We start from the raw sequence: 57,671 nt of genomic DNA on the forward strand, positions 1-57,671 counted from the left end.
GAAGTGGCCGAAGAATTAGGCATCAAAGAATCATCGAATTGGGGTAAAAATGTTTTTCTCCAGAAATATTCCCGGCTGAACGAAGAGCAAAAAAAACAATACGACGCCATTTATCAACCGATTAATGAGGCGTTTAAAGAAGCCTACCCCAGCATGACCGACGAGGACCTGATGCGTTGGAAATACCAGCGGTACATGCAGGATTACCTGGCCTGCATCGCTTCGGTGGATGAAAATGTAGGCCGGGTATTGGACTATCTGGATAAAAATGGTTTACGCGAAAACACCATCGTGGTTTATACCTCCGACCAGGGTTTCTACCTGGGCGAACACGGCTGGTTCGACAAGCGTTTTATATACGACGAATCATTTAAAACACCCTTGCTGATTCGCTGGCCCGACAAAATTAAAGCCGGATCAAGCTCGAACGAAATGGTACAAAATCTCGACTTTGCCCAAACATTCCTCGAAGCAGCAGGCCTTCCCCAACCCGGCGACATGCAAGGAGAAAGCCTGGTACCCCTGCTGACCGGCCAAACGGAGAGCTGGAACCGCGATGCCGTATACTACCATTACTATGAATATCCGGGTATCCACATGGTCAAACGGCACTATGGCATTGTAACCACCGACTACAAACTGGCCCATTTCTACTTTGATGTGGATGAATGGGAATTGTACGACCGGAAAAACGACCCCTTCGAACTAAAAAACGTGTATAACGATCCTGCTTATGCCGAAGTGGTTGACAAACTGAAAGAGCAATTGGCCGGGCTCCGGGTGAAATACCAGGATTCAGAGGATCTGGACCAAAAATACATCCAACGGTACCGCGAACGGGGATTGATCAAATAAGTTACAACTAAATTCAATGCCCGTTAAAAAGAATATACAAACCGATCATCACCACAATTAATGCGGCCCACAACCACAGAACTTTCCGGTTGGGACGGCCCAGTTCGCCATAATCAAATTGAGGCCGTGTTTCTGTATCTTTCTCAGCAACCGAGAGCAGAAAAGTCAGCGCCGCCAAAAACACAAAAATGAAAAAGGACAACAATAAAAAATGGGGCCAGAAGGTGTAAGTTTCTTTCGGGAAAATCCACAGGTAAAAAATCCCGGTGCCGATACTGATCAGCGTTCCAAACGACAAGGTAAAATTGACAGCCCGTGTGGTGGTACGTTTCCACAGCACCCCAAACAGGAATACCACCGCCATGGGCGGGGCAATAAAGCCCAGGATGGCCTGGAAAATATCGAACAGGTTTAGCCCTTTGATGCTGTCGATGGCCAGGGTGAGCACAATGGAAACGGCAGCTCCCATAACAGTGACCATGCGGCCGATCGTAACAATCTGCTTTTGCGAAGCCTGCGGCTTATATTTTTTCACATAAATATCCATTGTAAACACGGTACTCAGCGAATTGAGCGCCGAGTCGATGGTACTCACCAGCGCGGCAATCAGCACGGCCATCACCATCCCGATCATGCCCGAAGGGAGTAAACGGGTCACCATGGTCATGTAAGCTTCGTCGGGATTCGAAAGGTTCGGGAACAACACAAAGCAGGTGATTCCGGGAATGATGAACAGCGCCACATCCAGAATTTTGAGCCAACCGGTAAAGTTTGCGCCTAACTGACCTTGTTTCAGGTTTTTTGCACCCAGCACCGATTGTACCATCGACTGGTCGGTACACCAAAACCAGACGCCCATCACCGGATAGCCCAGGATGATGGCCAGCCAGGGATAATTGACATCATCAGCCGGCAATAACAAGTTCCAATAGTGTGAAGGGGTATTTTCGTAAATCGCCATAGGCCCTCCGGCTTTTACCACGCCAACTACGGTCAGCGCCAGCGAAACGGCAATCAGCAAGCCCATTTGAAACACATTGGTATAAGCAATCGCCTTCAAGCCGCCCGCAATGGTAAAAAAGGCGGCAATGACGACCAAAACGATAACCGAAATCCACAGCGGAAGATCCAGTATTTGCCCAACCAGGATGCCGCCGGCAAACAAGGTTAAGGCCAGCCATGAAATCAGGATGGTAATCAGCGTATACCAGGCCAGGATATTGCGGGTGGATTGTCCGAAACGCTTTCCCATGAACTCGGGAAGCGTTTGCACATTGGCCCCCAAATAACGGGGAGCAAAAACCATCGCCAGTAAGAAGATAAAGACAAAAGCATACCAGCCAAAATTACCGGCCACCACGCCGGTGGTATATCCAATACTGGCTGAGGCAATCAGCATGGAGGGCCCCACGTTGGTTCCCCACATGGTCAGTCCGATGCTGGACCAGCCCAAAGAACGTCCGGCTAGAAAAAGGTTTTCACCTTCTTCTCGTTTTTTCACAAAACTTACCCAGTAGCCAATGGAGATCAGCACGAGTAAATACAGGATAACGACAATGAAATCAATGGGTTGTAAAAAACTATTTATACTTTCCATGTTGTTTGTTTAGCGTGATTAGTCAGGTTTTCAGTTTAAGCTTCAAAGCGGAATGTCTTTCAGCAAATCTTTAATTTTTACTGGCAAGCCTGTTTTTAAAGATTGTTGCATGGCCTTCAACACGGCGATGGTTCCAATACCTTCTTTCAGGTCGGGATAGGCCGTTTGCCCGATTTCCAGGCAATCGGCAAAATATTCGAGGTAATTCTGGTACTCGCCGGCATGATGCGATTTTCCTTCGAAGCGGAAATAATGTTTCAGTTTATCGTCGAAAGTGATCAGTTTTTCCTCGCCGGTTTTATCGGTAATGGCATAGCGCAGGTCCATGTAGTCGGCCTGACTGCAACCTTCCGTCCCGCGCAGGATACAGGTCATTTCGCTTTCGCGGACTGTTGGCTGGACCGGGCACGAATAGCTTCCGCTTACCCGGGCAATACGCCCGTCGGCTGCCTTGAAGAGAAAGTGCATGGTATCTTCATTCCTCAGTCCGCCGGTCAGCCCGTTTGGGCTCAACATGCCGTAGCCCATTACTTCGTCCAGATCGGGCAGGTACCAGCGCACCAGGTCAACCGGATGACTTAATCCGCCAAACAGCCACATGAAACTTTCCTGTAATGACCAGCCTTTGCCTAAAAACCAGCGGTGATCGGCATTGTAATGCGCCTCCACGGTTACCAACTTACCGATTTCTCCTTGTTGAAAATCGGCCCGCTGCCGTTTCATGGGTTCGAAAAAGCGGGAGCTTTGTCCCACAAATACCTTTTTACCGGTTTGTGCCGAAACGGTCAGCAACGCGGCAGCCTCATCCAGCGAATCGAGCAGAGGTTTGGTACAAACCACATGTTTGCCGCTCTGCAAGGCCATTTTGATATGCGTCGCATGCAGGTGGTCGGGCGTGTAAATGCCAATGACATCAATCTCCCGATCAGCCAGCATATCCTCATACGTTGTTGTGTAACGGTGAAAATCGAACTCTTTTGCCCGTTGTTTACACAGTTCTTCGTTGCGGTCGCAAATTGTATGCAACTCCCATTTTTCACTCTTCAGGGCAGCCGACATGGTGCTGCGCCCTTCTCCCAATCCTAAAATTCCTAATCGAAGCATATTAAAAAAGTTTCAAGTTTCAAATTCCAAGTTCCAAGCAGTCAATGACCAATGACTAATTATCCAATAACCAGTAGTCAGAAGCGGATTCTTTACCTGTATTTCTCCACAATCTTCAAGGCCTGATCAATATCCTTTTCCGATTTGAAATCGACATTGATGTGCAGCCCCTGGTTGCCCACATGGTCCAGAAGCGGTTCCAGTTCGTCGAGGGTGACCCAGTTGGCCATCACCGATTTGCCGCCGGCCAAAATGCGTTTGTACAAATTATACCAACACGGATCGCCTCCCTGGGGTTGTCCTACTCCGGGCGTCCACTGAATAGCATTTAACTCGTTTATTTCGAGCAAAGCGTCCAGGTGGCGCTGAGCATCCACTCCATCCAAATGATAAAGCGTATAGTCAATTTTCCGGCACTGCTCCCAAATATAGGGCTGCACAAATCGCCGGTAATCTTCTTCGGAAATCATGATGGACAGGTCGCATTGAAGCTTGGAAACCTTTCCTGGCCCCCAGATCGAGAAATAGCAAAAGGTCATCTCGTCGCCTTCGCGGATGATGTTGTAAATGCGGTCGAACACCTCGAAATAGACATCGTTTACTTGCTGTAACTGCTGCTCCAGCCCTTCGGGGTCCATAATCATGTCCATCATCACTTCGCTGGTTCCGCGAATGCTGGCCAGCACATCCAAACCTTCCACCAAATCGGGGCAACCCACATAGTATCGGTTGGTTGAGTTGGCTTTGCAGGCTTTCAACAAATCTTCGTGCAACTTCCAGTACGGATCATTTTCATTAAACGCGAGGTTCAAATCTTTGCCTTCCACATGTTTAATCCAGATGGTATCTTCGCCTCCATCGAGCGCCGCGCCCATCATGGCAGCCAGCGAGCCCGGCCCCAGGTGCGTGTTGGCTACCGGCAGGATGTCGGCCTTAAACGAGCTGCGCGACAGTTGATCATGCAGGTTTGCAGCCCGCCATTCCGGGTCGAACCAAAATTGCTGCAAGTCGCGGGCCGGTGCGGGCGGACGCACCAGTTCATGCGGGGCGCCATCTTTTTGCAAATGCTCCCACATGCTCAGCACAATACCTTTTCCGTTCCACCAGTCGATGTATCTTTTTTGGGATTCTTCCCAGTTGGTTTTCCAGGTTTTCATATTTGTTTCAAGTTCCAGGTTTTGAGTTTTGAGTTTTGAGTTAAGGCAATTGCCAGGCCATTACTTCAATATTGAAAATTGATTATTGAGCCTACTCCGAAAAGTTCTTTTACCCCCAATCCCCTCAAGGGTACTTTGAAGAGTACACTCATTATTTAATATTTTATATTTTTCTATCACCATAAATTCTTCAAAAAACTGTTTTCGATACCTGAATAACCGCTCTCGAAAACAAGCTGCTTTGTTTCTGCGAAATCCATCTCATCCGTATTGCTTACCGGATGCGGATAAACGGGGATTTGTACGCCGTATTTCACCCAAACCGGCATTTCGTCAAGCGGACACTCAAAGTTCTTCAGCCAGCAGTTTCCTTCGGTCATTTTTCCATTAAACAGGTTCACCCAGGTTCCTTCGGGTAAATAGATATCGCGAAGGTTTTTGCTGTTCATCACCGGAGCTACCAGGAAATCGTCGCCAAAATAATACTGGTCGTCAATGTGCCAGCACATTTTATCCTCCGGGTGATGAAAAATCAATGCACGCAAAACCGGGAAACCGGTTTTAGTTGTCTTTTCGCTTTGTTCAAGCAAATACGGGATCAGCGCGTAACGCAGCTTCAGCCACTTGCGCACGATTCCGGCAATAGTGGGATATTCGTACGGTTCGCGCTTCGAGGTGCCATGATACCTGAGGTGCGACGAAAACACGCCAAACTGGGTCCAGCGCACATACAGGTCGTCGGGAACCACCGAATTCATAAAATCGGGCACTCCGTGAAATCCGGGCACATCGTGGCTCCAAAAGCCAAAGCCCGACAAACCGATGTGCAGGCCGCCTTTCAACGAACCGGCCAGGCCATCCCAAGAGCAAGCCGAATCGCCTCCCCAGTGCAACGGATAACGCTGACAACCAGCCCATCCGGCGCGGGCCCAAACAATGCCATCGCCGGTAATTTCTTTCGTGACTTCGAAAGCTGCTTTTTGATACAGCAACGCATACAGGTTGTTGAGCAGTTCGGGATTCATGGCGTGATATTCCGCATCCAGGTGGATGTCTTCCCCAAAGTCGGTTTTAATGCAAACAACGCCCATGTTTAACAGGTTGCGAAGAAGTTCCTTGTACCATTCCACCGCTTTCGGGTAAGTAAAATCGATGGTTCCGGCATAATCCAGCGCGCTGAAATTGGAGCCGCCCTGCTTTTCCGTCTTTTTCAGGATGCACATGTATTTGTTTTCCAACGCCTCATCGTGCTGTTCGGCTTGGGCAGCGATATACGGCATTTGCCAAAGGCTCACCTTAAAACCGTCGTCACGAAGTTTGCGGATGAATTTTTCCGGTTCAGGGAAGCGTTCGGGATTGAATTTCCATTCGCACAGCCAGTCGGTGCGAAACCAGCCGGTATCGAGATGGATCACATCACAGGGGAAATCTTCCTGTCGCAGCCTGTGGCAGATCTGCTCCACTTCACCGGCCGAAAAGTAGGTCATGCGGCTCATCCAGGTGCCAAAACTCCAGAGCGGCAACATCGTTGGAAAGCCGGTCAGGCACCGGTATTCGTAAAGAATTTCCGCCGGCGTTTCACCGCCAATCAGGAACACATCCATTGCCGGTTCTTCGGCAAGCAACTGCACCGAACGGGTGGAATGGTCGGCCAGCGAAAATTTGCTATGCGCCGTGGTGTGCATGAACAGGCCATACATCCGGCTCGACAGGTAAAACGGAATATTTTTATACGTGCGGCGGTTGTTCACTCCCTGCCCGTCCTGGTTTTTCAGTTGAAACGTGTGACCCGACAAATCCATTTTGGTGAACCGTTCGCCGGTACCGACAAATTTTTCATCCGCTTCGGCATGAAACGACATGGTGGCACGGCGCCACTGTCCCTCCCGCTCCACACAAGCCAGCGCAAAAGCATCGTGACGGGCCGGAAAAAACTGGTCGTAGGCGCTCAGTTCAACTTCTTTTTTCCCGTCAGGCAGAAAAGTCATTTCCAGTGTTTCGCGCGGAGGCGGCAGCAAGTCGCTCCAGTGATCAATAGCTATCGGTTTCCGGTTGTGCCGGGCCCGGATGGTCCCGTTGGCATCTTTTACAATCCATTCATCAGCGCTTTTTTCAACAGACAAGGGTACAATTTTTAATCCCGGGTCAATCGCCAGCATTTCCGAACCAGGCATCGACTCACAATCGAAACCGACAGACAGACGCAGGATTTTATCGCCATAGGCCCTCAACCGCAACTCAAAGTTTTTGCGGTCAACCGTCAAATCCGGTTGCATATCGTTTCCCGGAAGTTGCTTTTGGAAAGGAATGTCAAAAACCACATCCGTCCCGTCAACACGGACATCGCCGGGCATACCGGTTTTCCACAAGCTTTCTTCGCCGAAAAGGCTTGGATCAAAATCCAGAAAGTCGTAGAGTTGATAATTCGTTTGTTTCATATTCTATATGAATAATTTTTTTTTAATAGCTGAAAGCAGGACTACTGTATTTTCAGAAAATTGAATCCGACTGGCCCTCCTTCGATCAATTTAATGCGGATGGTATACGTTCCGGCGTTGATGGTGGTTTGCGTGTCGGTACGCAGGCTTTTCAGCTTTTCGCCCGATGGCAAAAATTCCAATGGCCCATGCCACATTACCCGACCGTCGCGGCTCACGATGCTCATTTCTACCATCAATGACTTTTCGGTCGGGTTCAGATAACGGATTTCCAAGCCGTATTTCGAAGCCAGGCCGACTGAAAATTGCCAGCTCACGGCATCGTTTTTCCCGGGAAGAAGTATCCCTTCCTTTCCGGCGAGTTCGGTTTTCCGGCTTTTGCCTGCCAGCGTGGCATCTGCTACCCGGTACGTCACCGTTTCACGCAGGTCGATGGCATCGTCCAGCCTGGTTACCGGAACAGCCGCCAACAGCATCAGCTTAAAATCAACCTCATTCGGGAGTTGCACTTGTTCACCAACAACAAACCGCTTGCGGTACATGTGCCAGATAGTCCCTCCTTTTTGGCTTGTTTTTACCCTTTCGGAATGGTATTTAAAACCAGCAGGCGCTGCCACGGAATCTTTCAGCGCGAAATACAGATCGGCATCGGCATTGATTTTTATCGATTTCAACTCCTCTGATAAGAAACCATCTTTGGTTGCCGGTTGCAACCACTCCGCCCCGTACAGTTCAGACGGAAGGACGGCAAAACGCAGGTCAGCGTCCGCAAAGCATTTATCGCCGGTATTGAGCCATGTTTTGGCAGCAAACAGGCCCGGCATATTGCCCGACAGTAACCTTTCGGAAGCCGGGGCCGGAGTAATCGTTTCGTCAGTGGTTGAAATGGCAATCGCCGAAATTATGGCCTGCCCGGCATCCACTTTCGGGAAAGAGATTTTAAGCTTTCCGCCGGTAACGGTAGCTTGAAACGTTTTTTTCAGCATCCGGTTGACACCAGCCTCAGTCCAGATATCCAGCTTTTTAAGCACAACCTGATCGTTCACAGCCACATCGAACAAACGCCAGCCACGGCAATCCAGTCCGCCGCCTTTGCCATACCAGGGTTCCATAAAGAACAGTTCAACCTGGTATTCGCCGTCGGGCGCCGGAAATTCGTACGAAAGTTTGTGCCGTCCGTAGCGGTAACTCTGCAAAAGCGGCCAGTCGGACGTTCCCTGCACCGGGTCGTACGACTGCCGCTGGCTACCGTAAAAGGCCGGAAGTCCGTCGTAATCGTCTGTCCACGAACGGGATCCCCACGATTTTTCATCCGATTTTCGCACATCGGCCATCCAGGTATGGCCGTCTGCATCAACATAGTCCGGACCGCCGCAGTTCACGCGGTACAGGTAATTCCGGTCAGCATCCGTTGTCAAGGGCGCCACCTTTCCTGACAGCTTTTCGATGCCTTCGGCTACCGGCAAATGATGCAATACGATGTAATCTTCGGCCGCCTTTTTGCCGTTTACATACCCTTCGGCACACAACACATTCGTCTGAATGTCCACCTCATCCCAAACAAAATGATGTCCTCGGCCGGGATTTGATTTTCGTCCGAATGAACAGGATTTCAGCCCATTGAACAGTTCCACTTCATCGCAATTGGAAAAGACCCGGACACCGCTTTTCACCCCGGGTTTGAGCCAGCGATCGGGCCAGCTGTGCGACACCATGTAAACCATTGGTTCGGTTTCTTTGGGCGTATAATTGGCCCGGTACATATACCAGGAATCCAGCGGTTCGCCCCAAATGGTGATTATGCCTTTGTAATTGACCGGCCCCAGGCGGTCTAATTCGCGCATGCCTTCTCCACTCTGTGTGCGTCCGGGGTTCTCGTGCGAGGTAAGAAGCCAGTGATACTGCCCGCAACATTGATCACTGACCGACTCGGCCAGTCGTATTTTGGATTCCATCAACAAATTGAAGCGGTCTTCTCTGTAAATGCCGTTCTGGTCGAATTCGCCCTCGGTGTGCAAGTCGGCGCTTCGCCAGCCGCCGTATTCTCCGTTGAGCAACTGAGTGGAAATTTCTTCAGCATACAAATCGGGATTGCCGCCATAGGTGCCCGACCAATTCTGAATGACATTCCAGTCGGTGCCGGTGCCTCCGTTGCAGGTAGTAATCAGTCGTTGTCTCGAAGCTGTCGGGTCGAGTTTCCGGATCAGATCGGAACATTCTTCCGCAAAATCGGTGGGCAGGGTGCTTTCGTTTTCGAGTCCCCACAGGATGATGGAAGGACTGTTACGCCGTTCCCGGATCCAGTCGGTCATCAGTTGTTTAAAGTTTCGGCGGAAGTCCGGATTGTCGAACCAAATGTGGGCGGCCATTTGCGGCCACCACAAAATGCCGTGACGGTCCCACTCTGGATGATAGCGCAGGTTGTGGGGTTGATGAGCATCGCGAAACGAATTATAACCTGCTGCCAGCACCTGCTTCACACGGGCCAACACCTGCTCGTCCGAAAAAGCATGGCTCTGCCCGATGAGATGTTCGTACTCGGCCGTTCCGTTAATAAAAACCGGCTTTCCGTTCAGGTAAAAACGGTTGGTGGGCTTACCGCCAAAAATATCCCATTTGATCCAGCGGATGCCATAAGGGGTTTTCAGTTCATCCACCAACTGCCCATTTTCGAATAATTCGGTGTGGACGATGTATAAATACGGATCTTCGAGCGACCACAAACGCGGATTTTTCATCGTGTTGAATGATTGCCGGACGGTGTCCATCTGTCCGGCAGCCAGAAAAATTTCATCTTCAATACGGGAGACCACCTTGCCTTTATCGTCTTTCAAACTATTCACCACCCGAACGGAAACTTCATGCGGATGATAGTTTTTCACTTCCGTAGTCAGGTGAAGTGTAGCTTCTTTTTCCGAAATATTTTCATCGTTCCAGATGTGGACGCCAAACGGCTCAATACGCACCGGATCTGTCACAATAAGGTGCACCGGACGAAAAATCCCCATGGGCTGACTACCTTCCGAAAAGCCCCACTCGGGACTGCAACCGCCGCACACCCAGGGCAAATCGCGAATATCGGCCGGATGATCGGCCCGAACGGCCAGCAGATTTTCGTTTTCAGGATGAATAAAACCGGTCACATCAAGTGTGAATGAAGTGCGCCCCCCGGCGTGATAGCCGATTGAATCGCCGTTCAACCAAACGGTTGCATACGAACCTACGCCCTCAAACCAAAGAAAGTACCGTTTGTCAGGCTGCGGCTGGTCCACGCTGAACGTTTTGAGGTACCAGGCATAGCCATGCCGGTTTCCGTGGCGAAGACGACGGTAGCCTCCGTAATCGTCCCAGTTGTGGGGAACATCTACCTTTAGCCAACCATCAGCAGCAAAAGCGGGCTGTTGAAAGCCGGCAAATGCTGCAGAAGACGAATCATCGGCCACGGTGAGCCAATCCGCATTCAGTAATTGCTGGCGGCGAATGCCCGGTCCCTCCGTTTGGGAACAGGAAAACAGGCTCCCCGCCAAAAAAATCATTAAAAGCTGGTGTAACCATTTCCGGTTGCACCAGCCCAAGTTATGCCTTCTCTTTCTGCTTTTCTCTGGCATCATTATTTTTTCAGTTCAAAAGTGTAGCTCTTTCCGGCTTCGGTTTGAAAGTCGTAAAGGAAGGTTTTCGGTGTTTTCACTCCCTTCAGTTTGGCTTTTGGCGAAATCAGCGGATCTTTAATTTCGTTGATTTGATAAAACGGGTTAGGATTGCTGCCTTTAGCAGCCACCAACGCAGCGCCGTCAGCCGACTGAACCGGCTGTTTCGACCTGATCCGGCAGTTTCCGCCCAGCGACGAATGAATGGTGAATGTTTTGATCTTGCCGTTCTCCCAGCTCAGGTCCAGCTCGAAACCACCACGCGCTTTCAGTCCGTTGATTTTGCCTTCTGGCCAGCCGTCGGGCAAAGCCGGAAGCAGGAAGATGGCGCCGTCGTAGCTTTGCATCAGCATCTCGGCAATACCGGCGGCACAACCAAAGTTCCCGTCAATCTGGAAAGGGGGATGCGCATCCAGCAGATTTGGGTAGGTGCCGCCCGACTCTTTACCTCTGTCATTGCGTAACGATGGCGACAACTGATCGCCAATCATTTTCAGGGCATGATTCCCATCCAGAAATCGGGCCCAAAGGTTCACCTTCCAGCCCATCGACCAGCCGGTGGACTCGTCGCCCCGGTAAAGGAGCGAATTCCGTGCAGCTTCGAACAGTTTCGGCGTGCGGAAAGGCGAGATCTGATTGCTTGGGTAGAGTGCATACAGGTGCGATACATGGCGGTGTTTGTCGTCCACGCGGTCCCAGTCTTTGATCCATTCCTGCAACTGACTGTGCTGCCCGATCTGCATGGGCGGCAGGCGGTCTTTGGCTGCAGCCAGCGAGTCGGAGAAAGCCTGATCGACCCCCAACATTTCCGAAGTCCGAATGACATTTGAGAACAGATCGAACACCAGCTGGTTGTCCATCGTATTGCCCACACCCACGTTGATTTTGGGCAGATAAGTATTCTCGGGCGACACCGAAGGGCCAATTACCAGCCAGCCGTGCTCCGGTTCTTCAATCAAGATATCAAGCAGAAACTCGGCTGCACCTTTCATAGCCGGGTAAGCTTCCTTCAAAAAATCCTTATTTCCGGTATACGAATAATGCTCCCACAGGTGCTGGCACAGCCAGGCGCCTCCGGTTGGCCATAATCCCGAGCGCGCCCAGTCGACAGGGCCGGTTACGCGCCAGATGTCGGTGTTGTGGTGAAGTACCCAACCGCGGACGTTGTACAGCTTTCGGGCAGTTTCCTGTCCGCTTCGCGAAAGCTCTTTCACCATCGTCAGAAAAGGCTCGTGCAGTTCAGACAGATTGGTCAGTTCGGCCGGCCAGTAGTTCATTTCGGCGTTGATGTTGGTGGTGTATTTGCTGTCCCAGGGTGGCATGACGCGGTCGTTCCAGATGCCTTGCAGGTTCATGGGCTGCGTGCCCGGCTGCGAAGCCGAAATCATCAGGTAACGGCCAAACTGGAAATACAGGCTGACGAGTTGCGGGTCGTCGTCTCCTTTAAATTGCTCCACGCGCTGATCGGTTGGAAGTTTCGCGGCATCGGTTTCGCCCAAATCAATCGACACCCGGTTAAAATAGCGGTGATAGATTGCTTCATGTTTGGCTTTAGCCCTGTCAAAATCATCTTTCAATGCGGTTTTCAACACAGATGAAGCCTTTGCCAGGCCATCTTCGCTGATGTCGTTATAATTTTTAAAGTTTGAAGCGATGGAGATATAAATCGTTGCCTCGGCGGCATTTTTTATTTCCAATTCTTTTTCGGCCAGCGCCAATTCGCCGCTTTGCAAAACCGGCTTCACCAAGGCTTCGAAGCGGACTTGCCCCAACACGCCTTCGTGGTCGTCGGTGATGCCCGAGAGGTGAATGGTCGAATCTTTTTCAAGCCGGATGCGGCTACGCAAATCGCAGTTCACGCCCAACTTACAGTTGATTGTTCCCCCCTCGCCTGCTGTCAGCCGAATCATGATCGTGTTGTTGTCGAGCGAAGCCAGGTATTCGCGGGTGTAGGTAACGCCGTCCACCTGATAAGTTACTTTTGATGAAGCATTGGCAATATCAAGCTCGCGGTAATAATTTTTTACCTGTTCGTGACCGGGGAAAGTCAGCCAAAGGTTGCCCACCGGCTGGTACATCATGCCGCTGTTTAAAGAGAGTTTCTCCGCATTGGCCAAATCGTCGGTTTCCTGATACTTGCCCTCAAAAAACAAGTCAACCAACTGAGGCAACAACGAAGCCTTTTCGGGATTGACATTGCTGTTTGGCCCGCCCGACCATACGGTTTCTTCATTTAACTGGATCTGATCCACGCCGGTGGCGCCGTAAAGCATGGCCCCCAAACGACCGTTCCCGATAGGAAGCGCCTCGTTCCAGTTGGCAGCCGGCTGATCGTACCACAGTTTTAGCTCGCCGTACTGTGCCTTCAAACTCAATACTCCAAGCAGGAGCAGTAAACTCAAAAAAATTCTTTTCATATCTATATTTTTACTGAAAATCAATCCTAACTGGCTTTGTCGTTCTTCTCCTATACCACGTCTTATCAGCCTTGACTTGTGAAAATCAACTCAAACTAAACAGTCTTCGTCGTTTACCCCGGGCTATTCTTATTCTTCCCCTCCGGGAAACCCGATTACTTTTCACCATCAATCTTTTTCAATTCCTCAATCTCATTCAATCCTTAATAAAACAGCCAGTCCACGGCCGGGCCATCTTCATCTTTGGTCATACCGGCGTCGTGAATTGGGATTTCTTCGGCCCCATCAATAAAGCCGAGAATCAGCGCCCTGCCTTTGCCGAGCACGAGTTCATGCTCGCCGGCCCCGTAGTGGTAATTGTACACGTTCACCGGATAGAGGCCGGGAATCAGCATGGCATTGGCAATTTTAATATCGGCCTGACCGCGGTCGTTGGCATTGGCATTGGTTTCGAGTGTTGGCGGTTCCAATGCCGAATAGCTGTTGGTATTGAAATAGCCTACCAATACCTTCACCGGTTTGTCTGATTTAAATCTCAGCACAGTGCCCGCTTCCTGCTGTTGTTTGTCAGAAAGTTGAACGCCGGAAAGGTTCTGCAACTCTTCGGCCACCGCTTCGATGACCGCCTTATTGTCGCTGTAAACCTGTTGCCCCGCTGCCAATGAATACCGTTTTGCCCCGGGATGAAGGACGGTGACCTGCGCCGGTTCGAAAACCTTCCGCTGTTGCATTTCGCCGGCGTTTCCTTTGGTTTTCAGCATATTCAGGTTTCGTTTGAAGTTTTCCAACTCAGCCTGATAGTGCGGTTGCATTTCAACCCAGGTTTTATTGGTTCCGTCGACACCCGAAATCGGGATACGCCGCTGGGCCGTTTGCATACTGTTGGCATACAGGTAAGTATCTTTCGTGAGATCAACCAGCTCGTTAAAATACGTCATGCTCTTTTCGAGATGAAGCGCTGCTGTTTCCAGATCCTCCATTTTACTTGAATATTTGTAGTTAAGCGCCAACATGGCCGCCTTCACTTTTTCGGCAAAATGATTGGCGAAAGCATTGTAGCAATACACATCATTCTTCAGCCGTTCAAATTCTGCCTTATTTTTAGTCACTTTGAGAGTGGCTTTATCAATGGCTTCAACGGCCAGCGCACCGTGCTGGACCACCTCATCAATAATTTGCGGAGGTGTTTCACCAGCGTGTGCCTCGCCCTTAAATTCTTTGGCGGCATATTCCAACAAGACTTCTTTTTCCGGACCGCTTGATGTCCAGAAGTTGGAATACACGTGGTATTTATGCGGGTTTACCAATTGTCCCATAAACATGCCAAGCAACAAGGTTTGCCGGTTGCCGTCGGAAATGCCGAACGTACGCAGCAACTTTGGGGCAATTTCGCCGGTTTCTTCGTAAGCTTTCAGAATGTTTGCACCTTCGTTGCCACAACCGTAAAAGTCGCCCAATTCCCCGGTCCAGTATTTGATTTCGTCGTTGCGGTCGCGTTTCGAATTCCAGGCATAGCGGGCCCAGGCATCGTACCAAATCCGGTCGCGATCCATTTCAAGCAGGCGTTCATCGGCCTTATCTGCCGTATAAGGCCAATCCCAGTACGACGCCTGCGGGTACAGATGCAGACCGTTGGCGCCCTGTATGTTGTGCATGGCCTGAACGCTTTTCTGAATGAAATCGGGCGAGCCGTAACGGAACGGCTCCAGGTTGGCCAAAATGTGTACATTGGAAATATGCACCGATCCCAGGCTGCTGAGCACCGTATGGTTGGTTTCCCACGAATCGCGCGGTTCGTAGGTGGTGAGCGATTCGCCGTTGTACTTGAACATGGTGTACAGGTTTTTGTAGATTGGCAAGGCGGCATCCATCACTTTGCCGGCATCGGTATCGTGGCCGCGCAACACAATGGGCGGTTCGTGCTCAATGCCCAGGGTTTTCAGCCCGTCCTGCACTCCGGGAATGATGGTTTCGGTGAACCACTCCACATCGTCGTCGATGGTATTCATGGCTTCACCCAAAGTAACCAGTAAGCCTACATTTGGATAATTTTCGATAAAAGCAGCGATTGATTTACGGGTATAGTCGGCAATTACCGGAATGATCGGGCGGCTGCGGTCCTGGGTTTTCAGGCCGTGGTGTTCGGCAAAGGGTTTTGAAACCAGGATATTGTAAAACATCTGGATGACCCAGATGCCACGCTTGTCGGCTTCTTCGGTCAGGAAGGCAAATATTTCTTTGTTCTTTTCGAAGGTTTCATCGTCCACTTCAACGGCATACGGATAATCAGCCAGCTTCACCAAGGAAGCAAAGGGGTGGCCGTTCCACAGGTAAAGCGCATTGTAGCGGTTTTCCACCATCATATCAAGGTATTTGACCCACAACACCTTATCGTAAAACCAGGGAAAACTTTCGGGGGTGTACGGGTATTCATACACATGACGTTCAGGCAAATAAACGGTTTTCTGCAAGCCAATGCAGGTCCCGCGCATCACCATCTCGGGTTGGTCGGTCAGGTTAATGGTTTTTGGCAATTTGCCGTTTTCCTGTATTTGGCCGGCTAAATGCAAACAGCCGTACAAAATGCCCGATGTTCCGGTTGCTGTCAAATAGATCGTGTTTCCCTTGCTTTCCAGCGCATAGCCCTCTTCGGGCAAAGCAGCCGGTGTGTCTTTTTCAACCCGTTGCAGGATGATCCGTACATTTTTTGAATCAGTCGATTCAGTTGTCAATTCAACCTGGTAGCCACTTTCAGTCAGCTGGGCAGAAAGACGCTCAACCGCATATTTTTCGCGCGGCGTGTTTTGCTCCGCTACAATTGTGACTGTTCCTTTTCCGGTGCATGCTCCGAATATGACCGAAGTCAAAAGGATGCAGAACGTGTTTTTCAATCGTTTAAAATTCATTTTATTTCAGTTATTCGTTTTATTTGTTGGTTTCAAGTTTCAAGTTCCAGATTCCAAGTTTTGAGTTTCGGGTTTTGAGTACTGTCCGAAAAGTCCTTTTACCCCTATATCCTGCAGCTACCTGACTTTGAACTCCTTACTCACTACTCACTACCTGCGACTCAAAGCTTTTCAAAAAATACCCAGGTTTCACCGGGTTCAGTGCCCTCAATCCCCTCCTGGTACCGACTCATTCGTTCATTCCACTCCACCATGCGTGGATTATTTTCTTCGGTTTTCGGGTTCAGTTCATCCAATGTTTTACCGGCCGGAACAGAGATGACCAGCATCAATTGCCGCCCGTTTCGAAAGCTCAGAAGCTGTTGAAAATCTGCTTTGCAGAAACCCTGGGCCACTTCTGGCCATTCTTCAAGCTGCACAGCGTGATAGCGCATGTACTCCTGCTGCATGGCTGAATCGGCCACCAGGTTGGCCGTGAGCAAATAATTTCGCCAGGGTCGTGCAACAGCCGGGTCGCCACAGTGCATCGCGCGGTCAAACACATAGATCGGTGTATCGTACTTTCTCAGTTGCGGGCTGATGCCTGTATCCCGAATTTGCCCGATCAAAGCGGCCGAATCGTTGCCGGCGCCGAAAAATACCAAGTGATTTTTCCATTGGTAAATTTCGAACTGCGTTTGCCCCAATTGGTAAAGCAATGAGTCTTTCTGTCCCTCGTCATCCAAAATCAATTCAATTGCAACGCGGTCAACAGGTACCCAGGCCATTGTATTCACCGATTGCTTTGCACTTTTTGACTGACAAGCAATCAGCCAGGCCAGCAGTCCCGTCAGCAGCAGAAATTTACAGGTAATTGTTCGTTTCATGCGGTTATCAGTTATCAGTTTTGAGTTTCTGTATCATGGATTCTCGTTACGCACGACCCAAGTCTATTGTTGTGTCAACGCTCAAATGACCATAGTCATGCCGTCCGGCAGTTGCCGGACAGGATGAATCGATTACGACGCAGTAGCGTTGACTTGACACTAATGAAAAACGTCCCGTTCTTTAAAGCCCTCGGCATGAATACTTACTTTTGCCGGCTCATTTGACGGGATAATATCTTTATAATCAGGCTGAATACCGGCAAAATCAATAATTCGCATCGCTTCAACCGACCATTCCTCCTCTCGGAATGAATGGGTGTTTTCAATCGTAATGTTCGTCCCGTTGTCCATCAGCAAGTTGTTTTTCACGTAGTTATCACGCGCTGTAATGTTGTGACAGCGTTTGGTCCAGAGGTGGAGCCACATCCATTTATAACTGGCATTACCAACCACATTCCGGGTGATGGTCAGGTAAGCCGAACCATCATCGGGGTAAATGCAGCGGGGCCCATTGAACACATAGTTGCCCTCGACCACTGTTCCCGGCTGTTCGCCAAGCAGGTAAATAATGCCGCCATCATCCAGCACCTGGTGTGTGTCGCCGGCCTTATTGAAACTGATGCTGTTGTTTTTGGCAACTTTTGAAGCCGGAATCCCGGCGTTTCCCCACCACCAGCCACAGGTGATGGCGCCGTATGGTGTTCCGGCAATGTCGTTGTGCACGATGCGGGTGTTGGCCACAAAAAAGGAAGTGATCGCTTCGACCTGCCGAAAATCGAGACTCACATTCCGAATGTAGTTGTTCGCCACGGTAATGTTTTCACAAAGGCCTTCAACCCCGGCCTGGTAAATAGCGCCGTCGCCAATTTGGTAATGTTGGGGAAAACCAACACTTACCGCATTACCCAGCAAATCGTTGAAGAAATTTCCTTCAACCTGGCTGTTTTTCACATCATTGGTTAAATTGATAGCTACTGCTGAACCGATGCCTTCAAAACGGTTACGGACAAACTGAATGTTTTCGGCATTTTCAACCTGAATGCTCCCCCGGGGAACATCGGTGCTGTTGTATTCGGATGGATGCCAATTGCCGCCGGGAATGTATTTCACCGCCAGTCCCAGACTTTGGATACCGGCAAAACCGTGCGAACCGGCAACTTCCATCAATTGCCAATGGTCGTGCGAGAATGTAATTCCCTCGAAGCGAATGTTTTTCACCCGTTCGTTAGTCGATTTGCCTTTGATATGAACCAAACCTTCCGACGTGGGAGCAATCACCGTTGCGGTAGCCAGGTCCTCACCGTTGCTGTAATAATAAAGTGTTTTTGTTTTCCGGTCGAAATAGAATTCACCCGGTGAATCGAGTAATTCCAAAGCATTTCGGATGAGGAAACTTTTGTTGTAGTTTATTTTTCCGGCCCAGGCCATGGTGGTGGCAATAGCGCCGTAAGGCTGCTGTAATTTAATCACCGTGGTGTCTCCAAATTGTTCGATTTCACGGGCACACAGAATTTTTTCGGTCCACACGTTGAACTGCACCAATTCCATATCTTCCGGATTTTTGTACGATTGAATGTCCTGCGAGGTAAATTTTATCCCGTCGATAGCCGTTCCGGCGCCGAAAGCCCAGGGTTCGGTTCCTTCAATCTGAAACTTTCCCCAGTCGCCCAAGCCGTTTACAGGCACATCGGTTCCGGCCATGCGCATACGCTTGCCGTTGACAAACAAGGTCCGCAGCTTGGTATCGCGATCCAGATGGGCTTTGTAGATATTGCCTTCAAGCTTTTGCCAACCGGTCACAGGTACGCCGCCGCTGATGAGTACCCTGGCATTTTTAGCCGCCCTTATGATGGTAGGCGATTCGTTGGTTCCCGAATCTTCGGGTCCCAACACCAGCGGTTCATCCAACAGGTATTCCCCTTCCAACAATAATATTTGGATTCCGGTTTTAACTGATGGATCATTTTTTTGCCTCAAGGCCCTTGCTTTCAGCATAGCCGCCTGTATGGTTTCCAAGGGTTTACGTTCCGAGCCGGGATTGGAGTCCTTTCCCGAGGGCGACACCCAAATGTCGATAGCCGCAGCCGACCAGAAGGTCAATACAACCAAAGCCATCGTCAGTATTGTTTTGAATCGTTTTCGTCTCATCTAGTTAGATTTACTATTTACCGATTTACTATTTAATGTTTCAAGCGACAGGTGACTCGATTTAAAATCGCGCATTCTTTTAAACTGTTTAAAATAGCCGATTACAAACCGGCACACCCGGCTTTTCCGCTTCCAACTCATTGGTTTTCGGAAAAGTTAAAATACAGCGTCATCTGCTTGCTGCGAAAACGCCAGTTGTCGTACGGTCCGTAGTCGAAAAACATGTTTTTCTTTCCGCTCGGGCCCATGTCCCAGGGATCGTTCGACTTGGTACCGACAGGCGGGATCGCCTGCATGAAAGAGATGTCGCCCGCCGGAAATGCAGGGGCCACACGTTCAAACACTTTCTCAGGCTGGGCCGGCGTGTAGAGGCGCAGAAACACATCTTCGGTCGAAGTTGCGACGGTGAAGTTTTGCTCTTTCGACTCAATTTTTGCCCAATACAAATTGGCGTGATAGCCTTTAAACTCGGGATAAACCATCGGTGAAACCCCGGTTATGGTATTGTTGTATTCTTTCTGATGTACGCCCAGTTCAACGCCCTGCATCCGGTTTTTCCATACCCGGTATGGGCCGCGTCCCAGCCATTTCACGCCGGTCACCAATTCTTCGGGGTACGAAAAGTTGACTCCCATATAATCAAAATCCTGATCATAAAACTCCGGCACATAATACAAGTGTAACCGGGCCCAGCCATTCGGGTAAAAAGTCCAGACAAATTCTTTCATCCGGGTCGAATCAGACTTTTCGGTTTTGAAAGAACAGATCAACATCAGGCTGTCGCTGTAATTTTTCATCTCAAGGTTTTTGAAAGCAGTTAGCCCGGCGCTGATTTCAGGCCCGTTGCAGAAAGGAATTTCACCTTTTTCGTTTACCACCTTTTTCAGCATCCCATCTGTTTTACCGATCGAATATTCCACCGTTCCGGCTTTAATACGGTACAGCTCATCAGTTTCCGTAAAGGACACCGCGCTGTTACCGTTTGATTGGGCCAATAGTTGCGCAACCAGGTCGGCCGGAAGTTTGATTGCCCGGCTCCAGGTGTAGATTTCGTTCCCAAAGCGGTCGGTGGCCGTAAAATATAGTACGTCGTAGCCCGCCCAATCGACCGGAAGCGACAGTTGAATCGCTCCTTTCTGTCCCGGGGCAATATCGGGAGCCGGCGCCGTGCCAGTCACTGTTTTCACTTGCTCCGACGAGCCGGGCAAAGGAAATTTAGCAAGCTTCCAGCTGAAACTGCATGTTTTCAGGTTGGTGTAGAAGTAACGGTTTTCAATTTTGATCTGACCATCAAAATCAGCTGTTATATCGCTGTCGTCGGGGCGTACCGGCGACCAGATTTCTTTGATCGCGAAGAAGCTTCCTTCCTTTTCGTGATGTGGCCCCAGGATACCATCGGGAGCCGAAGACCCGTACGTGTCAATCGCTCCGTTCTGATCGGTACGCACCACGCCTTCGTCGGCAAACACCCACAGAAAACCGCCGGCAGCGCGCGACTTATTCCACATCAGTTCCCAGTAGTCCCACAGGCCGGCGCCATGACCGCCATCGTACATACCGTGCAGGAATTCGGTAGGCATCGTAATCAGATGACCGTTCCAATAGGTACCGGCGCCATAATCGTAAGCGCGGTAATGCTGCGTGGCAAAACCGTTAAACTCGTTCCAGGGATGAATCACCCGTCGGTTTTGAATATCGTATTGAGCAAACAGCGGATCCAGATCAAAATTATGTCCACCTTCGTTCCCATTGTCCCACAGCACGATCGAAGGATGATTGACGTCGCGGGCCACCATTTCCTTCACCAACTTACTGCCTGCTTCGGTATCATAAGCATCGTGCCAGCCAGCCAGTTCGTTCAACACAAACAAGCCCAGCGAATCGCACACTTCGAGGAAGTGCTTGTCGGGCGGATAATGCGACATGCGCACGGCATTCATATTCATTTCTTTTATCAGTTTCACATCTTCCATGCTGAATGCTTTACAGGAAGCCCGGCCGGTTTCGGGCCGGAACGTATGACGGTTGACGCCTTTAAATTTGATTTTTATGCCGTTCACATACACGCCGTCGCGTTCACGCACTTCAACGGTGCGAAAACCAATGCGCTCCGTCATTTCGTGTACGACTTTGCCTTTTGATATCAGGCTGAAAGTCACCTGGTACAGATTCGGGTCTTCCGGGTTCCAGCTTTTTATTCCCGGAATATTGGATTGAAGACGGACCACATCGCTGCCCTTCGCCACCTCAGCCGAAAATTCACCTCCTACCGGGTTTCCGAGAAGATCGGTAAGCTGAGCTTTCAGTATTTCGCCGACGACCGGTTTTTGCAAAAAGATATCGGCTGTCAGCAAACCATTCGCTTTGGCATCAATCGCTACCCGTTCGATATTTTGCTGTGGTTTAACTTCGAGGTACACCGGACGGAAAATACCGCCAAAGATCCAGAAATCGGCATAACGCTCAGCCCGGGTCACCGACTCATTGGCCGAATGTTTGGAAACCGTCACTTCCAACTGGTTCGTGGCCCCGTATTTCAGCAAGCGGCTGATGTCGTACTTAAACCGGTAAAACGATCCCTGATGAACAGGTCCGGCCAACTTACCGTTAATTTTCACTTCGGTATCGGTCATGGAACCTTCGAACACGATGTTTATCACCTGGCTTTTCCAGCTGGCAGGCGTCTCAAACGCATAGCGGTACAAGCCTTTTTCTTTCCCTCGTTCTTCATCTTTGGCATGGCCGTAATTGTAGGTTCCAAAACCCTGTAACTCCCAGTTCGAAGGAACAGGAATTGTTGTCCATTTGCCCGAATTTTGTCCATCGGTGCAAAAGAACTGCCAGTCAACGGTGTTGTCAGTACCGGTGCCCGAAAGGTATTTAATTTCCGTTCTCTGCGCCTGGGCTGTTAGTCCCAATACCAGTATGAAAGCGACACAGATATGTTTTACTAAAATTTGTTTCATCAAAGTTCATTTTAAGTAACCGGACAATCTTGCCGAAGCAGGAAATTCGACACGATTTGAACCGACATTGTTTTTTATTCCGGAACTACCTGCAAAGGTATTTTCTTCAAAAATGCAAAAAATTGTAAACGTTTTCAATAAATCAACTAAACATTGATCTAAAAAACTAATTTTTCCAAGATTAAAGAACAAAATCTTCGTTCGATTTTATGATTTGTTATTTGATTTATATTCTTTTACGTATTTTCTTCCATCAATTCAAATAATACGAAAACGTTTACATCTGTCTGTAATGATTCATCCTGCCAAAAATTTAATCGGCTGGTTTGCAGGTATCAGCAAATGAAGCGATAACCAGCAAAGCAAATAGGCCACGCTTGCTATCGCGAAAATGACATAATAACTGCCGGTGATTTCGAGAATAACACCCACGGCAGCCGAAAACAACACCCCACCCACCGCTCCGGCAAAACCGGAAAGTCCAACCACCGAACCAACCGCGTTCTTCGGAAAAATATCGGAAACGATGGTGAAAATATTGGCCGCATAGCCCTGATGGGCAAAGGTCGCCATGGAGATGAGCGCCACAGCAAGCCAGACACTGGAGGTAAACGAGGTAAAGAAAATCGGCACCACCAGCAAAGCCAGAAAAAAGATCGTCAGTTTCCGGGCCGAAACCGGATTTTTTCCCCGGTTAATCAGAAACGACGACATCCAGCCTCCAAAGATTGAACCTCCGATTGAAACCACATAAATCACAATCAGCGGCAACCCGATATTGGTCAGATCGATCCGGTAATTTGAATTCAAAAATTTTGGCAACCAATACAGGAAAAACCACCAGATGGGGTCGGTCAGGAAACGCGCCAGGCAAATGCCCCAGGTTTGTTTATACGAGATGATTGATTTCCAGGGAAGTTTTGTTCCTTCAGGTTCGGTGTCATCCTGCAAAATATGCCGGTGTTCGGCTTCGCTCAACCGCTTGTCAAGTTCCGGTTTCCGGTACATCGGAATCCAGAAAAGCAGCCAGACAAAACCCAGCGCCCCGGTACTGATAAATGCCCACTGCCAGCCCCATTTCAGGGCTATAAGCGGGATCAGCAAAGGCGTAATGATCGCGCCAACGTTTGGCCCCGAATTAAAAATTCCGGTTGCCAATGCCCGTTCTTTCTTCGGAAACCATTCGGCAACGGTTTTAACGGCAGCCGGAAAATTGGCCGATTCGCCGATTCCCAGCGCAAAACGGGCAAGTGAAAATGAAAACACGCTGCGGGCAGCTGCGTGAGCCATCCCGGCCAGGCTCCATGCCGAAATCGCGATGATAAAGCCCAGCCGTGTGCCAATCCGGTCAAGCAAAGTTCCCATCGAGATCAATCCGATCGCATAAGCAATTTGGAAAGCCATGATGATAAAACCATAATCCGATTCCGACCAGCCAAATAGCTGCTGAAGTTCAGGCGCCAGGATGCCCAGCACCTGCCGGTCGATGTAATTGATGGTGGTAGCAAAAAACAACAGCGCCACAATGCGCCAGCGGTAATTGCCTGTTTTTGTTTGGCGATTTACCTGCATAATCGGTGTATTAAATGATAGGCTTCTTCCTGTTCATCAGGCGTTTCGCAGTACGTTACCACTACCAGTTTCATTCCCGGAATCCACAGGCGCGACACCTGTTCCCGAATGGTTTCCAAATCGCCTACGATGCGCGCGTTCAACACAATTCCGGTGTTGGCAAATTTGTGAAACTCTTCCAGCTTGTTAGTTGCCCCCGGATCGGTCTGCGGTGAAAAAGCCCCATCGGCCATTTTCAAGCCCTTCATTTGCAGTACCGCATCCACCCAGCCCGCCCAGTCGCCGCAGGAATGGAAAACCGGTCCGCCCAGGGGTGTACAAATTTTTTCAACAGAAGGAGCAGCCATTTCAATGTATTGCTCCGGCGAAATCATAATGGCATTGTCGTCGCTCATGCCCAGCCCGTTCCATTTTACCGAGGATGCAAAACCGTGCCCGGGCAAAGCCAGTGCGCTGCCAATCAACTTCATTTGTTCCTGGTTGAAACGGATGGATAAATCAGCCAGCATATCAAAAAGCTGCAACACTTTTTCAGGTTCCATCAACAAATCCATAAAAAACTGATCAAGCGGATAGAGGTGCCCGATCATGTTCAGCGGCGATTGGGTATCGGTCAGCGAAATGGGCAGACGTCCCTTGGTCTGCTCCATAAAATATTCGATCATATTTAAGGTATGCCTTCCGATGTTGGTTTGTGCGATTTCCTTTCCCGGATAAGCCAGCAATTCATCAATGGTTGAAAAGCGTGGTTTCAGGGCAGGTGCATTTCCTTCCACCCAAAGGTAATCGCCGCCAAAAGCGCTGGCCACAGTCCCTATTCCATACCAGGGTTCCAGAAAATTCGGCACATCAGCACGAAACAGCATACTTTTTTGCAGTGCACCCAACTGAAGTTCGAGCGAACGTTTCCTATCCCTACAACCATACGAAAAACACTCGCCCACCCGCATCCTACGGTAAACAGCCACGCCCGAAGGTTGCTGCCAGAAACGGGCACAGGTTTCGTTCAGCTCTGCGGCATAGGCTTCATATTTTGCAAAGTCGAAATTCTCAGGTTTTACAGGAACAACCTGAGTCGCCTGTGAATCGGCTAATTGGGTATCGAATTTTTTTACCATGAACTATTTGACATTCAGTTTCATTCTGAGTTGTTCTTTCTTGTTTCTTCTTTCCTCCAGGTTTACCGGAGATCAATAACAGTAAACTCCTTCGGAGTTCTTTTTTATCCTCTGCTTGCCCATATTTCAATGAATCCCTGACCACTGAGACTGTTAACTGAGACTGTATTCTTCCCTCAATTCCTCCACCGTCTCAAAGATGGTTGTGATCCGGTCATCCGATACCGAGTCGTCCATGTTGATGCAGCAAACGCCGGTCAGGTATGGATTTCCGGAATCATGAACCAGCCGGGTAATGGTTTCCCGGATTTCGTCGTGCGACTGCCGGGCAATTTCGACCGGGCTCAGGCGGATATTGAAAAACGTATCCGGCAGATGTTCCCGAAGTACTTTTACATCGCCGCCCCAACCCAGATCAAGGTAATCGAGATGCGGGATTTTTGCAAAAGCGGCAGCCATCCGGTGCGGATCGGGCCCGCAATAGTGAATGCCAAACGGACGCCTTTCGCTCCATTTTTGATCGAACGGAAGCAGGTAATTTTCGTAATCCTCTTCCGAAATCATCGTATGCGAACATTCGGAATGTAACAACACCGGTTTCCGGATGTGGCGGACGCCACGGTTCACCGAAACCGATGTGGTGCCGGTTTCAGATTGCAAAAACGAGGTGAATTTCTCAATCACGCCTGCAATTCCGGCGAAATATTCTTTTACTTCGTCGGGCGTCATCATCATGTCGGTAAAAATGTCTTCGCCCCGCAGATCCATCGCGATGTTCAGAATGCCACCCCAATTGATGTCGCCGGTCAGACAGCCGTATTTCTTTTTTAGCGAATCGGTCAGTTCAGCGACCCGTTTAAAAGCCTCCGATTGAAAAGCCTCGTCCGTTGTGATGATGCGCAGTTCCTGATGAGCCGGCAACACCTGTGGCGGATGGGCTTCGGAATAATTTACCTGACAACCAAGCATTTCTGACAACAAAAAACCGGCTGCCAGATGTACCGCGCCAATTTCGGGCCGCGCCTGATCCCGATGCTGACCAAGCCCGAATTTTCCCCAGCGTTCGTACAACACTTTTTCCATTTGCTGTTCGGCTTCCACCCGTTTCAGCGGATGAAAAAAGAAATCAGGATCGAAGGTCATTTTTTCGTTCTTGTTCCACCACTCCGGCGCCAGGACAATATCGACCGGCAATATGTCATTTTGCAAATACATCTTCAACTTATCCATGATATTCCTCTATAAAAAGAAAAGAATGCAAATAATTTCCACAGATTCCGGCTTAATTGTCAAATTAAGGACGGGTTGGGGGCCAACCCGTCCTTGTTATTAGTCAGGAATTAATTGGACGCATTATCCGGATTTTGTTCTAAAGCCGGATTCGAATCAAGGTCATAGGTCGGGATCTTCCACAAAAAGGTCTTTTTAGGAACGAATTCCAAAGTGGCATTCTTGTACATGTAGACGCCATGTCCCAGTCCATATTCCCACTCTTCCTGTATTTTTTGTCCAAGACGACCGGTACGCAATGCATCAAAATAAAGCTGCGATTCGCCAATGAATTCCCAACCTCGCTCACGGTAGATAAAATCATCTAGCTCCTGTTTTGACATTCCTGAAAGGCTCCCCAGGTTCGCACGGTTACGCACATCATTAAATTTATCAAGCGCATCGGTTGTAACCCCGTTGATCTGATTTTCTGCTTCAGCATAGTTTAGTAAAACATCGGCATAACGCATAACATAAATATTTGCCTGCGGCATTTTCAAAGAAGCCGATTCCGGGGTACGGTCATAAAACTTGATGTTCCCAGGCGAAGCGGTATTCCATCCTTTTGTTCCGGGATAGAAACCATTGTCTTCCGGAACGAATTCCAAAGTACCCGTTACAACGCCACTGGAAGTCCGGTTAAATTTGGTAAGAAATGTACCTTCCTTCCGTGTATCCTGATCGCTGTACGAAAGATAAGCCAGAATGGTCGGACCATACCTCCGGTACATGTAGCAACCAATACTTGCTTCGGTAATATTCACCCCAAACATGACATGCAGGTTATTATACTCGCTGCTAAACTGGCCATATTGTATTTCGAAGATTGACTCTTTACCATTTTTGTTATTGGTATTCCACCAGTACCACAGATTTTTAAAATCAGGTTCCAGTTCATATTCGCCGGATGAAATTACTTTTCCGCTGTATTCTTTTGATTTTTTATAGTACTCGGCATTTCCCTCCATACTGGCGCGGGTCAAATAAACTTCTCCCAAAAATGCTTGCGCTGCTCCTTTGGCTGGTCGCCATTTATCGCCTGAAGCGTAAGCCGATTTTAACGGTAGATTGGCTTCGGCATATTCCAGATCGGCGATAATGTGTTCATAGGTTTCGGCAACCGACCTACGAGGAATTTCAAGGCCCTCTTTTGACGATGTATAAGAATCGGAAATCGGAACGCCGCCAAAAATGCGCACCAGGTTATAGTTGGCTAAAGCCCTTAAAAAGCGAACTTCGGCAAAGTATCGTTTTTTTAACGTTTCATCCATTGAAATCCCTTCGCCCCTCCCGAGCACAATATTGGCACGGTTAATCACCACAAAGGCTCTTGGCCATGTAGTTGTAAATGTTCTTGCCGGATTATTAACATCGACCCAGGCATTCCACAAATGAACATCATCTTTAGCATAAGCCGGAGCACCAAATTCAGTCAATACTTCCAGATACATATGGTGCAAATAATTGGCCCCGCCAAACGCGTACTGAATACCATCGTAAACACTAACAACAGCCATTTCGAGCTCTTCTTCGGTTTGGTAGAAATTTGAAGGGGCAAGGAACGTATAGGGTTCTTCAGCCAGATCTGTACATTGATTAAAAAATGGTACAGCAATTATAAGGAAGAGATATTTTATAAATTTCATAGTTTTAGATTTTTCAGGTTAAAATTTAGCATTAATACCGAATATCATCGTCTTGGCCCAAGGATAGGTGGTATCCCCGTTTTCCGGGTTATAACCGCGGTGGTTGGCTGTACTGATGTAATTTTGCGCATTTACATAAACGGTAAGCTGTTTTATCCAGTTAATATTCTTAATCGACGATGAAAAGTCATACCCAAGTTTGATGTTTTTCAAGATGAAATAGCTCCAGTTAGCACTGGTTCTGTCAGAAAAATAAACATCCTTGGAGCCGGCCCTCGGGAAAGTACCATTAGGATTGCTTTCGCTCCACATCCGGTCATATGCGTATTTTGACGGTTGATAGTTCTGATTGAGAATTTGATTTTCGCCATACATTAAATAACTGTCGGTAGATGAAGCATAGCCAATAACCAGCGAAGTACTTCCAAATGCGCTGTTATCGATACCGGCAACAGAAGCATAATCATGAGCTCCTTGTCCATACAAATCCAGAGTAAAAATCCACACCCAAAGGATGTGGCTTTGGGATAACCCCTGGAAGGGGTAATTTGCTTTTACCCTCAAAGAAGGTAAAAGTTGTTGTCCCCACAGGTTAATGACTACTTTTCTTCTTCTCGTTTATCTTTCTTTTCCTGATACTTGACGTACCTCTTGATCATCTCCGCATCCAGTCCTACTGTATCCACACAGTAGCCTTTTGACCAGAAATGATTGCCCCAATAGGGGCGGCTCTTCAAGCTCTTATATTTGTTGAACAGCCGAATTGCTGTTCGTCCTTTAAAAATCCCAACCATGTCAGAAATAGAGACTTTCGGCGGAACCATCAAAACCAGATGTACGTGATCTTCCTGTACGTTCAACTCCTCAATAATACAGCCTTTCTGCTCCGAGAAAGCCTTGATGCAGTGTTCCACTTCAATTTTGATTTCTCCCTTCAATATTCTATACCTATATTTAGGGGTCCATACGATATGGTACATGCAATGCCAGATCGCATGCGACAACTTCTTAAAACGACTCATTGTTTTTTCCTTTCTTTGGTTGTGGGGACAACCTTCTAAAGGTAAATATGAGTCGTTTTACAGGCAAACCCGTGGAACGTCTCTGACCACGTTCAGAGAACGTGGGTTTTTAACTTGAACTAAAATTTTTGTACGATAAACTGGTTGAAAGACCATAAAAGAATTTCGGTTCAGGAGAACCGATACAGATATAGTCGCTTGTCCCGATTGAATTGTCATCGGTATGGTCCACGTACATTTCTTCACCCAAATTGGCGGTCGACCGTATTTTACGGTATTCATCCAACTGTTCCTGGGTACGGATGATGCCTGCCGACTCGCGTGTATAGACTGCATTAACCGGTTTGCCAACTTCCAGAAACCGGGCATAACCGTTTGACGAAGTTCCCAGGGTTATTTTTTCAACATCTCCATATAGCTCAGTGATTTTATTTTTATTCATCGTTACATTGGCCCCAACAGACCACTTCAGTTCGCCGTCCAAAATTTTTGAATCGACAGCTATTTCCACACCCTTATTTTGTACTTCACCTATATTATCCAGGATACTGGAAAAACCGGAAGTTGTCGGAATGGGCACATTATAAAGCAAATCGTTTGTTGTACGGTTATAGTAATCAACATTGATGTCCAACCTGTTCCACAGACCAATATCGATACCTAAATCGTATTGAGTTGTCCGCTCCCAACGTAAGTCGGAGTTACCGATTGACTCTGTAAAACCTTGTAAAAGCGAGCCGTTATACACATAATAAACTGATGTTAATTTGGGTAATGAGGCGTAATTACTGATTTCCTGATTACCGGTAATTCCGTAACTAGCTCGTAACTTCAGATTTGAAATAACTTTATTATCAAGCAAAAACGATTCCTGGCTGATGCGCCAACCCAGACCAACCGATGGGAAGAATCCCCATTTGTTGTTCTCACCAAAGCGCGAAGATCCATCATAACGGCCTGTGGCGGTAATCATGTATTTGTCGTTATAAGCATAAGAAGCCCTCGCAGTCCACGAAATCAACTTATTGCCGTATTTTGTTGAACTATAAGACACGCTTGAACGATCAGCCAATGTCATATCGTAAGCTCCGGTAGCATCATTTTCGAAACCGGATCCCCGTAAACTCATGGCTTCATACTCATAATCCTGGTACGAATAAACGCCGGTAGCTGTAAACCGATGGACATCATTCCATACATTGGAGTAAATCAGCATATTTTCGGTCAACTTGGAGGTCATCTTGTTGTAGAATTGCCCTCCCAAACCTTTTCCTCCGGAACTTAAACCCGCAGATGACAAGGATGTTGAATAATCGTACCGTTTTGTATTTGAGATATCGACCCCAAAATTGGTTTTGAACTTCAGGTTTTTGTGCAAAGTAAATTCGGCAAAGACGTCGCCTAAAATCCTGTTTCGTACCGACTCGTCGGTTACTTCACTGGCATCGGCCACAGGATTCCATTTTCCTTCGATGTAAGAGTCATGTTGGGGATCGAGGAAGGAATAATACCAGGAACCATCTTCATTTTTCACTGGCATGGTCGGCCATCCAAAACGGAAGAGATTACCCGTTGGGTTATCCCTGAAATTTTGAGTGGCATTGCTATACTGAAGATGTGTTCCAACCGTAAGCCAGCTTCTGAATTCATGGCTCAAATTATTTCGCAACGTAAATTTTTCGAAACCGGAAGCAGGGAGCAAACCAGTCTGCGAAAATATATTACCTGATAACATGTAGGTCGTTTTGTCTTTCCCTCCCTCAAAGGTGATAGAATGTTCGTGAATAGCTGCCTGATCGCGGACAATCGCATCCTGCCAGTCAGTATCATAAGCAGGGGCCGGATTGGATGATGAATAGACCGGCGAACCTTTTGAATAGGTATATGCTTCATTGACATACTTGATAAATTCATCGCGGCCCAGCATTTTCACCAAACGTTCCGGGGTCTGAATTCCATAGTAAGAATTGATTGATAAATCGTTTCTTCCTTTTTGTCCCTTTTTTGTAGTAATCAATACCACGCCATTCGCACCACGGGAACCGTAAATAGCCGATGATGAAGCATCTTTCAGTACTTCGATCGATTCGATATCATTGGCGCTGATATCGTTCAGGTTGCTGTTCATCAAGGGGAAACCGTCAACCACATAAAGCGGGTCATTACCGGCATTGATAGACCCACTTCCCCTAATCCGCAAAGTAGGCGACGAACCGGGAGCGTTATTGGTCAACACGGCGACCCCGGAAGCCCGTCCCTGTAATGCCTGGATCGGATTTGAAACCGATGAAGTTGCCAGAACATCCGATTTTACCTGGGTTATAGAACCCGTTAAATCGCTCTTTCTCATGGTACCATAACCAATGGCCACTACTTCTTCGATGCCGATCGTTTCTTCTACCAATTTGACATTGAGATAAGCCTGGCCTTCAAAGCTCACTTCCTGAGAAACCATACCCACAAAAGAGAATACCAAAACCGACCCTGGTTTTACATTATTCAAGGTAAACGATCCATCCAGATCGGTGATTGTCCCCGCGTTTGTTCCCAAAACAACAACAGTGACCCCCGGAATCGGCTCTCCTGAAGTAGTGGTAACTTTGCCGCTTGCCGTTTGCGGTTGTACACTTTGGTTTAATTTACGGGACTGATTGTCGGCCCGGATAATTACCTGCCGGTCGTAAAGGGTGTATTTCAGGTTCTGGCCTTTCAGAATTTCATCCAACACCTGGGTAATCGTGGCGTTTTCGAGGTTAACGTTGACTCGCCTGTTTTCATCCAGTTCGTTCAGGTTGTACAGGAAAACATATTCACTTTCAGTTTCAATCTGGTTCAGAATTTCCTTTACCGTTGAATTCGAAAGTTTCAGGTTTAGTTTCGTCGATTGTGAGTACGAATTTGCCGTAACGGAAATTACGAAACACAAAGAGATCAGTGTAGTTAGTTTCATGATTCTCCATAATGTTTTAATGCTTCCCCAATAGGGAAAGTCTGTTAATGACTTTTTTTTCATAAATTTGACATGTTTAGATTATAATAAACCAACCGGTTGATTTTAACCTGGTTTAAACCGGAGGATGTGCTACCATCTTCCGGTTTTTTTAATTCAGGCTAAAAGCTCCGGCATTTTCTTTCATTATTTTTTTATCAGTTATTAATTCAATGTATTCAAATACTTCCATCAGTTCTTTATTTAAATCAAGTTTTCCTTTTATCCGGCTGCTGCCAACCTGCTGGTCCGGTACGCGAATGGTAATATTAAAATATTGTTCCACCCGGCTTACCAGATCAGATACCGGCTCGTTGTCGAATTGCACAATACCGTCTTTCCACAGCTGATAATACAGGCCGTTTCCTTGTTGTACCTGAATATTTTTCGTAGCCTTGTTTCGGCTGACCTGTTCCATGGGTTTCAGATCAACCCAACCTGCAAACAACGAATGATCGGATCCGCGAAACCGGATCTTCCCTTCCTGTAAAAAAGCAGTCAGCTCCTGCCGGTCGGGATAAGCTGACAGATGAAAACTGGTTCCCAATACTTTGATAACTGCCGAAGAAGTTTCTACAAGAAACGGATGACCGGGGTCTTTGGTGACGTCGAAAAAGGCCTCGCCAATCAGATACGCATTTCTTGTTTCCGGACTAAATTCGCGCGGAATGATGATCCGGCTGCCGGCATTCAACTGAACCACGCTGTTATCGTAAAGTTTTACCCGGGCGCGTTTGCCAAAGGGGACGACAACCAGGTTTTTTGAATTTTCGTGATGAGCAGTTCCGATTTTGACCGTATCGGTTTGGATAACCAGCTGTCCGGGCATTGAAAAATCGATGATTGTCTCACTGTTTCCTATTTCACGCTGTGAACCGTCGGCCAGGTAAACCATCGTATTCAGCGAAGCGCTTTTTACCAACAGACTCTCGTCCATTGGCACGATCATCCGGTTCCAACTTAATTCATACATCAACAGCGAACCGATGGCGAAAAACAAAATGGCTACAGCCGCATAACGGGCAAAACCGGAAAAATTAAAACCGATTGACCGGGAACGGATTTTCCGCGTACCGGCATCCATCATTCGTTGGTAGATGATCTCTTTTTTTCCGGCCTGCGGCTGATGGTTTCTCACGGCTAAAAGCCCTAATTCTTTTTTTGCACGCAACATTTTTTCCTTTTCTTCCGGATGTGCGGCGAAGTAGGCTGCATAGTAATTTTCGGTTTCGGGATCAGGGGTAAATACCCATTTCACGAACCTTTCATCCTCGATATATTTTTCAAGTTCCGGCATTTCTCAGGTATATTTTCTCTCTAATTGCACAGAACCGAAAAAAGTGGACATCAATTAGGCCTTATTTTTTATGCCCTAAAACACATAAAAAGTAATTCCAGCGGCGACTCTTTTAAAATGGCGCGTAAAGAAGAAACAACGCGGTAAACCTGTTTTTTGGCCGAGTCGGGTTTAACACCCAGTATTTCGCCAATTTGCTGATAGTTGAGGTTGGCGTAAAATTTCAAATAAATAATCTCGCGGGAGGCCGGATTTAAGTCATTCAGCGATTTAAGGATCTGATCGATCTTCTCTTGTTCCAGGTCTTCCGGCTCTTCGGTTTCGAGTAAGAATTCGAGCTTAAAATCACCTGTATTTCCCCGGTCGAGAACAATTCGCTTTTCTTTTCTCTGCTTTCCGTAAATGGTCAGTTTTAAAGCTTTCAGTAAATAAAATTCAACCGAATCCGTATCCGACAGCTTGTTCCGATTGGTATAAATGGTTAGAAAGAGTTCCTGGATGCTGTCCTCAACCAGGTCGGTATTTCCGGTCAGCTTACATCCATATTGAAACAAGCGGTCGAAAAACTGATCATAGATCTGTTGAAAGGAATCCATGTCCCCGTCTTTGAAACGGGACCATGCGACAGACCAATCGGTATGTTTAATTCCTTTCACCATGAGGCCTCCAGACTAATTATTGATACTTTTCTTATTTATAAACCACAGGCACTAATCGATTCAAATATTCCTCCACATTGGTATAGCCGTCGTTGTTTCGATCATCATTTGCATCCGACGGATCATTCGGGTCAAGTCCGTTTGCCAGTTCCCATTCATCAGGCATACCGTCGTGATCGGTATCAACAGGAGCTTCAGCCGTTTTCAGTTCGGGCCAGCCACCGGCCTGTTCTACCATATCCACCACACCATTCCCTTTCACCGGTATCTTCCCTTCAACTTCCGATACAATCCTTTTCTCATGCGCATCACGGCCTGGTACAATAACACCGGCATATTTCAGCACATTGTTGTATGCTTCTTCTGCCGGAATGTTTTTGGTTTCCGTGGTTGGCAAGGGTGCATTCAACCGGTTAATGTTCGGCGAAGTGCCCTGATCCCAAGCCACAGCATGCTTCCAGTTATCTTTTTTCGCCTTCGGAAAACCATGAATCAGATTGTCCGCAATATACCATTTTGAATCGAATCCGTACTTTTGTGCTTGATCAATTCGTACCAGTTGGTTCCTGGTTTTCTCTGTCGTCGCCAGACCCGGCTTGTAATAGTTCGCCACAAAATTAATACTCCCGGGCTTTCCGTCGCAGGTCCGGTGCCCGTAGTTGAAAACCACATTGTTCCTGAAATCGAGCGATTCGGTCATATAGATAGCGACTGTTGCCGCCGATACTGGGGTTGCGGCCCGGGGCATGGGCCAACAGGTTATGATGGTACGAGGCGAACTTCCCTCCCACCGATCCGGCAAAACCGTGGGAACCTTTATGGTGAACCGACTTGTTGAGCGGCTCGGCAATGATACACCACTGTACGCTAATATTCTCCGTTCCTTTCCACGAGTTAATTCCTTCATCAACGGTCCAGCTTATCGTACAATGGTCGATGATGATGTTTTTGGAGTCGCGCACTTCAATGCCATCAATCTCGTCGCCATTCAGTCCGGAGGCAATGCCCGGACGTACCCGGATAAAACGCACAATCACATCATGCACATCCTGGATATGCAAAGGAAAAGCCAATTGCTGAGCCAATACACTAAAACCGGTAAACAAGACCAGCATTAAAAATATCAAATAGCGACTTTGATTGAATTTCATAATCTTTTCATATTTAAGGCTATATCATTCTGGCATTGACCTGTACTGGTATTTCAAGAACTCCGGATATCGTCGTCCCGAACTTGTTTCGGGATCTTAATCCATTCGATACAGACCCTGAAATAAATTCAGGGTGACTTTTTCTTAACGTTAATCCTTGAGTCATAAAAAAGCTTTCTGAAACACTTCTTCCAACTGGTCAAAGCCTTTTAAGGCATGGGGCGGCAGGTTTTCACCATTGGCGCCAAATACCTTCAGTTGATCTGCTGTTTCAATTGTAATGGCAGATTCGTCCAGTTCGCCGTCCTGCCTGAACACTTTCGACGAGTTGAGCCCGAGGTGTTGGGCCAAAAAGCGGTACATAGCCGCCCGTTTCGAGGGACCGTAATCGTGGCCTTCGCCGGGTAGATGTACATTTTCCACCACGGCGCCTGATCCGTAAAAGTCATAAATTCGTTTCAGGTAGGGAAATTCCAGTTGGGGAACATTCGCAGTCCAGTCGCCGCCGTCCGAGATAATCAGCTGTGGTTTCGGGGCAAAAAGTCCGGCCAGTTCCACATTATTCGTCCCCCCTCCGCACAGATGAACCGGGTTTCCGCTTTCGCAGGGGCAGCCGCCGTAATGAATGGCCGACATCATCACCGCCGGAACGCTCACATCAATGCGGTCATCCAGGGCCGACATCAGCATGCTGTGGCTGCCACCACCCGAACCGCCGGTAATGCCCACCCTGTCGGGATCGGCGTATGGCAGCGAAAGCAAATAATCGAGCAGGCGAATGCTGTTCAGCGCCTGCATGGTATTGGCCATACTTTTCCGGTGCGTTTCAGGCTCAAACTGCAAGGCCGATTCGCCCCAGGCAAACAGGTCGTAACTCACGGCAACCGCTCCCATCCGGGCCAGTCCGGCACAACGGGCCTGAATGTCCTTGTTGTAACGCCCGTCGGCAAAATGGCCGTTAGGACACAAGATTACCGGGATCTTTCCTTTTATTTTTTCAGGTTGATAAACAGAACCACACACATAAACGCCCGGCAATACTTCCAACGCCATGTTTTGTACGGTGTAGCCATTCATTTTTCGTTTTGGCGTCAGAACAGGTTTTGTCCCGGGACTTTGGGGCATAGGCGACAAACGAACCGCTTCGGGCAGACAGTCTTTCAGCGCATCGCGACGATTTTCCCAGCTAACCTTATCCGGGTATAAACCAGCCAAATAGTCGAGTGTTTCGCGGGCTTCGGTTACCGACCGGAGGTGATAACGGTATCCTTCAATTTTAAACTTGCCCGGGGCCCCGTCGGGCAAATGAACCAGATCGAACGGAGCCAGCACATTTTTCAAGGTTTCTTCCAGGCCGGGACGAAAACGCCAATCGGCATAATCCAATATTTTCCCTTCCACATCTTTTTCCGAAATCCTCAGTTTTACCTGAAAACGGGTTTCAATGTCTTTTAAAACGTCTTTCAACGGACGTTGAAAATGATTGTCGGAATTGGGTATTTGGGCATGAAGCTGAAAAACAGCCATACAGGCAAGCAACAACAAGATTGATCGTTTCTTCATAATTTTCAGGTTTGATATCAAATTACAGTAACAAACTTTTGCCAAGTACGTCATCCCGAACTTGATTCGGGATCTCATTCCGATAGAGATGCTGATCCGGCAGCTGCCGGGCAGCATGACCTTCTCCAGGGTTTTTTGTATATACAGCACAAGTCTGTGGCTCCTGACCTTCAAAAATCGTTTACTCCGGCCACTTTTCGTTGACGATTTTCGTCAGTTTCAATTTCTCCGGATCAACTTTTACGTATTTCATCTTTTCGCGGCGCCATGTATAAATAATGTGTACCATGCCATCGGCAGACTGAATTACCGCCGGATAAGAATACTGGCTAATCTCCGAATCCTCAAGCACAAGCGCCGCCGACCAGTTTTTCCCGTCTGCCGAAACCGATACATTCAATGGCGTCCGGTAACCTTTCGATGCGCCGACTGGCGTTTTCACGTGGTTGTAAACCACCAACTGCCGTCCGTCGGCCAGGCTTACCGCATCGGTGCCCGAGTTATTGTTCGGCAATCCGGATTCCTGAGGCAGCGACCAGGTTTCACCCATATCGGATGACCAGGAGTCGACGATCACGCTGTTCTTACTGCGACACAAAATCTGCAAGCGTCCATCGGGATGAATTAAGACGCTGGGTTGAATAATCGAATAAGTTGACGGGCTGTTGATCGGGCCCACTTTTTCCCAGGTTTTCCCGAAGTCGGGGGTGATTTCGAAATGGACCTGCCAGCCATTGTCGCCTTCGGTGCTCGACGGACAAATCAGCTTGCCGTTATCCAGCCATACCGGTTTGTTTTTCACCGGCCCGATGAATCCTTTTGGAAGCGCTTCGGCTTCGCTCCAGGTTTTTCCGTGATCGGTCGAACGTTTCAGCATGCCCCACCAGTCTGACGGTTTGGACCCTACTTTATAAAACAGAAGCAGTTCGCCGTCGGGCACCTGGTACAATACCGGGTTCCAGGTCGGGTAACGCAGCGTATCGTTGATCACCCCATTGGCCACTTCGGTAGATTTAGTCCATTCGCCGTCAACCAAACGGCTGAACCGAATGGTTACATCCGGGTGACGTTCGTGCGTTCCACCAAACCAGGCAGCTACAATCCCTTCGGGTGTTTCGGCCAGCGTACCGGCGTGGCACGACGGGTAAACATCTTCTTCGTATAGAAAATGCTCTTCCACAATCCCTTGCTTCCAACGATTTTCCGGTTCAGTGGTACACGACAGAAACAAGCCAGCAACCACGATCAGCAGACTTGTATTAAATCTTTTTTGCATTTCTATTTTGGTTTGAAATTTATTTATTGGCCTTTTCGGCTTTCCGGGCATCAACATAAGCCTTGTACATTTCCCGCCAGTTTCGCCCGTTGTTGTTCAGGTATTGTTCCGATTTGGTTTTGTAGATTTCGAAAATGGCAGAAATTTGTTTCATATTTTTATAATCGACAGCCATTTCACGGGCTTCCTTCAGATACGCCAGGATGGTGGCTTCTTCTTGTTCCGTCATGTCCGGAACAATCGCCCGGTAACCTTTCATGGTAAAATCCACTTTCCCGATGGTGTATTTGTCGAGAACAGCTTCCACTTGTTCTTCCGTCAAGTCGCTGCGAAGTCCGGTCATCAGCGCTTCATGCACCGATTTGGGCATGGCCGAGTCGGCAATCATCTGCCGGTCCAATTCGCTAAGCGGGTTCCCGGTAACGGGATTAATGCCCGCCGGAACCGTTGACGCCGGATGTTCGTTGTGCCAGTCGCGCACGGCCGTGAAGTGCTCTGCAATTACGGCAACCAAGCGCTTTTCTTTTTCAACATCATTCAGACTCAGCGAGACCACCCATTCGGCTGCCTTTTTTTCCTGCTCAGTTGGTTCTACAGCCACAGACACTATTTTGGCTCTTTCGCCCACAGCCTGAACGACGGGCAAAAACAAAAACATTCCGGCCAGTAAGCAGGCTCCTGCTTGGAGATAAGATTTTTTCATCGATATTCAGTTTGAAGTTTATACATTGGTTTTTACTGACAGATCAGTTTTTCCAATCGGGCCGTGCGGCCAATTTCTTTCCCATCGGCCCAAACACTCAGGCCTTTTCCTTTTTTGTACTTTTCCCCGGTTTTATCCCAGATGATGGTCAGGATTTTTCCGTGATACAGCACACGATCGAGGCAAAACCAGTCCCACTTGTTTTCAGGAATCAGCGGATTGATTTCAATCACGTCATCAGCCCGCGGACGAAGGCCAATTAAGCCTGTAATTATCAGGTCATTGAAGGTGGAATGATTGTAGTAGCGGCTTCGTTCCTGGTCGCCTTTTAGCCAGTAGCCGGTCGTTTCGTCCTGATACTCGCCAATATACGGACGACCGCGATGATACTGCGATTCCACATATAGCTCCATGTGCATGAAATAATCGCTTTTATCTACAACCGTTTGCCGGTAGTCATTCAGCAGATTGGCCATCCCGGTGAGCGTTTGCGCGCTGGCAAAGGGCCAGATCGCCCCGTCCCACTCGCAGCGACAGCAACCGTGGCTGCGGAAATCGGGGTGACGGCGTTCGGCGGTTGTCAACCCGTACGGAGCAAGAAATCCGTTGTGATCCGTTACCTGTTTCCAGGCGACGGAATGTTCTTCGCCGGGGAGGTTAAAATACCAGGGAATGTAGCCAATGGCTTCGCGAACCTGTGCAAAACCTCCTGCTTCTTTCACCGTTTCAAAAAACTGATCATCGGCGCTCCAGAGGTTTCCAAGAACCAGGCTTTTCAACGTATCGGCCTTAGCTGCATACAAATCGGCAAATTTCCGGTTGTTGTTTAAGGCGGCAATTTTTGACAATGCCAGCGCATTCCCGTACATGTAACTGTTGATGGTTGGCCGGAGGTTTTTTTCTTTCCGCCCGCCACTGATCTGCTCTTCCATGCCGTCGCGTACATCGTATTGCCAAAACAACCCGTTTATAGTCCTTTTTTCTAGCTCCCATTGCCGGTATTCCTCCACCAAATCGGGCAGCATACCGGTCAGAAATGTTTTATCCGAATTAACCAGGTAACTGTTGTACAAAGCAAAAGCCGTCCAACTACTGAACTTCAACAGTTTGTCCATCATGCGGCCCTCGTTTCCGCGAAACCAGATCCTGACATTGTCCTGCAAATAAACCGGATTGTGCAACCAGCGGGTTTCCATGATGTGATGCCCCAGGGCACAACTGATCAGGTTGTATTTATCGGCATACGGCCGGTCAACCAGAAATTCGGTGATGCCGTAGCCCATCGGAGTTTCGGTGATGTGCTTACGTAAGCTCCACCAGCGGTAATAATAGATTTCCTGAAAATTATCCTGCGGACATTCAAACAGCGGAATGTTGGCCTTCATCCAATCCCACGAAACTGAGTTCGGGATGGCTTTAGCGATATTCTCACCTTCCATCCGGTTGAAATAGTCGGCATAGTGTTTAAAATCATCCGCTTGTAAAACGGTTTTTTGCTTCTTTTTAGATGAAGCTGAAGCAGTTAGCGGGTACGGATTGACCAGGAAAACCACACAAATCATCATGATCAGGAAAACAGATTTTTTTGCGTTCATCTTCATCGTTTACAATTTTTTTGTGGTTAACGAATAGACTGAAAATACCGCTCCGTCAACCGTTTTTCCGGTTTGCGGAAGATCGTAATCCTGATCGGTTGGCGTATCCACATCGGGGAAACGGCGGACATCGCCGGTGCGGAAGGTCAACCGTTCGAACCCGTGCACCGGGGCAAAACACAAACCGGTTGATTTGAGTTGTCCGTCAATATAAACGTGATAAAAACGATTGGGGGTTGTGCCCTCGATACGGATCGTATAAACCTGACCCGCTTCATAGGCCATGATGTTTTTCATCCGGTAGCCGTTTTTCTGTTTCAGGTAACCGTCGGCGCCAAAAGAAAGGCGAAGGGCTGCCGTTCCTTTTCCGTCAACCAGTTCTATATCCAGCTGGCCGTGGTTATTCTGACCGGCAGCAAGGGTAAACTCCAAACTTAGGCTGTCGGTTGCAGGAAACAAACGCTCTGCCTTGGCATAATCGAATTCATCCTGATCACGTAAAACCAGGCAACGTTTGCCGGCGGCATCTTTCTCTATCCCCACCCGGGCCCATACCGGGCTAAAGATGTTCCAGTTGTCAAGCTCCGTCTTTTCGGGTAGCCGGTCAAACACCTCATTTACCTGCTCATTCGCTTTATCAACAACCGGCACCGGAATTTTCGACACCCACATGTCTTCTTTGTTCATGCTGTAGGTAACCCACAGGTGCCCGTCGGAGGGCGTACCGTTTCCTTCCATGATACCGCGAACATATTGCGGTCCGTACGATTTATAGTTGCCACCGTAGCGCATGGCGCTGATTTCGCCGTTCACCAGCAACAGTTTGTCGTATTTCAAACCGTCGTCGCTCACCGAAAGCGCCAGTGGCCATCGAAATTCAGAAGGGTTGTAAACCATTGCATAGCGACCATCCGAAGTTCGTTGTCCCCAGATTTTGGCATTGCTGTTTACAAAGCCCGGCGCGCGCACCGGCTGGGTCCAGCTTTTTCCTTCATCCTCGCTGATGGCCGTTAACGCATGTTTCCACAGACCAACCACTCGTCCGTCGGGCAAGTGATAATAATTAAATGCTTTATAGTCGCCCTTCAGCGAAATCAGCGGATCGTCGCGGTCCGCTTCTTCGTTCCAGTGCTGGGTAACCAGTCGTTTCGACAACAGTTCGTTGCAGGTTTTCACAAAACCTTTGTCTTTACTTTTTTTGAAGTTCGGGTAATCGGTATTTTTTTCATTCCACTTTTTGTTGTAGCTGATAAAATAAATCGGTCCCCACGAACCGTCCTGATAGATTTCGCGGACCACCCTCCCGATGCCGTTGCCGTCGTTCGGGCTGTCTTTTTCATGGAGCGAAATGGCAATGTAAGCCAAAGCAAGCAAGCGGTTGTCCGACGAAACGTAAAAGCCCATGCGCTGGTGATTCACCGATTCCAGGTTACGGGCCACGGTGGTATCACCCTCTTTCATGGTTCCATCGGGAATTTTATAGGACGGAAAGATCACTTCGGGCATCGTCCACTGATAGCCGTCTGCCGAAGTTTGCAACAAGGTAGCGCCGGGCGCGATGTGCTCGCCCACGGGATCGCTGAGGTATTCCAGAAAAAAGGTATTGTTCCAGTACGCCAGCATGGGTGCATGGTTATAGGTCCAACCCAACTTGTCGGAATATTCGGGAAACTCGCGGTTGGCCCGCATCACGCCGATGTTGTGCACTCCCATCGCCGGCCGCAGCTGACCGTGGTGGTAATCCGGATTATTCAAGGTTTCACCCACATAACGCGGCAGCTCCTGGGCATGCAAAAAAACACTGATGAACAGCATTCCCCCTATCAATCCAATAACCTTTTTTGTTCGTCTCATGCTTTTCTGTGTTTTTCAATTTTATTTTTTTGAAGCGGAAGCTCCAATCAACTGATTGATAATTTGCTGATTCGTTTTAAAAATAGTGCCATGTTTATGACCTTCGGGCAGAGAAACCTGATCCGAAATATCTTCAAAATGAACAAAATCGGTTGTTTTTGCGGCGCCATATATTTTCTCGCGGTAGGCATCGTAATAAATCAGGTAATCGTTGTCAATTTTCACAACGGTTGGCCCCTCGGTAAAAAAGTCGGTAAACGGTTCGGAAACATGTTGATACGGACCGATCGGATCAGCGGCAAATGCCACTTTCAGGTTGCGCATCGGGCGGGTGTTGTCTTTCAGCACCAACACGTAATCTTTGGGCGCGCGTTTCACAATCACTGCATCAATCACGCTGAAACCCGGATCGAGAAACAGCTTTGTTTCGGTGAACGTCCTGAAATCTTTGGTCGTCGTATAATACATCCGGTGGTTGTTCCTTTCTTCTTCTTCTCCTTTTTCAAATTTGAAAGGAATCGTAGAAGCCCAAATGATGATGTATTCCTCTTTTTCGTCATCATAAAAAAGTTCGGGCGCCCAAACGTTTACCGTTGAGGTATCGGTCATCACCTCGATAAACTGCTGCTCCGACCAGTTGATCAGGTCTTTGGAACTGGCATATCCAAAGCCCAGATCGCCCCGCCACGAAGAGGTCCATACCAGGTGAAAAGTACCGTCGGGACCTTTTACAATTGACGGATCGCGCATCACTTTCTGATTACCGATCTGTGGGGCCAGATAAGGCCCGCCCAGGTCGGTCCAGTGATAACCGTCTTCGCTGTATGCCAGGAACAAGCCGGCATCAGCCGGTTCGCGGAAGGTTGAAAAAACGTAATATTCTTTTTCGCTTGCTTTTTCGCAGGAAATCAGTCCTGCAAACAATACCAGTAAAATCAAGTGAACTCTTTTCATATCACATTTCTTTTTAAATGACCGAATCCAGGATCAATACCCAGTCGTTACCATTTTCCACCTCGCCTGCCGGGTCAAACTCCTGCACTCCCGTGTTTGCGAAGATGCCAATTTCCGTAAACTCGCCGTTACGCGGGTTGAACCAGCTTGCTTTCACCTGTTCGCCTTCAATTTTACCCATATTAACCTTGATATTTTGACCATTACAGGTATAGATAAATGCGTAATTCTTTCCACGGGTAGCTAATTGATAATCGTATTTTTCGCCCGGTTGTCCGGCCACCAACGACTGGTCTGGCACCCGTTCGAAATACGGACGCGACAGCATCAGGGTTTTCACGTGAACCATTTGTCCGGCGCCCGGGTCGTTGATGGCTTCAGTCCAGTATTTTTTAGCGCCGTAAGCTGCGCCGGTATCTTCGGGCCGGTGAAACTGCATCACCGCGTTGTGGCCGTATGTATATCCGCAGGCTCCTGCAAATACCGACCAGTAAGCATAACGGCGGACATCGGCATCGTTCCAGAATGGCTGGAGGGTATCGTGTAATCCCTGCGGAATTCCTTCATACGAAGGTTCGCCGTCCAGCGTAGGTTTTACGGGTTTTAACTGATAATCGGTTTCCACGTAACGCCAGTTGTCTTCGCCGTAAGCCAACTCGGTGTCATCCTGGTCGTAACGGCGATGCCCCGATTGAAACATATTAAAGTCCAGCCAATCTTCGTTATGAAACCACATCGAGGATTGGGTCCTGCCTCTCGGGTGAAAGGTGATCAGGTGGTTGGGATCGTTTGTGCGCAAGGCATTTCCAAGAATGTTCCAGGTTTGAATGGAATCGGCACCAGGCACATCGCCACCATTCAGCCAAATGATATTGGGCTGATCTTTATAGCGGTTGGCCACAAATTCGCCGTAAACCTGTGCTTCGTCGCGGCTGACAGATCCGCCCCGCACATTGCTTCCCCAAACGGGGACCAATGCCATGTAAAGACCTCTTTTTTCAGCTTCGCGGATCACAAAATCCATGTGGTCCCAATAGTCATATTCATCCTGATTTTCGAAACTGTTGCCTTCAGTAACCAGCGGTTGACCCACACTTTGCATAACGAGCGCCGAATCGCCGTACCTGTTTTTCGCCCCAACGCTGTGCAGCACCATCACCTGGATGACATTAAAACCTTTCTCAAGACGATCGTCGAGGTATTTAACGGCCTCTTCGCGATCGAGTTTGGAGAACAACAGCCAGCCGGTATCACCCAGCCAGAAAAAAGGATCGCCGTTCTCATCGGTAAAAAAACGACCGTCGGCCGACACTTTTAACACACCCATGCTTTTTTCTTTTTTGACTTCGGTCGTGCATGAAAACAGAAGTAGTATGAAGCTGATCAGTAAAAAAAAAGTTTTTCATCTTTGTTTGGTTTTGTATGTATTTCGATTTTATTTCATTCATCTGTTAAACGGATTTTTTCTCTTTTTGCAGTTTCCTCCAACCTGACCAGGTTAGCGAAGGATCGATGGTTTTACCCTGGTACATGAAGCTGGCCAGGTAGCCAAAGAAAATGAGCACCACATGGCTGTAAACACCGATCATGTATTTATGGTGAATGTAATTGAAAGATCCGAGGTCGATCAAAACGGATTTGCTGCCGTCCAATCCAATTGGGGTGGAAGTCAAAAGAGCCCAAGCTGTAAACAAAACACTGGCCCCGATTCCCCAATACAAACCTTGTTTATTGGCTTTTCTGCTGAAAATTCCCAGCAGGAACATACCCGCAATACCCCCCGAAAAAATGGAATACAGGGTGAAAATAATTCCCAGAACGCCCTCGCTGCCTGCCCTTACATAAAATAAAGCCACCATAATTGCTCCCAAACCGGCAATCACGATAAACAGTTTACTCATGAGCAATCTCTTTTGATCAGAGCTTTTTGGCTTCAGCCGGATATAATAATCCTCCATCAGGATAGCCGAAAGACAGTTCAGGTCGGAGTCGAGACTGGAAATAGCGGCAGCAATCAGTGCCGACAGGATTAGGCCAACCACGCCAACCGGCAATTTGGTCATGATAAAATAAGGGAAAACAGCTTCTGCTTCAATTCCTTGCGGCAAGGGGTCTCCCGTAATTTGATAATAAGAGAACAAGGCCGTTCCGATAAACATGAACATGGCCCAAACCGGCACGCTGAGCAACACCCCGATCAGAGACGCTCTCACGGCGGCTTTATCTGATTTGGCGGTCAGGTAACGCTGAACGATGGTTTGGTCGGTCCCGTATTTTTGAATGGCATAGAAAACCCCGTTCAGAGCCATTACCACGAAGGTCAGGTTCACAAAATCCCAGTCAAAAGGTCCGAAACCGATCCGCCCGTTTCGCATGGCCACATCCCAAACTTCCACAGGCCCGCCTTCGGGCAGGAACAGCAGGATACCAAGAGCAATAATCCCACCGACAATCAATAAAAAACCCTGGATCACATCCAGCCAGATGACCGCTTCAATTCCGCCTAACATGGTTAAAACAACTACGGCCCCACCGATGATCCAAATCACGGTTAGCGTATCCAAACCAGTCATCTTACTCAACGCCAGCGAGATCAGAAAAAACACCGTTCCCATTTTTGAAAAGTGGGTCAGGATAAAAGAAACAGACGTATATAGCCGTGCAAAAAAGCCAAAGCGTTTTTCAAAATACTCGTAGGTACTGAGTTGAATGACATGCCTGAACAAAGGCACCACAAAACCAACAATGGCGATCAGAACAATCGGTACCATCAGTCCCTGCACCAACAGAATCCAGTTGGAGGAAAAACCTTCACCCGGATAGGCCAAAAAGGTAATACTGCTGATCAGGGTCGCCAGAATCGAAATGCCGATAGCCCATGAGGGAATGGATCCTTTGGCGGTAAAATAATTTTTTGTGTCTTTTTGTCTTTTTGAAAACCAAAATCCAATCCCCAGCGATACCAGCAAGGTGGCAATCATGATCAGGTAATCAATCAGATGAACAGATGGTACTGCATCCATAATATTTAAAGTTTAGTTAGTTCTTTACCGGTTAATATTTCAGGCCATGTGTAACTGCCGGGTTTGGTGGTTACCGTTAATCGCGGATAACGTTCGGTATGCATTTGGATAACGCCAAAACTCAACTCTCTGAACGGAGTTAATTGTTTAATTTCCAAATGACAAAGAATCAGCGAGGCTGTTGCCCCGCCCTCAATAAAAAGGTCGTCGATCTCAACCTGGTCAAATACTTTTCTGACCACCCGGCTGACGTTTTTCCGGATTGTTTCGGCCGAAATCTTCGTATTCTGATCGGAACAAATTGTTGTAACCGCCACTCTCCGGTTTTCCCGGATCGCTGTCACAATCCGGTCTGCCAGAACAATCAGCGACCTGGAAGGCGTATCCTGCTTCTGAAATATTTCTTTGTTCAGGTTAATGATCTCAATTCCGGCTTCTTTAAATTTACCCATCATCGCGTCATCTTTTGGGAACGTACTTCCCAATACAAATAAAGCATGTTTTCCCGGAACAAGGTCCAGGTTGTTCCCTTCCGATTTCACCGGAAAATCTTTTTGCAAAACCGCATCGAAAAAACCGGAGCCTCCGGCAAGAACAGATTGCCCGTCAGCCTTGTCGGCCCACGAAGCCAGGTTTTCCACCGTAAGCACGTTCCCGATGATGATCCCCTGATCGGGCAATTGGTCGTTGACATTCTTTACCACGACATCGCCGGCATTGTTGCCAATAATTTCACGGACGTCTGAATATTTAACCGGAAACTCCGGATCATGTGCAAAAGATGTTTCGGCCAGGGGTACGCCGCCAACATAATAAACGCCATCTTTGATAATCCGGTTAAAATGCGGGTTTGCGGGAACCATAATCACCCTTTGTTTGCCGGATGCGGTTTTCTGGCTGGTTAATTCGGCATACACGTTTCCGCGTAAAACAGAATCCAGCTTTTTAAATATATATTTTGGGTTCAGTTCCATCAACTGACGGGTAACCTTTTCAATTTCCTTTTTTGCCAGATTCGCGGGCATCGAACGGGTTTCGGTGGCAAGCACCAGCAAATCAACGCCTTCGACGGCATCCACCGAAGTTTCAATCAAAACCTTCATCCCCCGGCGTAACCCGATCCCTCCGATCTCTGCAGCGCCTGTAAAATCATCGGCAATTACTGCTATCATTTTCTCTTCTTTCAACATTTTTGATTTTGATGTAATTTGATGGCATAGCCAATCGCGAACAACAAGGCGTCGGCGCTGGCGATCCCTTTTCCGGCAATTTCAAAAGCGGTCCCGTGATCAACCGAGGTGCGGATAATCGGCAAGCCCAGCGTGATGTTCACCCCTTTCACGCTTTTCATAGCCTGTTTTTCCTCATCCCAAACAAAACCGACCAGCTTAAACGGAATGTGCCCCTGGTCGTGATACATAGCCACGCAACCATCAAAGCTACCTCCGCTGGCCAACGAAAACAAGGTATCCGGAGGAAATGGCCCTTCGGCCCGGATGCCCTGTTTTTTGGCATCCTGAACAGCCGGTAAAATCTCTTCCGTTTCCTCTGTTCCAAAGAGGCCGCCATCGCCGGCGTGCGGGTTGAGGCCTGCCACCCCGATACGCGGGTTTTCAATGCCGATCTTTCTCAATCCATCGTATGTCAGGCGGATCACATCGAGCACGCGTTGACGTTTCACCAGATCGCAGGCCTGCCTTAGCGAAACATGCGTACTGACATGGGTCACTTTGATTTTTTCGTCGGCCAGCAACATAGCGTACTTTTCTGTTCCCGTAAAATGGGCATAAATCTCCGTGTGACCCGAAAAATGATGACCGGCCATGTTGATCGCTTCTTTATGAATCGGGCCGGTTACCGTGCCGTCCACCTCGCCGTTCATCGCCAGTTCAATGGCTTTACGAACAGCCTGGAAGGCCAAATCGCCTGCAGGAGCCGAAACTACCCCCGTTTTTATTTCAGCAAGCTGATCCGAAGAAATGTCATATACATCGATGGTTCCGTGAGAAAAACGGGCCTGACTAACTTTTTGTACCGGATTGATTTTTAAATCCAGTCCGGTCAGCTTCACCGCCTCCTTCATAATTTGCACATTGCCCACCAAAAGAGGGTTGCAGGTATCGTAAACCGAAATTTCATTCAAAGCTTTGGCAGCAATCTCCGGGCCGATCCCCGCGGGGTCGCCCATCGTAATGGCCAGCGTTATTTTATTCTGATTATTCATTCAACGAAATGTTTTGCAGTTCTTTTTCCAGTTCTTTCCTGTAGGTCGATTCTTCCTCCTGTTCCATCCGGTAGATGGGAGGTATCATTTGCGTTCCGCACAATCCCTTTACCGACATAATGACTTTCAGCGCCGCCAGCGATTCGCTCAAACTGCGCTCCTTTTGGTACCAGGCCGACAATTCGTTTGTTTGTTGCTGAAGCATTTCGGCCAATTCCCAATCACCATTCACGGCGGCTTCGTACAACTTCACATAAGGAAGCGGGGCAAAATTTCCGGTACTGGGGACAATCCCGTCCGAGCCGTTTTTCAGCGCATAAACCGACATAGCAGCCCAACCGGTCAGGTGAGCAAAATCTTCACGGTCTTTCCACAAAGCCAAAGCCTGGTCAAGCCGTTCCTGGTTGCGTTCCGAATCTTTCAGCCCGGCAATATTGGGATGATAACTCAGTTGTTCCAGTAAAGCAAGCGGGATGGAAAAGCCGGTTGTGGCCGGTATGTTATAAAAAATCAGGGGTTTCGGACAGGCTTCGGCCAACTGCTCGCAATAACGCAGGGTGTAAGCATCTTTCAGCGGATAGTACGACGGCATGTTGGCCACCAGCACATCGGCTCCCAGGCCGGCAAAACGTTTGGCTGCTTCGATCGATTCGGGCAGGCAATTACCCGAAATTCCGGCATAAACCAAAGCCTTTCCGTTGACCTGTCTGACGGTTTCTTTCACCAACACTTCTTTTTGCTGAAACGACAGCGAGCTGGCTTCGCCGGTGGTACCGGCAATAAACGGGCTGGCCCCTGCCTGAAGCAACAGGCCGATGATGTTCCCGACAGCTTCCCGATCAATGGAATAATCCTCATTCAACGGGCTAACCATCGGAACGATGACGCCTTTATAGGGATTGTTTTTTTTCATTTTTTTATATTTTAAGATGGAAGACGGAGGATTGAAGACCGGAGACGGAAGACCCGCTCTTCTGACTTCCGACTTCTGACTTCCGACTTCTTAATACGCTTTTTTATATATTTCCAGTGCATCCTGAAGACTTACTTCACGCACATTGTTTCTCAGCAAACGCTGTACTTTCAGGGCAGAAACGGCCAAATCACCAAGCACATTTTCAGACAGGCCGATCTCTCTCAATTTTTTGGGAATACCAATTGATTTCATCAGCTCTTTAATTGATTTAACAGCAGCCCATGCATATTCTTCATCTGATTTTAAACCTTCGATGCCAATCGCTTTTGCGATTACCGCATATTTTTCGGTTGCAGCAGGCAGGTTAAATTCCAGGACATAAGGCAAAATCAGGGCATTGGAAAGGCCATGTGCAATTTTATATTTACTCCCCAAGGGATAAGCCAGCGCGTGTACAGCTGTGGTATTGACAGGTCCCAGGCACATGCCGCCGTAAACGCTCCCCAGGGCGACCTTGCCCCTTGCTTCCAGGTCTTTTCCATCGTCATACGCTTTTTTCAGGTTCCTGAAGATCAACTGCATCCCTTCAAGCGCAATCCGGTCGGTTACCGGGTGGGCAAAGCGGTTGATAAAAGCTTCGAGGCAATGGGTAAAAGCGTCCATCCCGGTTGAAGCGGTGATGGCGGGAGGCACGCCAACAGTCAGTTTCGGATCAATGTAAGCGGCATCCGGAATCAGAAACGGGCTGATAATCCCTTTCTTCTCCTGATCGGTTTCGTCCAGAAAAATGGCATTGGGCGAAACTTCGCTGCCGGTTCCCGATGTCGTGGGCAGGCAAGCCAGGTAAGTTTTCCTTTCCTTTAACAGGTCGATGCCTGTAATTTCGGTTGTTGCCTGTGAATTGCTGATTTGCGCAGCAAGCAGCTTGGCCGTGTCGAGCACGCTGCCGCCTCCGATACCCACCACCGCATCGGCCTGAAAATCGCGGGCCAGCTCTAAAATCGTTTCAAACTCGGCAAACGTGGGCTCATTGGTCATCCGGTCGTAAACCTGAATGCCGACGCCTGCCGACTTCAACGACGCCAAATAAGGGGCCAGTGTTTTATTCAACACCGGGATCGTCAGCAAAAACAAACGTTTAAATTCACCTTCAAGAAAGTCATCAACAAATTGCGACAGACTTCCATTGCCAAAAACAAAGCGGGTTGGATTATTTATAATTAGTTTTTCCATGATATTTTAAATCAAAATGAAAACGTTTACATTTTCAGACAGTATATTTTTCAAGCACTCACAAAAATATAAATTTGAAATTAATTGAAAACGTTTTAATGAAAAAAATCTGACTTCGTTCAGCAAGAACTGCGAACCATTAACTCCGAATTCAAGGTCATTTGAATCGGTGTCCGTTTCGGATCGCGAATCCGTTGGATTAAAAGCTCCCCTGCCCTTTGCCCTATTTCATAGGCCGGTTGCCGTACGGCAGTCAGCGGCGGGTTCAGCGAATTGGACCAGTTCATATCGTCAAAGCCAATAATGGCTATTTCCTGTGGTATGCGAAGTTTTCGTTTATGGATTGTCTCGAGCGCCCCGAGGGTGATCAGGTTATTCCCGGTAAACAAGGCATCCGGCGGTGTATCCAAGTCGAACAGTTTTCCGGCCAGTTCTACCCCGCTTTCGTATGTGGAGTTTCCGTGAACAAGCAATTGCGGATCAAAAGGAAGGTTGTTTTCATTCAGCGCTCTTCTGTAACCTTGCTCCCGCAAACGCGAGGAAGGAATGGTGGACAAACCGGCAATGTGGGCAATTCGTTTATACCCTGCCTTGGACAGGTAATCCACGGCCGCAAAGGCGCCGGCATCGTTGTTCACCCAAACCACATCCACATCAATCCCGTTAAGTCCGCGGTCGACACAAACAACCGGCAAGCCATTTTTCACCATCTTTTTTACGCGTAGGTCATCTTCGCTGGCCGGAGCCGCGATTAATCCGTCGATGGCCTCCGATTCGAGAATATCCAGGTACATGGCCTCTTTTTTCTCGTCCTGACTGAAATTGCAAACAATAATCACATAGTTGTTTTTGTAGGCGATATCCTCAATGCCACGCAGCACATCTACATAAAACGGATTCTGAATATCGGGAATCAGTACGCCCAGCAAGTTACCGGGTCCTCCTTTCGAACGAAGCCTTTTAGCCACCCGGCTGGGCTGATATTTCAAATCCTTAATCGCTTTCAGAATTTTTAGCCTTGTCTCTTCATTCACACTGTTGCTATTATTCAGCACCCTCGAAACAGTAGCGATGGATACGCCTGCCCGCTTAGCGACTTCATTCATGCTTGCCATAAACGCTGTTTTAAAGAATTTTTAACGGGTTGAAAAACTGACGACTTGTTGTCGTTCAACCAGAATACAAATGTAAACGATTTCACGAAACAACAGAATATTTACACCTGTTTTTTACACGGAGAAGAAAAAAGTATAACTAAAAGAAAAAGGTGATTCCCATAAATTTGCATCGAGATGTAATCGTTTACATTATTTTTGCTTTTTTTGTAACAACAACGATACAAAACGTATTTAATCATCAAATACAAACCCATGAAAAGAACTGTAAAAATCTTCCTGCTGCTATTGTTGTCGCTGAATCTTAACGCGCAACAGGAAGGATGGAAAAACGTGCTGGATTACGGCGTAAAAGCAGATGATGAAACCTTAAACACCGAAATGATCCGCGAGCTGATCGAAACAACCGCGACAGCAGGCGGAGGAACCCTCTACTTCCCGGCCGGCAATTACTTAACCGGCCCCGTTCATCTGAAAAGCAACATCACGATTTACCTGGAAGCCGGAGCTACTTTGCGTTTTACAGATGATTTTGATGCTTATTTACCGATGGTACAATCGCGCTGGGAAGGGACCGATGTCGTCAATTTTTCGCCACTGATTTATGCATACAAGGCCGAAAACATCACCATCACCGGACGGGGAACCCTGGACGGGCAAGGCAAAAAATGGTGGGATTATCATCACTTCCTGTACTCGCAGCCCAAGGACTTCAAATCGAAATGGCAACAACTGTTTGCCGAAAATAATCCCGACGTGCTGTTGCCCGACGAACCCGATATGATTACCCGGGGCTTTTGCCGTCCCCCGTTTATTCAACCGATGTATTGTTCCAATATCCGGATTGAGGGGATTACCATTGTCAATTCACCATTTTGGACGGTCAACCCGCAGTTCTGCGAAAATGTCACTGTTGATGGTGTAACGATCAACAATCCCAAATCACCCAACACCGACGGTATTAACCCGGAATCGTGCCGCTACGTGCATCTATCCAATTGCCACATTTCGGTGGGCGATGACTGTATCACCATCAAATCGGGGAAAGACCGCGCCGGGCGTAAAATGGCCGCTCCCTGCGAAAACATCACCATCACCAACTGCACCATGTTGCGCGGACACGGCGGCGTAGTGATCGGAAGCGAAATGTCGGGCGACGTAAAAAAAGTAACCATTACCAACTGCGTGTTTGAAGGCACCGACCGGGGTATCCGGATCAAATCGACCCGCGGACGAGGCGGCGTGGTGGAAGATATCCGGGTTAGCAATGTGATTATGAAGGATATTCGCGAAGAAGCGATTGTACTGAACATGTATTATCGCCAGTCGGAATACGAAGAAGTTTCGGAACGGACGCCTGCTTTCCGGAACATCCATTTCAGCGGAATTACCGGAAACGCCAAACAGGCCGGCTTCCTGCTGGGACTGGAAGAACTACCCATCAGCAACATTTCATTTACCGACATCCGCATCAACGGCGAAATTGGCTTCACCGTAAAAGACGCTCAGGATATCAGTTTTCACAATGTACAAATGAATGCCACCAAGGGGCCTACCCTTTCCATCGAAAAGAGCAAATACATCGAAATCAACGCGTTCAGCTCCAACTCGCCATTAAAAAACACACCGGTGATTCAACTCGATGACGTGGAACAGCTTAGCCTGATCAACTGTTACCAACCGCGTGAAACCGATATCTTTATTCAACAAAGTAAAACCTGCAAGGACTTGTTTATTGGAAATAACATCCTTCCCAGGGTCAGGAAAAAAATTTTGGTGATAAAATAAACAACCAAGGCGCACAAAAAAAGCCTGTAAATCATGTAATTTACAGACTTTTTAAATTCTATTTGTGTTTTATTTTGTCGGGATGATCCGACTCGAACGGACGACCCCCACGTCCCGAACGTGGTACGCTACCAACTGCGCTACATCCCGATCATTAACGGGATGCAAAAATAGTATTTTCATCGAATAACCTAAAAGGATGTTCATTTTATTTCAATTTAAATGCAATATTTTTTCAGGTACAGTCATCCGGCAGGTTTATTCAAACCCGGTCTGATTTATTCTGTTTGAAAACCAATGACCCGGAAAACCGCTTAGTCTTTACCTTTCAAAAAATCCCGCAGGTAGCTAAATTGTTCGGTCAGCTGGCCGTTTTTCAAAATAGTAGCCCGTCCAACAATCCCATCGGTATCTTCGCCAAACAGCGAGGGTAAAACCTGGTAGTACAGGTCTCGCGCAAAGGTGCGCGAGGCGTCAAAAGGCAATGCGGTCGGCAGATTGTCCACGGCCATCACCGTGACGTGCGCGGATGATGAAAAAGCGGGTTGCTCCAGAAGATTCTTTGTATTTACATCATAAAACGGATCGTCGATGGACGACGTACGAATCGTTGTTGGAATTGGTCCGGGAACATCGCAACTGACATCGGCAATCAGCGAAATGCCAAAATCCGGCGAACGAAGCTGTGCTGTGGTGAAAAAATGCGGAGATGCCTGATCCCAGAAATGACAGGGAATAAAAATATCGGTCGGTTTCAAATAGGGAGAGAAGGCCGACCTGTAATCTTTCGGATTGAGATAAAAATCGTCCCGGTCGAACTTGACTTGTTTTTTTACTACATAATCCTCTGGGTCGAGCCGGACATAAACCGGGTGGTCGTATTCTTTTTCGAGAAAATCTTTCGGCAATACCTCGGCGATTCCCATTTCATGAATCATCTCTAATGCTCCGGACGCGACTCTTCCACCTCCTGTTATTAAAATTTTCAGCGGGGGAAGTTCTAATGTCCGCAAATGATGATGCAATTCCTTCAGGTTACGGCAGGTTTGCGGTCCGGGTAAATCAATTCCCATGAAACGTTTGGCTGTTCCCTGGAAAGCATAGTAGGCGCCTACAACACCGGCCCAGAATCCAAAGGCCACCAGCCGGTTATGATGTTGATCGGTAAAGTATTCATAATCCAGGAGCGTGATCTTTTTACCAGCCATTTTTTTAAAAAATGAACGATTAAATGCCTGCTGTTTCGCTACATGGGCAAACATGACATAGGTTTTTCCTTCGATCAGGTTTTCTTCCGAAACTTCCTTAACTCCGATGAGCAGATCGCAATGCGAAACATCATCAACCACCTGAATTCCAAGAGCCCGGTATTCGTCATCCCGATGAATGCGAACGGAGGATGATTGAATGAACAAGCTGACCTCAGGATAATTTTCCCGGATCAACCGGGCTGTTTCCGGAGTAATGGCTACCCGGCGGTCATGATCTCTTCGGGTTTCACGTAATACGCCTACTTTCATATACCGTTCAAATTTGCATTGATTAACCCCGTCAATCCGGCTCTTGTCATATCTGTTTCAGATGAAGGTTTATTTTAAAGATAGGTAATATCATTTTAAATATCGCAGAATTTTCTGTAATTTTGTCGTCCCTTACTATCCGGGGATGACTGGTTTTGACAGCGGGTAGAAGAGGTATGTAAGCATGCTGAGCATTGTCTGTTGGCTCAATAATCTCAACGGGCAAACTTTTAATTGGCGAAAATAACTACGCTCTTGCTGCGTAATTCTACTATGTAGATTACACTTTATTCCTGCACTAGGTGTGGGGACGAGACATTGCCCGGGTGCTATTTTCCTGAAGCGGCCCGAACCGGCGGTGCAAATAAATCGGGAATAGTGAAAGTTTAGCTTCGGGGCTTTCGCAAAAATTAAGAAGCTAAGGCAGTAGTCGGTGGCCTTGATCCAGCTGCTGCTCGAAAATCAAGTCTTGGCTAAGCATGTAGAAAGCGTATTGCTTCCTCGTTTGGACCCGGGTTCGACTCCCGGCATCTCCACTTTTTCAAAAAGCATTCAAAAGCAAACTCCTGTAAATGTGTCATTTACAGGAGTTTTTATTTTTTATCGAGCTTGATCCGGAATTGGCAATAAGCTTTGGATGAGAAGTGATCCAAAAAAATCTATTAAAAAAGGGAAAATCATTCGGCAAATGACTTTCCCTTTTGAGCGGGAGACGGGATTCAAACCCGCGACCCTTAGCTTGGAAGGCTAATGCTCTATCGACTGAGCTACTCCCGCTTTTGATTGATGACTGTTGATTTTTGATTGATGATTTGAGAATATCGTAGCCTTTTTTAGCAATTCATTCATCAATCATCTTTTATCAATCATCATTCGTGTGGGGAGAGCAGGATTCGAACCTACGAAGGCATGAGCCAGCAGATTTACAGTCTGCCCCAGTTGGCCACTTTGGTATCTCCCCTTTATGCAGAATATCAGAAGGTTAGAATGCAAGAGGATTAGAATAATCTCTCCGATCTTACTTCGTAATTCTTAAACATTTTTCAGAACTTTCCTGGAAAATTCCCCGGCAAAATGCTTTCTGACATTCTACCCTTCCAATCTTCCAACCTTCTTTGGTGAGCCGGATCTCAGATTCGAACTGAGGACCCCGAGATTACAAATCACGTGCTCTGGCCAACTGAGCTAATCCGGCAACAAGTCATAAAAAGTGGGTAAGCTACCTGTATCGCACCGCTCAACCACTTACCCTTGCTGCCTTCCGACCCTGGGGGGTTCAGCAGGAGCTGGTCGTACAGGACTTACCCGGCGACAAAAGTAGAAAAAATTGTATATCCGACAAACTAAAAACACAACTCACCGGCGCTTTTTTCAAATATTCCGGTTAATCCGTTAATCTTCAAGAAAATATTTATATAACTTTTTTTTCAGCTAAAAAATCAGATATATTTGCTAAAAACTCCCAAACAATAACATGATGGAACAAAAATCAACATTCTGGAAAAGCGCTATGACACATGGGTTGTACCTTGGAGTCGCCCTTATTCTTTATGGCATCATTATTTATGTGGCCGGTGAGAATACAAACAAATCATTAGGATTAATCTCTTATGCCATTATGGCTGCCGGAGTAGTTTACGCGCAAATTAACTACCGGAATCACGAATTGAACGGGTTTATAAGCTATGGACAGGCGCTCGGTTACGGAGTTGTTGTCATGCTCTTTGCCGGTATCCTCAATTCGCTGTATTCAATTATTCTGTTCACCTACATTGATCCCGGTTTGATTGATCAAATCCGCATTGCACAGGAAGAAGTGATGATGGCCAGGGGCATGTCTGACGAACAAATTGAATTAACAGGACGGTTGACCGCCAAAATGATGACGCCGGGCTGGATGGCTATTTCCGGTTTGTTTGCATTTGGACTGATTGGATTAATTATCTCATTGATCTCTTCTATTTTTGTCAAAAAACAGGATGACGAAAGTGCCTTTGAAAATGCGATGACCGAGATCAAGTCTGAAGATTAACAGACAGTTAAAACAACAAGACATATTAACTAATTTTTCTGCACGTGAATATTTCCGTAGTTATTCCTTTGTATAATGAAGAAGAATCGCTTCCCGAATTAACGGGATGGATTAAAAAAGTGATGGATGAACACCGGTTTTCGTACGAAATCATTTTGATTGACGACGGGAGCAATGATAACTCCTGGGCCATCATTGAAAAGCTTCATCACGAAAACCCCGATGTAAAAGGCATAAAATTCAGGAGAAACTATGGAAAATCGGCCGCCCTGCAGGTTGGCTTTACCGACGCGCAAGGTGATGTCGTGATTACGATGGATGCCGATCTGCAAGACAATCCGGAAGAAATCCCGGAACTTTACCGCCTGATCACGGAAGGAAATTTTGATTTGATATCGGGATGGAAAAAAAAGCGTTACGACCCGCTCTTTTCAAAAAATATCCCTAGTAAGTTTTATAACTGGATTGCCCGGCGCAGTTCCGGAATTAAAATCCACGATTTTAACTGCGGACTGAAAGCGTACCGGAAAACCGTTGTGAAAAGCATTGAAGTATACGGAGAAATGCACCGCTATATCCCCATTATTGCCAAATGGGCCGGGTTCAAACGAATTGGTGAAAAAGTGGTGCAGCATCAGGAACGTAAATACGGGATTACCAAGTTCGGCTTCGAACGCTTTATCCGCGGGCCGCTCGATCTGCTTTCGGTGATCTTCATCGCGAAGTTCAGCAAACGTCCCATGCACTTTTTCGGATTGATCGGCTCCCTGGTCTTTCTGATCGGTTTTATTTCGGCTGCATGGGTGGGAATCAGCAAACTCATCGCCGTTTCGAAAAAAATTGCAGCACCCCTGGTCAGCGAGAGTCCGTATTTTTACCTGGCATTAACCGCCATGATCATTGGTACCCAATTATTTATGGCCGGCTTTTTGGCCGAATTATTTTCCCGGAATTCATCCGAACGAAACAGGTACCTGATCGATAAAAAAATTATCTGATTCTTTCAAACGGTTCATCCTTTTCATCAATCAGATATTTTTTGACCGGTATT

The 57,671-nt window shown here is 47.8% G+C and carries 40 protein-coding genes, 4 tRNA genes and 2 other RNA genes (2 of these 46 cut by a window edge); 5 read left to right on the top strand and 41 right to left on the bottom strand.

Annotation, left to right across the window (positions count from 1 at the left end):
• Positions 1 to 855, top strand: partial view of a sulfatase family protein gene (locus tag AC6H3C_RS15645; protein ID WP_497516347.1) — the 3' portion only. Its footprint begins 774 nt before the window's first position; only the last 855 of its 1,629 coding nucleotides appear in the window; its start codon lies off the left edge, out of view; it ends in the stop codon at positions 853 to 855.
• 13 nt (positions 856 to 868) lie between these two features.
• Here AC6H3C_RS15645 and AC6H3C_RS15650 read toward each other — a convergent pair whose 3' ends face one another.
• From AC6H3C_RS15650 to AC6H3C_RS15815, 34 genes are all read right to left on the bottom strand, one after another.
• Positions 869 to 2,452 (bottom strand): sodium:solute symporter, encoded by a 1,584-nt coding sequence (locus AC6H3C_RS15650; RefSeq protein WP_497516348.1) that lies wholly within the window; start codon positions 2,450 to 2,452, stop codon positions 869 to 871.
• A gap of 42 nt (positions 2,453 to 2,494) precedes the next feature.
• Positions 2,495 to 3,556, bottom strand: a complete 1,062-nt coding sequence (locus AC6H3C_RS15655) for a Gfo/Idh/MocA family protein (protein ID WP_497516349.1) — start codon at positions 3,554 to 3,556, stop codon at positions 2,495 to 2,497.
• 92 nt (positions 3,557 to 3,648) lie between these two features.
• The gene (locus tag AC6H3C_RS15660; protein WP_497516350.1) at positions 3,649 to 4,713 is read right to left on the bottom strand and encodes a hypothetical protein; all 1,065 of its coding nucleotides are present in this window, start codon (positions 4,711 to 4,713) and stop codon (positions 3,649 to 3,651) included.
• 176 nt (positions 4,714 to 4,889) lie between these two features.
• Positions 4,890 to 7,151, bottom strand: a complete 2,262-nt coding sequence (locus tag AC6H3C_RS15665; RefSeq protein ID WP_497516351.1) for a glycoside hydrolase family 31 protein — start codon at positions 7,149 to 7,151, stop codon at positions 4,890 to 4,892.
• A gap of 41 nt (positions 7,152 to 7,192) precedes the next feature.
• Positions 7,193 to 10,762 (bottom strand): malectin domain-containing carbohydrate-binding protein, encoded by a 3,570-nt coding sequence (locus tag AC6H3C_RS15670; protein ID WP_497516352.1) that lies wholly within the window; start codon positions 10,760 to 10,762, stop codon positions 7,193 to 7,195.
• Positions 10,762 to 13,215 carry a glycoside hydrolase family 95 protein gene (locus AC6H3C_RS15675; RefSeq protein WP_497516353.1) on the bottom strand — a complete coding sequence of 818 codons (2,454 nt, stop codon included), beginning with the start codon at positions 13,213 to 13,215 and terminating at the stop codon, positions 10,762 to 10,764. Before AC6H3C_RS15675 ends, AC6H3C_RS15670 begins: the two co-directional genes overlap by 1 nt.
• A 203-nt stretch (positions 13,216 to 13,418) precedes the next feature.
• Positions 13,419 to 16,121, bottom strand: coding sequence for an alpha-d-galacturonidase (locus AC6H3C_RS15680; protein ID WP_497516354.1), 2,703 nt, complete (start codon positions 16,119 to 16,121; stop codon positions 13,419 to 13,421).
• A gap of 161 nt (positions 16,122 to 16,282) precedes the next feature.
• On the bottom strand, positions 16,283 to 16,987 hold the full coding sequence (locus AC6H3C_RS15685; protein ID WP_497516355.1) for an L-rhamnose mutarotase: 705 nt from the start codon (positions 16,985 to 16,987) through the stop codon (positions 16,283 to 16,285).
• 159 nt (positions 16,988 to 17,146) lie between these two features.
• On the bottom strand, positions 17,147 to 19,135 hold the full coding sequence (locus AC6H3C_RS15690; RefSeq protein ID WP_497516356.1) for a right-handed parallel beta-helix repeat-containing protein: 1,989 nt from the start codon (positions 19,133 to 19,135) through the stop codon (positions 17,147 to 17,149).
• Between the two features lie 137 nt (positions 19,136 to 19,272).
• A complete protein-coding gene (locus AC6H3C_RS15695) occupies positions 19,273 to 22,101 on the bottom strand; it encodes a glycoside hydrolase family 2 TIM barrel-domain containing protein (protein ID WP_497516357.1) in 2,829 nt (942 codons plus the stop codon).
• 297 nt (positions 22,102 to 22,398) lie between these two features.
• Complete coding sequence (locus AC6H3C_RS15700) at positions 22,399 to 23,673, bottom strand: MFS transporter (protein WP_497516358.1); 1,275 nt, start codon at positions 23,671 to 23,673, stop codon at positions 22,399 to 22,401.
• The gene (locus tag AC6H3C_RS15705; protein ID WP_497516359.1) at positions 23,664 to 24,791 is read right to left on the bottom strand and encodes a uroporphyrinogen decarboxylase family protein; all 1,128 of its coding nucleotides are present in this window, start codon (positions 24,789 to 24,791) and stop codon (positions 23,664 to 23,666) included. The genes AC6H3C_RS15700 and AC6H3C_RS15705 overlap by 10 nt, the downstream gene beginning before the upstream one ends.
• Before the next feature lie 153 nt (positions 24,792 to 24,944).
• Positions 24,945 to 26,021 (bottom strand): uroporphyrinogen decarboxylase/cobalamine-independent methonine synthase family protein, encoded by a 1,077-nt coding sequence (locus tag AC6H3C_RS15710; RefSeq protein ID WP_497516360.1) that lies wholly within the window; start codon positions 26,019 to 26,021, stop codon positions 24,945 to 24,947.
• 110 nt (positions 26,022 to 26,131) lie between these two features.
• Positions 26,132 to 27,706: a RagB/SusD family nutrient uptake outer membrane protein gene (locus AC6H3C_RS15715; RefSeq protein ID WP_497516361.1), complete on the bottom strand. Its 1,575-nt coding sequence runs from the start codon at positions 27,704 to 27,706 to the stop codon at positions 26,132 to 26,134.
• A gap of 18 nt (positions 27,707 to 27,724) precedes the next feature.
• On the bottom strand, positions 27,725 to 28,270 hold the full coding sequence (locus AC6H3C_RS15720) for a hypothetical protein (RefSeq protein WP_497516362.1): 546 nt from the start codon (positions 28,268 to 28,270) through the stop codon (positions 27,725 to 27,727).
• 35 nt (positions 28,271 to 28,305) lie between these two features.
• The gene (tnpA, locus tag AC6H3C_RS15725) at positions 28,306 to 28,728 is read right to left on the bottom strand and encodes an IS200/IS605 family transposase (RefSeq protein ID WP_497516157.1); all 423 of its coding nucleotides are present in this window, start codon (positions 28,726 to 28,728) and stop codon (positions 28,306 to 28,308) included.
• Between the two features lie 109 nt (positions 28,729 to 28,837).
• Positions 28,838 to 31,741, bottom strand: a complete 2,904-nt coding sequence (locus tag AC6H3C_RS15730) for a TonB-dependent receptor (RefSeq protein ID WP_497516363.1) — start codon at positions 31,739 to 31,741, stop codon at positions 28,838 to 28,840.
• Positions 31,742 to 31,829: 88 nt separating this feature from the next.
• Complete coding sequence (locus AC6H3C_RS15735; protein WP_497516364.1) at positions 31,830 to 33,014, bottom strand: FecR family protein; 1,185 nt, start codon at positions 33,012 to 33,014, stop codon at positions 31,830 to 31,832.
• A gap of 68 nt (positions 33,015 to 33,082) precedes the next feature.
• Complete coding sequence (locus tag AC6H3C_RS15740) at positions 33,083 to 33,610, bottom strand: RNA polymerase sigma factor (RefSeq protein WP_497516365.1); 528 nt, start codon at positions 33,608 to 33,610, stop codon at positions 33,083 to 33,085.
• Between the two features lie 94 nt (positions 33,611 to 33,704).
• A complete protein-coding gene (locus AC6H3C_RS15745; RefSeq protein WP_497516366.1) occupies positions 33,705 to 34,373 on the bottom strand; it encodes a hypothetical protein in 669 nt (222 codons plus the stop codon).
• Positions 34,291 to 34,824: a hypothetical protein gene (locus AC6H3C_RS15750; protein ID WP_497516367.1), complete on the bottom strand. Its 534-nt coding sequence runs from the start codon at positions 34,822 to 34,824 to the stop codon at positions 34,291 to 34,293. The genes AC6H3C_RS15745 and AC6H3C_RS15750 overlap by 83 nt, the downstream gene beginning before the upstream one ends.
• 162 nt (positions 34,825 to 34,986) lie before the next feature.
• A complete protein-coding gene (locus tag AC6H3C_RS15755; protein ID WP_497516368.1) occupies positions 34,987 to 36,387 on the bottom strand; it encodes an alpha/beta hydrolase family protein in 1,401 nt (466 codons plus the stop codon).
• 181 nt (positions 36,388 to 36,568) lie between these two features.
• Positions 36,569 to 37,663 carry a sialidase family protein gene (locus tag AC6H3C_RS15760; RefSeq protein ID WP_497516370.1) on the bottom strand — a complete coding sequence of 365 codons (1,095 nt, stop codon included), beginning with the start codon at positions 37,661 to 37,663 and terminating at the stop codon, positions 36,569 to 36,571.
• A gap of 19 nt (positions 37,664 to 37,682) precedes the next feature.
• On the bottom strand, positions 37,683 to 38,366 hold the full coding sequence (locus AC6H3C_RS15765) for a DUF3826 domain-containing protein (RefSeq protein WP_497516371.1): 684 nt from the start codon (positions 38,364 to 38,366) through the stop codon (positions 37,683 to 37,685).
• 32 nt (positions 38,367 to 38,398) lie between these two features.
• Positions 38,399 to 39,967: an MGH1-like glycoside hydrolase domain-containing protein gene (locus AC6H3C_RS15770; protein ID WP_497516372.1), complete on the bottom strand. Its 1,569-nt coding sequence runs from the start codon at positions 39,965 to 39,967 to the stop codon at positions 38,399 to 38,401.
• A gap of 3 nt (positions 39,968 to 39,970) precedes the next feature.
• A complete protein-coding gene (locus tag AC6H3C_RS15775) occupies positions 39,971 to 41,815 on the bottom strand; it encodes an exo-alpha-sialidase (RefSeq protein ID WP_497516373.1) in 1,845 nt (614 codons plus the stop codon).
• A 21-nt stretch (positions 41,816 to 41,836) separates the two neighbouring features.
• Positions 41,837 to 42,769, bottom strand: a complete 933-nt coding sequence (locus tag AC6H3C_RS15780) for a glycoside hydrolase family 43 protein (protein ID WP_497516374.1) — start codon at positions 42,767 to 42,769, stop codon at positions 41,837 to 41,839.
• A 13-nt stretch (positions 42,770 to 42,782) separates the two neighbouring features.
• A complete protein-coding gene (locus AC6H3C_RS15785) occupies positions 42,783 to 44,096 on the bottom strand; it encodes a glycoside hydrolase family 140 protein (RefSeq protein ID WP_497516375.1) in 1,314 nt (437 codons plus the stop codon).
• A 124-nt stretch (positions 44,097 to 44,220) separates the two neighbouring features.
• Positions 44,221 to 45,792: a sodium:solute symporter family protein gene (locus tag AC6H3C_RS15790; RefSeq protein ID WP_497516376.1), complete on the bottom strand. Its 1,572-nt coding sequence runs from the start codon at positions 45,790 to 45,792 to the stop codon at positions 44,221 to 44,223.
• Between the two features lie 5 nt (positions 45,793 to 45,797).
• Positions 45,798 to 46,964, bottom strand: coding sequence for a four-carbon acid sugar kinase family protein (locus tag AC6H3C_RS15795; RefSeq protein WP_497516377.1), 1,167 nt, complete (start codon positions 46,962 to 46,964; stop codon positions 45,798 to 45,800).
• A gap of 11 nt (positions 46,965 to 46,975) precedes the next feature.
• Entirely contained in the window at positions 46,976 to 48,016 is a 1,041-nt protein-coding gene (gene pdxA, locus AC6H3C_RS15800; RefSeq protein WP_497516378.1) for a 4-hydroxythreonine-4-phosphate dehydrogenase PdxA, read from the bottom strand.
• Complete coding sequence (locus AC6H3C_RS15805; protein WP_497516379.1) at positions 48,009 to 48,929, bottom strand: dihydrodipicolinate synthase family protein; 921 nt, start codon at positions 48,927 to 48,929, stop codon at positions 48,009 to 48,011. The genes pdxA and AC6H3C_RS15805 overlap by 8 nt, the downstream gene beginning before the upstream one ends.
• A gap of 90 nt (positions 48,930 to 49,019) precedes the next feature.
• Positions 49,020 to 50,165: an iron-containing alcohol dehydrogenase gene (locus AC6H3C_RS15810; RefSeq protein ID WP_497516380.1), complete on the bottom strand. Its 1,146-nt coding sequence runs from the start codon at positions 50,163 to 50,165 to the stop codon at positions 49,020 to 49,022.
• Positions 50,166 to 50,284: 119 nt separating this feature from the next.
• Positions 50,285 to 51,280 (bottom strand): LacI family DNA-binding transcriptional regulator, encoded by a 996-nt coding sequence (locus AC6H3C_RS15815; RefSeq protein WP_497516381.1) that lies wholly within the window; start codon positions 51,278 to 51,280, stop codon positions 50,285 to 50,287.
• Positions 51,281 to 51,535: 255 nt separating this feature from the next.
• On the opposite strand from AC6H3C_RS15815, the gene AC6H3C_RS15820 reads away from it, so the two are divergent.
• Positions 51,536 to 53,068, top strand: a complete 1,533-nt coding sequence (locus AC6H3C_RS15820) for a glycoside hydrolase family 28 protein (protein WP_497516382.1) — start codon at positions 51,536 to 51,538, stop codon at positions 53,066 to 53,068.
• Between the two features lie 77 nt (positions 53,069 to 53,145).
• Here the strand turns inward: AC6H3C_RS15820 and AC6H3C_RS15825 are convergent.
• A tRNA-Pro gene (locus tag AC6H3C_RS15825) sits at positions 53,146 to 53,218 on the bottom strand.
• A 164-nt stretch (positions 53,219 to 53,382) separates the two neighbouring features.
• A complete protein-coding gene (locus AC6H3C_RS15830) occupies positions 53,383 to 54,588 on the bottom strand; it encodes an NAD(P)-dependent oxidoreductase (protein WP_497516383.1) in 1,206 nt (401 codons plus the stop codon).
• Positions 54,589 to 54,729: 141 nt separating this feature from the next.
• Here AC6H3C_RS15830 and ssrA point away from each other — a divergent pair.
• Positions 54,730 to 55,127, top strand: a transfer-messenger RNA (tmRNA) gene (gene ssrA / locus AC6H3C_RS15835).
• Between the two features lie 165 nt (positions 55,128 to 55,292).
• Here ssrA and AC6H3C_RS15840 read toward each other — a convergent pair.
• From AC6H3C_RS15840 to ffs, 4 genes are all read right to left on the bottom strand, one after another.
• Positions 55,293 to 55,365, bottom strand: a tRNA-Gly gene (locus AC6H3C_RS15840).
• 101 nt (positions 55,366 to 55,466) lie between these two features.
• Positions 55,467 to 55,549, bottom strand: a tRNA-Tyr gene (locus AC6H3C_RS15845).
• A gap of 160 nt (positions 55,550 to 55,709) precedes the next feature.
• A tRNA-Thr gene (locus tag AC6H3C_RS15850) sits at positions 55,710 to 55,783 on the bottom strand.
• Positions 55,784 to 55,797: 14 nt separating this feature from the next.
• Positions 55,798 to 55,895, bottom strand: an RNA gene (gene ffs / locus AC6H3C_RS15855) — signal recognition particle sRNA small type.
• A gap of 167 nt (positions 55,896 to 56,062) precedes the next feature.
• Between ffs and AC6H3C_RS15860 the strand changes: the two genes are divergently transcribed.
• Positions 56,063 to 56,620, top strand: a complete 558-nt coding sequence (locus tag AC6H3C_RS15860) for a DUF4199 domain-containing protein (RefSeq protein WP_497516384.1) — start codon at positions 56,063 to 56,065, stop codon at positions 56,618 to 56,620.
• A 44-nt stretch (positions 56,621 to 56,664) separates the two neighbouring features.
• Positions 56,665 to 57,618 (top strand): glycosyltransferase family 2 protein, encoded by a 954-nt coding sequence (locus tag AC6H3C_RS15865; RefSeq protein ID WP_497516385.1) that lies wholly within the window; start codon positions 56,665 to 56,667, stop codon positions 57,616 to 57,618.
• 30 nt (positions 57,619 to 57,648) lie between these two features.
• Here the strand turns inward: AC6H3C_RS15865 and AC6H3C_RS15870 are convergent, their stop codons facing one another.
• Positions 57,649 to 57,671, bottom strand: the 3' portion of a protein-coding gene (locus AC6H3C_RS15870) for a hypothetical protein (protein ID WP_497516386.1). The gene runs 205 nt beyond the window's last position; the window shows 23 of its 228 coding nt (coding positions 206-228); the start codon falls outside the window, past its right edge; the stop codon is at positions 57,649 to 57,651.

It is taken from the genome of Gaoshiqia sp. US2 (assembly GCF_059705485.1).

What these genes read in the sequence shown, in the direction of transcription:
- AC6H3C_RS15650 (WP_497516348.1), bottom strand. Translation starts at nt 2,452, where the DNA reads ATGGAAAGTATAAATAGTTTTTTACAACCCATTGATTTCATTGTCGTT.
- AC6H3C_RS15655 (WP_497516349.1), bottom strand. Translation starts at nt 3,556, where the DNA reads ATGCTTCGATTAGGAATTTTAGGATTGGGAGAAGGGCGCAGCACCATG.
- AC6H3C_RS15660 (WP_497516350.1), bottom strand. Translation starts at nt 4,713, where the DNA reads ATGAAAACCTGGAAAACCAACTGGGAAGAATCCCAAAAAAGATACATC.
- AC6H3C_RS15665 (WP_497516351.1), bottom strand. Translation starts at nt 7,151, where the DNA reads ATGAAACAAACGAATTATCAACTCTACGACTTTCTGGATTTTGATCCA.
- AC6H3C_RS15670 (WP_497516352.1), bottom strand. Translation starts at nt 10,762, where the DNA reads ATGATGCCAGAGAAAAGCAGAAAGAGAAGGCATAACTTGGGCTGGTGC.
- AC6H3C_RS15675 (WP_497516353.1), bottom strand. Translation starts at nt 13,215, where the DNA reads ATGAAAAGAATTTTTTTGAGTTTACTGCTCCTGCTTGGAGTATTGAGT.
- AC6H3C_RS15680 (WP_497516354.1), bottom strand. Translation starts at nt 16,121, where the DNA reads ATGAATTTTAAACGATTGAAAAACACGTTCTGCATCCTTTTGACTTCG.
- AC6H3C_RS15685 (WP_497516355.1), bottom strand. Translation starts at nt 16,987, where the DNA reads ATGAAACGAACAATTACCTGTAAATTTCTGCTGCTGACGGGACTGCTG.
- AC6H3C_RS15690 (WP_497516356.1), bottom strand. Translation starts at nt 19,135, where the DNA reads ATGAGACGAAAACGATTCAAAACAATACTGACGATGGCTTTGGTTGTA.
- AC6H3C_RS15695 (WP_497516357.1), bottom strand. Translation starts at nt 22,101, where the DNA reads ATGAAACAAATTTTAGTAAAACATATCTGTGTCGCTTTCATACTGGTA.
- AC6H3C_RS15700 (WP_497516358.1), bottom strand. Translation starts at nt 23,673, where the DNA reads ATGCAGGTAAATCGCCAAACAAAAACAGGCAATTACCGCTGGCGCATT.
- AC6H3C_RS15705 (WP_497516359.1), bottom strand. Translation starts at nt 24,791, where the DNA reads ATGGTAAAAAAATTCGATACCCAATTAGCCGATTCACAGGCGACTCAG.
- AC6H3C_RS15710 (WP_497516360.1), bottom strand. Translation starts at nt 26,021, where the DNA reads ATGGATAAGTTGAAGATGTATTTGCAAAATGACATATTGCCGGTCGAT.
- AC6H3C_RS15715 (WP_497516361.1), bottom strand. Translation starts at nt 27,706, where the DNA reads ATGAAATTTATAAAATATCTCTTCCTTATAATTGCTGTACCATTTTTT.
- tnpA (WP_497516157.1), bottom strand. Translation starts at nt 28,728, where the DNA reads ATGAGTCGTTTTAAGAAGTTGTCGCATGCGATCTGGCATTGCATGTAC.
- AC6H3C_RS15730 (WP_497516363.1), bottom strand. Translation starts at nt 31,741, where the DNA reads ATGAAAAAAAAGTCATTAACAGACTTTCCCTATTGGGGAAGCATTAAA.
- AC6H3C_RS15735 (WP_497516364.1), bottom strand. Translation starts at nt 33,014, where the DNA reads ATGCCGGAACTTGAAAAATATATCGAGGATGAAAGGTTCGTGAAATGG.
- AC6H3C_RS15740 (WP_497516365.1), bottom strand. Translation starts at nt 33,610, where the DNA reads ATGGATTCCTTTCAACAGATCTATGATCAGTTTTTCGACCGCTTGTTT.
- AC6H3C_RS15745 (WP_497516366.1), bottom strand. Translation starts at nt 34,373, where the DNA reads ATGACCGAATCGCTCGATTTCAGGAACAATGTGGTTTTCAACTACGGG.
- AC6H3C_RS15750 (WP_497516367.1), bottom strand. Translation starts at nt 34,824, where the DNA reads ATGAAATTCAATCAAAGTCGCTATTTGATATTTTTAATGCTGGTCTTG.
- AC6H3C_RS15755 (WP_497516368.1), bottom strand. Translation starts at nt 36,387, where the DNA reads ATGAAGAAACGATCAATCTTGTTGTTGCTTGCCTGTATGGCTGTTTTT.
- AC6H3C_RS15760 (WP_497516370.1), bottom strand. Translation starts at nt 37,663, where the DNA reads ATGCAAAAAAGATTTAATACAAGTCTGCTGATCGTGGTTGCTGGCTTG.
- AC6H3C_RS15765 (WP_497516371.1), bottom strand. Translation starts at nt 38,366, where the DNA reads ATGAAAAAATCTTATCTCCAAGCAGGAGCCTGCTTACTGGCCGGAATG.
- AC6H3C_RS15770 (WP_497516372.1), bottom strand. Translation starts at nt 39,967, where the DNA reads ATGAAGATGAACGCAAAAAAATCTGTTTTCCTGATCATGATGATTTGT.
- AC6H3C_RS15775 (WP_497516373.1), bottom strand. Translation starts at nt 41,815, where the DNA reads ATGAGACGAACAAAAAAGGTTATTGGATTGATAGGGGGAATGCTGTTC.
- AC6H3C_RS15780 (WP_497516374.1), bottom strand. Translation starts at nt 42,769, where the DNA reads ATGAAAAGAGTTCACTTGATTTTACTGGTATTGTTTGCAGGACTGATT.
- AC6H3C_RS15785 (WP_497516375.1), bottom strand. Translation starts at nt 44,096, where the DNA reads ATGGGTGTGTTAAAAGTGTCGGCCGACGGTCGTTTTTTTACCGATGAG.
- AC6H3C_RS15790 (WP_497516376.1), bottom strand. Translation starts at nt 45,792, where the DNA reads ATGGATGCAGTACCATCTGTTCATCTGATTGATTACCTGATCATGATT.
- AC6H3C_RS15795 (WP_497516377.1), bottom strand. Translation starts at nt 46,964, where the DNA reads ATGATAGCAGTAATTGCCGATGATTTTACAGGCGCTGCAGAGATCGGA.
- pdxA (WP_497516378.1), bottom strand. Translation starts at nt 48,016, where the DNA reads ATGAATAATCAGAATAAAATAACGCTGGCCATTACGATGGGCGACCCC.
- AC6H3C_RS15805 (WP_497516379.1), bottom strand. Translation starts at nt 48,929, where the DNA reads ATGAAAAAAAACAATCCCTATAAAGGCGTCATCGTTCCGATGGTTAGC.
- AC6H3C_RS15810 (WP_497516380.1), bottom strand. Translation starts at nt 50,165, where the DNA reads ATGGAAAAACTAATTATAAATAATCCAACCCGCTTTGTTTTTGGCAAT.
- AC6H3C_RS15815 (WP_497516381.1), bottom strand. Translation starts at nt 51,280, where the DNA reads ATGGCAAGCATGAATGAAGTCGCTAAGCGGGCAGGCGTATCCATCGCT.
- AC6H3C_RS15820 (WP_497516382.1), top strand. Translation starts at nt 51,536, where the DNA reads ATGAAAAGAACTGTAAAAATCTTCCTGCTGCTATTGTTGTCGCTGAAT.
- AC6H3C_RS15830 (WP_497516383.1), bottom strand. Translation starts at nt 54,588, where the DNA reads ATGAAAGTAGGCGTATTACGTGAAACCCGAAGAGATCATGACCGCCGG.
- AC6H3C_RS15860 (WP_497516384.1), top strand. Translation starts at nt 56,063, where the DNA reads ATGATGGAACAAAAATCAACATTCTGGAAAAGCGCTATGACACATGGG.